We start from the raw sequence: 41,785 nt of genomic DNA, 5'->3' as shown, positions 1-41,785 counted from the left end.
TCGAAGGGGTGCGCCAAGACCCCTATGTCGGCCCTCGCGGGAGGAACAGCCGCCGCGTGGGCGGGAGATGTGCCGATGAAGGATCCCGTGGCAGAGGCGGCGGTGGCCCCGGCTACTTGCAGCAGGCGCCGTCTGCTGACGCAGGAAGACATCGTGTCACCCCTTTCCGTGGGGGAAGAGCGGTGAAAGGTGGTCGGTGCCGTCACCAGCCTGTCGGCAGACCGGCGATGAACGAGGTGAGCCGGTCGGCGATGAGTCGGTCGTCGTGGGCCGAGTAGTGCCAGTCGCAGCCGAGGAAGTCCAGGCCCGAGTCGTCGAGGAACCAGTAGCGGACCCCGCTGTCGCCGGCGTCGTTGCGTGCCTTGACCACCTGCTGGACATGGCCAACGTACTGGCCGGCGCCGACTGCCACGATGGTCGTCCCGGCCCCGTAGCGCGTGCGCAGCTTCTGGAGGAAGTCGCCGTAGGCGCTGCGGTAGCCGGCCGCGAGGCTGTCGGGCGTCCACGGTTCACCGGGGTTGATGGCGGTCGAGAAGTCGTTGGTGCCGAGGTTGACCACCACGAGCTGGGGGCGCCAGGTGCCCGGGTTCTGCCAGACGTCGCCGGACACGTTCAGCAGGGCACGGTCGTAGAAGGTCCGGTACGTGACGTCCGGCCGGCCTCCGTTGTAGTTGCGCACCATGCCAAGGCCCGAGTAGCCGTTGATCTGGTAGTCGGCGTTCAGTTGCCGGGCGGTGAGGGCGCCGTAGCTCACATCGGAGTTGGTGTTCCGCTTGACCTGGTCCGAGGTGCAGGTGCGGGAGGTCGAGAGGTTGCCGTAGCCCACCGTGAGGGAATCACCGATGAACTCGATCTGACGGCTGCGGGCGGCCGGTTTGCTCAGTACGGCACCGCCGGGCGCGGCGACGAAGCCTCCGAACGTGCTGGTGTCCCCCGGGGTGTCGTTGCGCTTGACGAGCCGGACGGTGTGCGCGCGGTCCTGCAGGCCGCTGATCCAGTGCGTGGTGTTGCCGGGCGTCACGAGCGTGGCGACGGTGGCTCCGTCGATCTGCACGTCGTAGTCGGCGGCCGAGTCGTTGAGCACGATTCCCACGCCGGTGCCCCTGACGGTGCCCTCGAAGTACACGCCGGGCCAGCTGTACTGCACCGTGTTTCCGGCGTCCTTGACCCGCCCCGCGGTGTGCACCTGCGCCAGCGCTCGCGACGCGCGGACCAGTTGCCACTGCTGGCCTGCCCCGCCCCAGTCGGTGAACTGCACGACCTTGGCGCCGTCCGCGGTGGAGGCGTTCTGCACCTCGACGGCCTTGCCGCTGCTGCGGCTGATCAGCCGGACGTAGCCGTCCGAGGAATCGGCCAGCCGGAACTGCTGGTTGACGCCATTGGCATCACCCCACTGCCCAACGCCCGCGTGATCGGCGGTGGAATTGTTCAGGACGTCCAGCACCTTGCCCGAGTGCTGCGCCTTCAGCCGGTAGTAGCCGCCACCCGAATCCACGAACTGGAACCGCTGATTGGCCCCGTCATGACGGGCCCACTGCGACAGACCAGCCCCGTCCGCGGTGCTCGCGCCCGCCACGTCGAGCGCCTTACCGCTGCCACGGTTCACCAGCACGTACCACGCGCCCGTATCCACAGTGGCCGCCCGCGCCGTCCCAGCAACGCCAAGTCCGGTCAGGAGCGCCGCCATCAAGGCGGTCACCGCGGCGAGCACCCCCGTACGCCTCCCGCATCTGCGCCACGGAACCCTGAATGCCATATACGTGCCCTCCCGTCGGTGACGCGCTGTCGGCTCGGAGAAGGCGTCGGGGCACTCTGGCCACTCCGGACGCGATACTCCCGGCGCACACCATATTGTCGAAGCGCTTCGAAGGTAACCGAACGGCGGTAATTTGCCTCTTAGGCCGGTCTGCACCAAGGCAGAGCCGAAAAACGGCAGGATCTTTGTCGAAGCGCTTGACGACGATGTCCGCGCTTGATCAGGATGCCTGCCGCTTCAAGGGCGAAAGCCGTCCTCCACCTTCTCGAAGAAGAACTCGTGCTTGAGGAAGGAGACGTCGTACTCGTGACCGGACTGCGGCGGCAGCAGTTGGGAGGCCTGGAACAGGCGCCACCCGTCGTGTAGCGCGGCAAGCCCTGTGGGATAGGGCGGCTCGTCGCTGTCACCGGTCGTCGGACGGGTCCGGCCGGTCCCGTCGTATCGGGACCAGCCCACGACATCGGAGTCCAGCGCCGACGTCGCGAGATAGAGGACCAGAACCTGCTGCCTCATGCGTGACTCCTCAGGGTCGGCCGGTTGCTGACGCGCGAAACCCAGTACTCGACATCGAACGAGTCGTTGCCTGTCAGGGCCCGCCACAGGAGGACCCGGTTGTAGATCTCCAGTCGGGCCGTGGCCTGCTCGTACCAGGGAAGGTACGTATTGAGTTCCGCGGTCACCGCAGCGTCGTGCAGGTCGGAGACGTCCCACAGACGCACCTGCGGCACGGTCGGGTTGAGGCGGAGTTTGTACATGTAGCGACGACTCGCGGTGTCGTTCCGGCGGCCACCGTGCCAGATGCCGTGGTGCACGAGAACGACCGTGCCTGCCGGGCAGGTCAGACGGGTCTGCCCCCTGAGGTTCTGGACGCGGCCGATGTCCGTCTCATTGATCCTGCGCAGATGGCTTCCGGGCACACTGAGCGTGCCGCCCATCTCGGCGGTCACCTCGTGCGGGTAGTACATGAGCTGGATGTCGAACGCATCCGGCCGTACGTCGATGATCGCGTCTCCGTGGAGCGGCTGCGCGTGTCCCTCGTGCGGCTCGCGCACATGAACCGCATGGTGGTCGACGGTCGGCTCCGGGCCGACCAGGCTCTCGACAGCGCCTGCGACGACCGGCAGGGCGAGGAGCTCGTGGACGAAGGTGTCCTTCGCGAACGCCCCGCCCAGCGGAGTGCCGTAGGACACTTCCGGCAGGCCCTCGGTCAAGGCCGCGATGGCCCGTTCATTGATGTCCTGGGGCACCACCCCGTCCAGGCGCAGGAATCCCTGTGCGACGAAGCGCGCCACCTGAACCGACGTCAGGAGTTGCTTACTGGTTGACATGCGACGAACGTACGGGCCCTGTCCGGGATCAGTCGTGGGCTGAAATCGTCCAGTGCTGGTAATTTTCCGTCCTCGTGAAACACGTAACAGTACGGCTCGACGAGGCGCCCACCGTGGTCGGTGCCGGCATCGGGGTGCACGGCATCTCCACCGCCCACGAGGTCTTCCGGCTGCCCGACCTGTGGCAGCTGCACCTCTACAACTACGAGGGTGCGCTGTCCCTCGGGCCGTCGGTCCACCCCATACGCCCCGGCCACGTCAGCTTGGTGCCGCCGAACACGGAGGTGCACTTTCACTACCGGGGCAGGTCGGAGCATTTCTACGTCCATCTGCGGCTGCACGACGGCGGAACCGCGCAGGTGGTGCCGGTGATGCAGGACGCCGGGGCCGAGAGCACGCGCCTGGCCGATCTGCTCCGCCACGCCGTGACGGCCATGCCGACTTCTCCCCCGCGAGCCACGGCCGAGGTCTGGACCGCTCTGTGGCGCATCGCCGAGTTGCCAAGGGGCGATGGAGCCGGCCGCCGCCATCCCTTCGTGGCCGACGCACAGGCCTACGTCGAGGAACACCTGGCCGAACCGTTGTCCGTACCGGACGTCGCTCGCGCCGTCGGGATCTCCCACACACATCTGACGCGCGTGTTCCGTGCCGAAACCGGCCTCACGGTCGTGTCGTACATCCGGCACCGACGCCTTCAACGCGCCCGCCACCTCCTGTTGTCCTCCACCCTGTCCATCACCGCCATCGCTGCGGCCGTGGGCATCGCCGACCTCCAGGCCTTCAACAAGGCCTGCCGCCGTGAACTCGGCGCGAGCCCGCGTGACGTACGTGCGGCTGCCCCTGCGGGGCCGCAAGGCCCAGGACCGTGAGTAGTGTCGGCGGACAGCTGCCCCCTGCCCAACAGGGCGCGTACGAAGCCGGTCCTGCCCGATCCGTTCGACCTGAGCACGGCCAGGGCCCTCGCCGACATCGCCCTGGCCGGAAGCAACCAGCGCCAGGTCGCCGCCGTCGTGGAACTCAGCCGCCACTCGGCGAGGCCGTGGCGCGCCGGCACGGCCGTCGTAGGCCGACGGCCCGGGCGTAACGGCATCGCCGAGGTAGGGCGATCAGTGGCCGGAGAGCCGCCCTGCTGCTCTTCGAGGCATACGCGGCGACCCCTGCGACGACAAACGCACACAGGGACCGCACCCACGAATCCGGATCGACGCCGCGCCGGCGGGCAGGACGTCGGGCAGCCGCTTCAAAGCCGCCTCATCCCCCCTTCGCGCCAGGGAATCGCTCAAGTCCTCCGCGTCCCGCAACACAAGTTCCCTGGTCAGCAAGGCTGCAGCTCAGGCCCAGGACGCCACTGGCGTGAATGAACTGTCCTGCCGGAACTGATCCGTCCCGTCCGTCCGGTCCACCCGCAGCTGGTAGCTGTAGTGCCGCAGGTAGTACCCGGGGTAGTTGTACGACTCGAAGCGGATCGAGCCGCTCGCCGTGCCGGTGCGGGCGACGAACGTGGCGTCCTTGGCGAACGTCGACGTCCCGTCGTTGGGGTCGAAGCGGGCCCGGAAGTCCCAGTGCCGCAGGTAGTTGCCGGACGAATCGCGGAAGGAGTAGCCGTTCGCGTCGGCAAGGCCGGCCGCCACCGTGAACGTGGAGGCCTGCTTCTCGGCGGTCGTGCTGGAGCTGCTCACCACGGGGAGGTTGAGCAGGGCGGACTGCGTCTGCCAGTAGCGGGTGGAGTAGTTGGCCGACTGGAAGGAACGGGTGACGTTCTTCGCCAGGGTCGGGCCGCCGGAGACGGTCTCCTTGATGACCGTGAAGTGGCGGGCCGTTCCCGAGACGGCGGGCAGCGCGGCCGGGGCGGTCCAGGTGGCGAAGGTGTCGTAGCTGTCGCTGTAGTAGTACGTGCCGTCGCCGTAGCCGTCGAAGAAGAGCCGCCAGGCGCCGTTGTCCAGCTGCACCAGCGCGGGGCCCTCGCGGTAGCTGCCCCAGCCGGCCCAGTTGCCCGTGCGGGAGATCGTGTAGGGGCCGGTGAGGTTCGACGCGGTCGCGTACTCGATGTACTTCGTCGTCTCGTTCTTCGTGAAGGCGTGGTAGGTCGAGCCGATCTTCACGATGAACGTGTCGATGTGGTTCGCGCCGATGCCGGACAGCGCCACCGGTGAACTCCACGCCGTCAGCGCGGAGTTCGTGGCCTTCAGCAGGTACGGGGTGAAGATCCACTCGTCGTTGGTGGTCGAGCAGGACACGATGACGTTCACACTGCCGTCGCTGTCGACGAACCACTCCGGCGCCCAGGCGCGGGACAGGTTGGTGATCGGGACCGTGTAGTCGTACAGGAACGTCCAGTTGACCCGGTCGCTGCTGCGCGCGAAGCCGATGGTGGTGCTGGTGTCCTGCCAGGTGTGGGTCGTGTAGGTGACGTAGTAGTAGCCGTTGGTGTGCTTGAAGATGCTCGCGTCGCGGATGCGGTTGCTCGGCGGCGTGTAGGCGGAGGCCTTGGCCAGACGGAAGTCGGTGGCGTCGTCCGACTGATAGACGTTCACGGTCCCGTCGTTGCTGTTCAGGAACGGCACGATCGTGTAGCGGGTGGCCGAGCCGCTCGGCGGGGCGGCCGCCAGCGCCGTGCCGAGCAGGCCGGGGGCCTCGCCCAGGATCAGTGCCGAAGCGGGCACGGCGGCCATCGCGCGGAGCAGGGCTCGGCGGGACGGGGTGTGGGGACGTCTGGTCACGTGCGGCTCTCCCTACGGTTCAAGGGACTCCGAGACGGTTCGACATATCGAACGCGGTTCGGAAATTCGATCAGAAGGTAGGGGTGGGGCTCAGGCACGTCAATGGTTTGCGCAGGAGGAAGCGGGACCTGAGAGAAACCTGTGGTGAACCCGTGGGCCGCGCCCGGCGAAACCGTTCCACCACGGCCGCATGGAGGTTACCGTTCGGTAGACATCGTGGTGACAACGTCGTCCCGGAGGTGCCCCGTATGACGCCCGACCGTGCCGTAGGCCTCGCCGAGTCCGCCCGTGCGCTGGCCGACGGGGAGGTGACGTCGCGGGCGCTGGTCGCCCAGGCGCTGGCGCGGATCGAGGCGACCCAGGGGTCGCTCAACGCCTTCCGGGTGGTCCGGGCCGAGGCCGCCCTCGCCGAGGCCGAGGCCGCGGACAAGGAGCTGGCCGCCGGTGGGCGCCGGCCGCTGCTGGGCGTTCCGGTCGCGGTCAAGGACGACATGAACGTGGCGGGCGAGCCGACGGCGTTCGGGTGCGGCGGGGAGTTCCCGCCCGTCGCCGAGGACGGCGAGGCGGTACGGCGGCTGCGCGCGGCCGGCGCCGTGATCGTCGGCAAGACCAACACCTGCGAGCTGGGTCAGTGGCCGTTCACCGAGGGGCCCGCCTTCGGCGCGACCCGCAATCCGTGGAGCCCGGAGCACACCCCCGGCGGCTCGTCCGGCGGTTCGGCCGCGGCCGTCGCCGCCGGGCTCGTCCCCGCCGCACTCGGCTCGGACGGCGCCGGCTCGGTGCGGATCCCCGCGTCCTGGACCCATCTGATCGGCATCAAGCCGCAGCGCGGCCGTATCTCGACCTGGCCGCGCGGCGAGTCGTTCCAGGGCATCACCGTCAACGGCACCCTCGCCCGCACGGTGGCCGACGCGGCCCTCCTGCTGGACGCCGCCGCCGGCAACCACGACCTCGACCCGCACCGGCCGCCCGCGCTCAACGTCTCCGAGGCCGTCGGACGCGACCCGGGACGGCTGCGCATCGCGCTCTCCCTCAAGCCGCCGTTCACCGCCCTGCCCGCCCGCCTGCAGCCGGAGGTGCGGGCCAGGACCGTCCAACTCGCCGAGAAGTTGAGCGCGTTGGGGCACGTCGTCGAGGAGGCCGATCCGCCGTACGGCCAGATCGGGCTGACCTTCGTGCCCCGTGCGACGGCCGGCATCGCCGAGTGGGCGAGCGAGGTGCCCTCCCCCGCGCTGCTCGACCGGCGCACCCGGGACGCCGCCCGGCTGGGCCGGCTGCTCGCCGGGTTCCCGCTGCGCGCGGCCCGGCGCGCGGAGGCGGCACTGCACCGTCGTATCGGCACGTTCTACGAGTCGTACGACGTGATCCTCGCCCCCACAACGGCCGCTCCCCCGCCCCGAATCGGCGCGATGCTCGAACTCGGCGGGTTCGCCACCGACCGCGCGATGATCGCCGCCTGCCCCTACGCCTGGCCCTGGAACGTGCTGGGCTGGCCCGGCGTCAACGTCCCCGCCGGATTCGTGGCCGGTCTGCCCGTCGGCGCCCAGCTGCTCGGACCGGCGAACAGCGAGCCGCTGCTGATCTCGCTGGCCGCGCAGCTGGAGGCGGAGCTGCGCTGGCACGAGCTGTGGCCGCCGCAGCAGGACGAGGCGGCGCCCACCGCGGTCGGGTGAGGCCGCACCCCACCGCGGACTTGTGAGGCCGCCCCAACTCCCGCACCCAGGCCCTACTCTGTGCCCATGGGCGATGCGTCGATGGTCGGGCTCATGGGGCGGGTCACGGGGACGATCGGGCCGGGACTGGTCGGCGAGGTGATCGTCCGGGTGCGCGGCGGTGCCGAGCACTTCCTCGCGTATCCCGCCACCGGCACGGACCGCATCGAGCGGGGCACAGTGGTGATGGTGGTGGAGTACCAGGCGCCGAGAACCGTCTACGTCCAGGCCGCATACGACAGTTGAGCCCGCTCGGGCGCAGGTGAGAGCCGTCCGCGTCAAGGTTTCGGCAAGGATCCGTCAGCGGCTGTACCCCGGCGTTGCGCAGGCGCACACTCCCTTGCGTTCGGTGCCGAAAGGGCGCCAGGCAAAGGGGGCGTATGCCGATGGTCGTCGGCGTCGTTGCGGGGGCGGCGGTAGCGGCCGTTCTCGTGTTGATCGGTGTGTTCAAGATGATGTGGCGGGTCGCGGAGCCGAACGAGGCGCTCATCATCTCCGGTTCCAAGCACCGTACGGAGGGCCTTGAGGAGGGCATGGGCTTCCGGATCGTCACCGGGCGCGGCACGCTGGTGTTGCCCGGGGTGCAGGCGGTGCGCAAGCTGTCGCTCGATCTGAACGAGACCGAGCTGCAGGTGGACTGCGTGACCCACCAGGGCATTCCGCTGAAGGTGCGGGGCGTGGTCATCTTCAAGGTGGGCGACGACTTCGTGTCGATCGCGAACGCGGGCCGCCGCTTCCTCGACCAGCAGAAGCTGATGTCGGAGCGGGTGCACAACGTGTTCGCCGGTCATCTGCGGTCCATCGTCGGCGGGTTGACGGTCGAGGACATGATCCGCGACCGGGAGAAGCTCACCGGGCAGACGCGTGCCGCGTGCGGCACGGAGATGGAGAAGCTGGGGCTCATCGTCGACTCGTTGCAGATCCACGAGATCGAGGATCCGACCGGGTACATCCAGAATTTGGCGATGCCGCACGCGGCGGCCGTCCAGCGGGACGCGCGCATCGCGCAGGCGGAGGCGAACCGGCTGGCCACGGAGGCGGAGCAGCAGTCGTTCGCGCGGATGGCCGAGGCGACCCGGGACAGCGAGATCCTCCAGGCCGGCTACCAGGCCGAGCGCGACAAGGCGGGCGCCAAGGCCCGGCAGGCAGGTCCGCTCGCCGATGCCGCGGCCCGGCAGGAGGTCGTCGTGCAGGAGACGCGGGTCGCCGAGCTGGAGGCGCACCGGCGTGAGCAGCAACTCCAGGCGGACGTCCGCAAACCGGCCGACGCGCAGGCGTACGAGAAGCGCACGCTGGCCGAGGCCGAGCGCGACGCGCGTATCTCTGCGGCGCAGGCCAAGGCGAAGGAGACGGAGCTCGCGGCGGCCGCCGAGGCGACCCGCGTCAAGACGGCCGCGGGCGCCGAGGCCGAGGCGACCAAGACGCGTGGCGCGGCCACAGCTGCGGCTACCCGGGCCACCGGCGAGGCGGAGGCCGCAGCCTCGCAGGCCAAGGGCCTCGCACAGGCCGAGGCGACCAAGGCGAAGGGCCTGGCGGAAGCCGAGGCGATCAAGGCCCGCGCCGCCGCCCTGGCCGACAACCAGGAGGCCGTGGTCGCCCAGCAACTCGCCGAGAACTGGCCGGAGATCGTCCGGGCCGGCGCGTCCGCCTTCGGCAACGTCGACAACATGGTGCTGCTCAACGGCGCCGACGGCATGGCGGACATGTTCGCCAAGGCGCTCACCATGGGCGGTACGGGGCTGGGTCTTGCCCGCCAGTTGCTGGCCTCGATGAACCAGAACGAGCAGGCGCCGAAGGACACCTCGCCCCTCAACGGGCTCGCCCAGAAGGTGCCGATGGACGAGAAGTGACCTTTCACGCGTGACTGGTGACCCTTCACGCCTAACCGGTGACCCTTCACGCGTAGCTCACGGGGGCAGCCCCTAAGGTGCCCCCGTGAGCACGTATACCGACGAGAACGTTCCGGGCCGCTCCGGCCCCACCGCCACCTCCGAGGCCGACCCCCGCGCGGTCGGCAAGGTGCGTACCGAGTACTCCCCGGCGCACGACGGCGATCCCGATCCCGGGGAGATCGTCTGGACCTGGGTCCCCTACGAGGAGAACGACGGGCGGGGCAAGGACCGCCCGGTGCTCGTGGTGGCCCGGGAGGCCGACGGCACGTTTCTCGCCGTGCAGCTCTCCAGCAAGCGGCATGACGGGGACCGCGAGTGGGTCGCCATCGGCAGCGGGCCGTGGGACCGGACGGGCCGCGACTCCTGGGTCGACGTGGACCGCATCCTCCGTCTGCACGAGCAGGGCATGCGCCGGGAGGCCTGCGCCCTGGACCGCGGACGGTTCAACCTGGTCAGGCACCGGCTGCACGAGCGCTACGGCTGGACCTGAGCGCTACAGCTGCGGCTGACGCTCCGGAAACGCCCGTACGAAAGCCGCGCGCACCGGACTGTCCGGCGTGCGGTCCAGGATCCCGAACACCACCTGCTCGAAGGCCCCGGCGAACCGCCCGCCGGGCCCGAGCAGCGCCCGGAACGCGCCGGCAACCTGCGCCGGGTCGTTCTGGAACACCCCGCAGCCCCACGCGCCCAGCACCAGCCGCCGGTACCCGTGCGCCGCGGCCGTCTCCAGTACACGCTCGGCCCGGGTCGCGAGCGCGTGCGGCAGCTCGGCCGTGCGCTGCGGGGCCGTACGCCTGATGACGCCCGCGTTCGGGGCGGCGGCGGTCAAGAAGCCGACCGTGTACGGCGCGTCGAGCAGGCGGCCGCGGTCGTCGCGGAAGACGGGCACGCCGGGTGAGTGGATGACACGGTCGGTGTAGAACGCGTCGCGGTGGGCGCGGTGGTGGTCGTAGAACTCGCGGGCTTCGAGCAGGCAGGTGTACAGCGCCGAGGCGCGGCACAGGGCCTCTTCCTGGGCCTGGGCGCCGTTCAGAAAGCCGCCGCCGGGGTTGCGGGCCGAGGCGAAGTTCAGTACGGCCGTATCGCCGCCGAGCCGGCCGGCCGCCTCCAGGCTGCTCTCGCCCGTGACCTCGAAGAACGTCTCCGCCGGGGAGATCTTCGGCACCGGCACCGGGTCCGGCCCGTGCATCCGGGTGCCGGCCCGTGCCGCTTCGATCAGCGCGCCGAGGGACACCTCGTGGCCGTCCGGTGTGCGGTAAGCGCCCGCCGCGACGATCTCTTCCGTCTCCCGTGCGATGCCGCGCAGGCGCGCGCTCATGGCGCCACCCCCGTGCGCGCCATGACCGTGCGCCCGCGTCGGCCGCGTACGACCTCGCTGGTGCCGCGAACGACCTCGCCGGTCGTGATCTCCCCCGTCGTGCTCACACCGGCATCGTGCGCGATCCTGGTCATGCGGTGCAACAGATTTACCCGGGCCCCACAGTCGACCGAGAACGACCGGGAAAAACCCTGCGAACGCCCGGGGAGCCGAGATTGCCGGGCCCTGAACGTGCCGATACGCGCTCTTGTGCGGAGCGACGTGAGGGTCTTGGGTGGGACGAGTGTGCCGGCCCGCCCACAAGATCCGGGCCGGGCGGCACCGTGGACTCTCAGGAGGATCGCGACATGTCCGATTCGGTGAGTGACTGTACGGAGCAACCCCGCTCCGCCGTCACCGAAGCCGAGGTGGAGGCCCTGGTCAGGGGCATCTGCTTCAAGACCGGCCCGCCCCGCACCCTCGGGGTCGAAGTGGAATGGCTCGTCCATGAGCTGCGCGGCCCGCAGCTCCCCGTGACACCCGAACGACTCGAAGCGGCCTACGCCGCACTGCGTACCGTGCCCCTGAGGTCGGCGCTCACCGTCGAACCCGGCGGTCAGCTGGAGCTGAGCTCCCCGCCCGCCACCTCGCTGATGGAGTGCATCGGTACCGTCTCCGCCGACCTCGACGCCACGCGCGCGATGCTGCGCGAGCACGATCTCGGTCTGGTCGGCATCGGCAACGACCCCTGGCACTCGCCTCGCCGGTTCCTGCGTCAGCCACGCTACGACGCCATGGAGGCCTGCCTGGACCGCGCGGGCCCGGCCGGCCGCGCCATGATGTGCACGTCGGCCTCCGTGCAGGTCTGCCTGGACGCCGGTTACGAGGAGCCCGGCCCCCTCGGGCACGGGCGGCGCTGGTGGCTTGCACACCAGTTGGGCGCGGTGCTGGTCGCCGTGTTCGCCAACTCACCGCTGGCCGGGCGCGAGCCCACCGGCTGGCTCTCCACCCGGCAGCTGCTGTGGATGGAGATCGGCGCGGGCCGCGCGGGCGCACCCCCGCTGGACGGCGATCCGCGGGTCGCCTGGGCGCGGCACGTCCTGGACTCACCGGTGATGTGCGTGCGGCAGGACGGCGGGCCGTGGGACGTCCCGGACGGGCTGTCGTTCCGGGAGTGGACCAGGTCCAGGGCGCCCAGAACGCCCACGCACGAGGACCTCGACTACCACCTCACGACGCTGTTCCCGCCGGTCAGACCGCGTGGCCATCTGGAACTGCGCATGATCGACGCGCAGCCCGGTGAGGACGGCTGGATCGTGCCGCTCGCCGTGGCCACGGCGCTCTTCGACGACCCGGAGGCCGCCGAGACCGCCTACCGCGCGGTGAAGCCGCTGGCCGAGCGCGCCCTTGCGCGGCCCGCGCCGCACAATCCGCTGTGGGTCGACGCGGCCAGATCCGGGCTCGCCGACCCCGAGCTGCACGAGGTCGCCGTGGAGTGCTTCACGGCGGCTCTGGAAGCCCTGCCCCGGCTGGGGGCCACGACCGAGGTCACCGACGCCGTGGCGGCGTACTTCGACCGCTATGTCGTCAAGGGCCGCTGCCCCGCCGACGACCTGCTGGACGAGCTCTACGGCACGGATCGCACCCTGCACGGGAAGGACCTGCGCACATGACCGACCCCGCCCTCGACGCCGACACGCTCCGCGAGCGGGCACTGACCACGCTGACCACCGCCCGTGCCCGGACGACGCTGCTGACCTCCTGCGTCGAAGACCCCGACCTCACCGCCCAGCACTCGCCGCTGATGTCCCCGCTGGTGTGGGACCTCGCGCACATCGGCAACCAGGAGGAGCAGTGGCTGCTCCGGGCGGTCGCCGGGCGGGAGGCGATACGGCCCGAGATCGACGGCCTCTACGACGCCTTCGAGCATCCGCGCTCCGCACGTCCCTCGCTGCCGCTGCTGCCGCCCGCGGAGGCCCGGAACTACGCGGCCGAGGTACGCGGCCGGGTGCTGGACATCCTGGAGAGCACGGCGTTCCACGGGACGCGGCTGACCGAGGCGGGCTTCGCCTTCGGGATGATCGCGCAGCACGAGCAGCAGCACGACGAGACGATGCTGATCACGCATCAGCTCCGCAAGGGCCCGCAGGCGCTGACCGCCCCGGACCCGGACCCGGCGCCGCTGTTCACGGGGCCGTCCGAAGTCCTGGTCCCCGGCGGCCCGTTCATGATGGGCACCTCCACCGAGCCATGGGCGCTGGACAACGAACGCCCGGCGCACCGGCGCGAGGTGCCGCCGTTCTACATGGACACCACGCCGGTGACGAACGCCGCGTACAAGGCGTTCATCGAGGACGGCGGCTACGACGACGACCGCTGGTGGACGCCGGAGGGCTGGGCGCACATCCGGCAGCACTCCATCCACGCCCCGCTGTTCTGGCGCCGGGACGGCAAGCAGTGGCTCAGGCGCCGCTTCGGGGTCACCGAGGTCGTACCGCCCGACGAGCCCGTGCTGCACGTGTGCTGGTACGAGGCCGACGCCTACGCCCGCTGGGCCGGGCGGCGGCTGCCCACCGAGGCCGAGTGGGAGAAGGCGGCCCGGCACGACCCGGCGGGCGACCGCTCGACGCGCTACCCGTGGGGCGACGCCGACCCGGCACCGGAACACGCCAACCTCGGCCAGCGGCACCTGCGCCCGGCGCCGGCCGGGAGCTACCCGGAGGGCGAATCACCGCTCGGCATACGGCAGTTGATCGGTGACGTCTGGGAGTGGACGGCGAGCGACTTCCTGCCGTACCCGGGCTTCCAGGCGTTCCCGTACAAGGAGTACTCGGACGTGTTCTTCGGGCCCGAGTACAAGGTGCTGCGCGGAGGTGCGTTCGCCGTGGACGCGGTGGCCTGCCGGGGCACCTTCCGCAACTGGGACTATCCGATCCGGCGGCAGATCTTCTCCGGGTTCCGCACGGCCCGTTCCGCGGGGGACGTCTGATGTGCCGGCATCTGGCCTATCTGGGCCCCGAGGAGCCGCTCGGCCGGCTCCTCGTGGAGCCCGCGCACGGCCTGTACCGCCAGTCGTGGGCGCCTCGGCGCCAGCGGTACGGGACCGTCAACGCCGATGGATTCGGGGTCGGTTGGTACGCCGAGGGGGACCCGGTTCCGGCGCGCTATCGCCGGGCCGGGCCGATCTGGGGGGACCTGTCCTTCGCCGATCTGGCCCGGGTCGTGCGCAGCACCGCGCTGCTCGCCGCCGTACGGGACGCGACGGTGGCGGGCGCCGAAGGGGAGGCCGCGGCGGCGCCGTTCGCCGCGGGTCCCTGGCTGTTCAGCCACAACGGCGCCGTCAAGGGCTGGCCCGACTCGCTGGCGCCGCTCGTCCCGACCGTGCCCGCGGCGGATCTGCTGTCTCTGGAGGCCCGCAGCGACTCGGCGCTCGTCTGGGCGCTGGTCCTGGCCCGGCTGCGCGGCGGTGACGACGAGGCGCAGGCGCTGGCCGACACGGTCGCGGAGGTCGCCGAGGCGGCCCCGGGCTCCCGGCTCAACCTGCTCCTCACCAACGGCGAGACCATCACGGCGACCGCCTGGGGCGACACCCTCTGGTATCTGACCCGGCCCGGCGGCGGCACCGTCGTGGCCTCCGAGCCCTACGACGACGACCCGCACTGGCAGGAGGTCCCCGACCACACCCTCCTCGCGGCGAGCCGCACCGATGTGCTGCTCACCCCGCTCAAGGACCCGGGCAACGCCCTGCCACCCGCACCCGTACCCGCACAACCGAAGGAGCCCAGCACGTGAGTCCGTTCCTTCTCACCCGCACCCTGCCCGAGGACGCCACCGAGGCCGCCCTGCGCGCCGACGTCCTGAAGGGCCTGAGGAGCACGCCCAAGACACTGCCGCCGAAGTGGTTCTACGACGCGAAAGGCAGCGAACTCTTCGAGCAGATCACCGAGTTGCCCGAGTACTACCCGACGCGCGCCGAGCGCGAGATCCTCGTCGACCGGGCCGACGAGATCGCCGCGGCCAGCGGCGCCCGCACCCTCGTCGAACTGGGCTCCGGCTCCTCGGAGAAGACGCGGTACCTGATCGACGCGCTGACCGGCCTGCACACCTACGTCCCGGTCGACGTCAGCGAGAGCGCGCTCACCCAGGCCGGGCAGGCGCTCGTCGAGGAGCGGCCCGGGCTGAACGTGCATGCCCTGATCGCCGACTTCACGGGCGGGCTGGCCCTGCCGGACACGCCGGGCCCTCGGCTGGTGGCGTTCCTCGGCGGCACGATCGGCAATCTGCTGCCTGCGGAGCGCGCCGCGTTCCTGGCCTCGGCGCGCGGTCTGCTCGCCCCCGGTGACGCGCTGCTGCTCGGGACGGACCTGGTGAAGGACGAGAAGGTCCTGGTCGAGGCGTACGACGACGCGGCCGGGGTGACGGCCGCGTTCAACAAGAACGTCCTGGCGGTGATCGACCGCGAGTTGGGCGCCGACTTCGATCCGGGCGCCTTCGATCACCTGGCGCTCTGGGACCCGCGCAACGAGTGGATCGAGATGCGGCTGCGGTCCCGTACGGCGCAGACGGTGAAGGTGCCCGCGCTCGATCTCGCCGTGGACTTCGCGGCGGGCGAGGAGATGCGCACCGAGGTGTCGGCGAAGTTCCGCAAGGAGGGTGTGGGCGCGGAACTGTCTGCGGCCGGGCTGGAACTGGCGCACTGGTGGACGGACGGGGAGGCCCGTTTCGCGCTGTCACTGAGCGTGGCGCGGTGACGGACGGCTCGCGCGATGTCCCGCCTTGGGGCACGGTGGAGTGACGCGTGACTCCGCCCTGGTGGAGTCACGGGAGAGGAGCACCCCCATGTCGAACCACACCTACCGGGTCACGGACATCGTCGGTACCTCGCCCGACGGCGTGGACCAGGCCATCCGCAACGGCATCACGCGCGCCTCGCAGACCCTGCACAACCTGGACTGGTTCGAGGTGACCGAGGTGCGTGGCCAGCTCGACAACGGGCAGATCGCGCACTGGCAGGTGACCATGAAGGTCGGCTTCCGACTGGACGACGCCGAGTAGCACGCCCGGTCCGGCCGGGCAGCACGCCGGTCCGGGCCGGGTAGCGACCGACCCTCAGGTCCGCCCCTCCCGCTCCTGCGCCACCTCCAGCGCGGCGGACGGGGCGGTCCAGCGCGCCCGTACGACGGTGAAACCGGCCCGTTCGGCGTCCTCGCAGACCAGCTCGTCGTCGTCCACGAGCACCCGGATCTCATGGGTGCGGGCGAGGCGGCGCAGGATCTCCAGCTTGGTACGCCGGGCGGGCCGGCGGTCGTCGTTGCGCCGCATGTACACCCGCCCGTCGGGCAGTCCGTGTGCCGCGAGCCAGTCGAGCGTGTCGCGCCGGCAGCGCTCGGGGCGTCCGGTCAGATAGCGGACCTCGCACTCCTGCGCGGCCTCCAGCGCCAGCGCGACGCCCTCCGGGATCGGCGGGTCCTGCGGTGCCGCCGCGAAGAAGCCGTCCCAGTCACGCGGTGTGCGCTCCAGGAAGCGCTGCCGGTGTGCCGTGTCGGCGAGGGTGTTGTCCAGGTCGAACACGGCGAGCGGACGTGTGCTGCTGTCGTTCACACTCCTCACCCTAGGTCCTGTCGTCAAATTCCCGCCTGCCCGGCGACGCCTGGCACGCACGCTCGCCGCGTTGCCGGGCCCGCCCTCCGGGCGGACGACGGGAATTTGACGACCGGACCTAGACGGACCCCGCACCCCGGCAACCTTCCCGCCCCGGGCGGCCACTGCTCTGCGACACGGCACGCAGGCGGAAGCGGCGGCGGGAGGCCCCATGCGCGGCACGGTGAACGGCGGGCGCGGTACGGCGATCTGGACGGCGGCGGCGGTGAGTGCAGCCCTGCTTGCGGTGTGGGGGCCGGCGGGCGAGGCGCACGGGGCCGCGACGCTGGTCGTGGCGACCGACGGGAGCGACTCGGCGCCGGGCACCCTGGACCGGCCGCTGCGGACCGTCCAGCGGGCCGTCGACCTGGCGAAGCCCGGCGACATCATCTCCGTGCGCGGCGGCACCTATACCCTCAACGACAACATCACCATCACGACCTCGGGCACCGCCGCCCTGCCCATCACCCTCGGCGCCCACCAAGGCGAGCGCGTGGTCATCGACGGGGAGCAACTGCCCGCCAGCCACACGCCGGTCGGCGGCAGCATCCCGCGGGCCGAGCGCGGGGCGATCCACATGGAGGCCTCGCACTGGCGGATCTCCGGTCTGGAGCTGGTCAACGGCCCGTACGGCATCTATTGCGACGGCTGCAACGGCAACGTCTTCTCCCGGCTGTCCACACACGACAATTACGAGTCGGGCTTCCAACTCCAGGGGTCGTCCAGCGACAACCAGATCCTGAATCTGGACAGTTACGGCAATCGCGACCCCCGCAAGAACGGTGAGAGTGCCGACGGCCTGGCCATCAAGGAGGGCGGCGGAACCGGGAACGTGGTGCGCGGGGCCCGGTTGCGGAACAACGTCGACGACGGATTCGACGCCTGGAAGTTCGCCTCGCCGATTCTGATCGAGAACACGATCGCCTACGGCAACGGCTACAACCGCTGGAACTTCCCGGACTTCTCGGGCGACGGAAACGGTTTCAAGATGGGCGGCGGCACCCCCGCCCCGGCGGTGGGTCACACCCTTCACAACGCGATCGCATTCAAGAACGCGGCACACGGTGTCACGGACAACGGCAATACCGGCGCCCTCGCCCTGAGCCGCAACACGACCTGGGCCAACGCGGGCACCGGCTTCGACGCCGACGTCGCGGGCGGCACCGCCACCCTCACCGCCAACCTGTCGATCGCCGACGCCCGCGCCGCGGCCGTCGGCTCGGGGACGGTGACCAGCGGCAACTCCTGGAATCTGGGCGGCACTTGGGACGGGTCCTCGGTGCTCGGCACAGACCCGGCCGCGATCACGGGCCCGCGCTCCACCGATGGCTCACCGCCGTCGGCGCCACGCTTCCTCGTACCCCGCAGCGGCGCGGCCGTCGGCGCCCGCTTCTGAGCCGCCGGAACGGGCCGGGCGGGAAGGGGTGAGTTTCAGCCAGTCCGACCGGAAGAACTGGTCCGGACTAATTCCCGGAAGGCCCTTTTCGCAGGCCACGGAAGCCCGATAAAGGATCACGAGCGACGCGAACGCGCCACCGGAGTACGGCAATTCAGCACTGCGGTTGATTCTTCAATGAGCCCGCTGCCATACTCGCGGCTTCCGGCTTCGCCGCCGCTCACAGTCTCCCCACAACAAAGCCCGCGCTCCCGCATGTCCGGCCTGCCGCAGCAAAGAAGGTGCGCCTGTGCCCGAGTTTTCACATTGGCACGACAATTCTTTCACATACAGTCCCCCGGATAGTGAACCCGCACCGACCCGGCGCATATCCGAAGATCCTGAATTTCACTCACTGCGCCGCGCTCAGCGCAGATTCGGAGTCCGTGCGACGCTTCTGTCCGTCGGCGGATTCCTGCTGTACGTGCTTCTGTCCCATTCCGTCCCCGACCTGATGAACCAGCGCCTGGTCGGCCACCTCACCCTCGGTCTCACCCTGGGCCTGGGCCAGTTCGTCGTGATGGGCGTGACGGCCTTGTGCTACGTCCGGTACATGCGCACCCGGGTCGACCCACTGGCCCGTGGCCTGGGCTCGCGACGGGACCAGCACACGGCACGGCAGACCGTTCAGCCCGGCTCCAGGGGGTACCGCACGTGGTGACCATGTCCGCAGGCATCGTCGACCGGTTCAGCCTGAACCTGACGTTCGTGCTGTTCCTGTCGGTGGTCGTGGTCACGCTGTTCATGGCGCTGCTGACGGCTCCTCAGCGCGACGAGATCAGCGAGTTCTACCTCGGCAACCGCACGATGTCCCCGCTGCGCAACGGCCTCGCGATGTGCGGCGACTATCTGTCGGCAGCGACGCTGCTGGGCAGCACCGGCCTGGTCGCCCTCAACGGGTACGACGGCCTGCTCTACCTCGGCGGCACGGTCGTCGCCTGGATGATGGTGCTCCTGCTCATCGCCGAACCCCTGCGCCGGGCGGGCAAGTTCACCCTGGGCGACACGCTCGCCCTGCGCCTGACCACCATGCAACGTCCGGCCCGCCTCGCCCTGGCCGTGTGCACCCTGGCCATCACGACCCTCTACCTGGTCGCCCAACTTGTCGGCAGCATGGCGCTGTTGACCCAGTTCACCGGCGAACCCAGTCCCGCGACACGCACCTTGTGCGTGGTCGTCATCGGAACCATCGTCATCGTGTACGCCGCCATCGGCGGCGCGCCCGGCGCCACGGTCATCCAGATCATCAAGGCCGTGATGCTGGTGGCGGGCGTGACGGTCACCGCGGTGATGGTGCTCCACCACTACGACTGGAACCCCAACGCCCTGTTGTCCGCGGCCGCGAACAACAGCGGCACCGGCACACAGTTCCTCGAACCCGGACTGCGCTACGGCGTCAGCACCACGAGCAAGATCGACTTCTTCAGCCTGGAACTGGCGATCGTCCTCGGGCTGGCCGCCCTCCCCCACGTACTGATGCGTCTGCTCGCCCCGCGCAAGGTCGACGTCCTGCGCCGCTCCGTCGTGTGGGCGGTGGGCCTGGTCGGCCTGGTCTGCCTGGCGGCCGGCGTGCTGGGCCTCGGCGCCACGGCGATCGTCGGCCGGGACACCATCGCGGAGACCGACCACAAGGGCGACTCCGCCGTCCTGCTGCTGGCCAACGCCCTCGGCGGCGGCATCCTCACGGCCCTGCTGTCCTGCCTCGCCTTCGTCACCCTGCTCGCCGTCGCGGCCGGCCTCACCCTGGCCGCCGCCTCGTCACTCGCCCACGACCTGTACGGCGAGGTGATCCGCAAGGGCCGCGCGAGCGAGACCGAGGAGCTGATGGTGGCCCGGCTGTCCGCGGCCGTGATCGGCGTGCTCGCGATGCTGCTCGCGCTGATCTCCTGGGGCGCCAACACCGCGACGCTCGCCTTCCTGGCCTTCGCCATCGCGGCGTCTGCGATCCTGCCGACGATCGTGTACACCCTGTTCTGGCGCCGCTTCACCGGCCAGGGAGCGCTGCTCAGCCTCTGGGGCGGACTGATCTGCTCGGTCCTGCTGGTCCTGTTCTCGCCCGTCGTCTCCTCAGCGCCGGGCTCGTTCTACCCGGAGTCCGACTTCGCCTGGTTCCCGCTCCAGAACCCGGGCATCGTCTCCATCCCGGCGGGCTTCCTCCTCGGCTGGCTCGGCAGCGTGCTGAGCAGCCGCCAGGAACGCCAGGAGGACGCCGCCTTCGAGGAGTTCGAGGTGCGGATGCTGGTGGGCGCGAAGGAGTAGGACATGCTTCTGTCATGCCTACCCGTACGTTCCTGATCGGCGCCGCCCGCGAGCGCCCCTGCACCCTCGTCGTCTGCCGGGGCTGCTGCTGCGGCAATCCCCGCAAGCACCCCGGCACCGATCACGCCTGGCAGGTGGAGCGCCTGCGCGCCGCAGGGGCCGAGCACGGCTTCCAGGTCCGGACGACGGACGACTGCCTGGGCCCCTGCGACCAGGCCAGCGTGATCGTCGTCCAGCCGTCGGCCGCGGGGCGCCGGGCCGGCGGGCGGCCCACCTGGGTCGGCTTCGCGATGGACGACGACTGCACCGAGGAGATCGCGCGGTGGGCGGCGGCGGGCGGGCCGGGCCTCGCGGACCCGCCTGTCACGCTGGAGCTGCAGTTCATCCAGCCGCCGAGGGCGGCACGGGTGCGCTCACGTCGCTGAGTCCCGGCCACCTCCCGGCTTATTGTTAATGGGATCCATTTTCATGTAGCGTCCTCGGCGTTCACCCACCGAGGAGGTCCGTCATGGCTGTCCCGAAGCGGAAGATGTCCCGCAGCAACACCCGCCACCGCCGCGCCCAGTGGAAGGCGAGCACGCCCCAGCTCGTGCCCGTCACCATCGACGGCGTCAGCCACCTCGTGCCGCAGCACCTGGTCAAGGCGTACGAGCGGGGGCTACTGCACCCCGAGGGCTGACCGGGGGTGCCGTACACAGCCGCCCCACCCCCTGACGACTTGTCATGGAGCCACAGGCACCCGCGACCCCCCGAGCACGGATCGCCACTGCGCAAATGGCCTTACGTGGGGAAATCACGAGCCGGTGTCGGCGTGTCAGCACGTCGGCGTGCTCGGCATACTGGACGCTCGGCGTCGGTGCCGTGCATGACCTCGGCGTAGTACAGCTCGGGCCCATGGATGCCCTGCGGATCGCGGCCCGGGCCTCGTCAGGGGTGGCGCCCGGGACGATCCCGCAGAGGGCCCTATCCCGCCGCCTGGAGCTTTGTCAATACCCGACACGCGGGCAGAAGTGTGAAGGGGTGTCAGCTCGGTCCCCCGAGCGGCTCAACTGCGGTACCAAGTCACCTTCACTTTTGACTTTCTGACGAACCATCACAAACGTCAGCTTGAGCTTTCGAACGCCCGATCGGCCCCCTTCATAGCCCCTCCGAGATTTCTGAGGTGGCGACAGAATTAGGCATGAGTATGTTCATTCTTAGTCGGTCGGCTCAGCTGACACCCTGAGAGATGGAGAAACGGAATGCCTGTGAGAAGGAGAGAGGGAATGCGTACGCGTACCGTTGTCGCGATCGCATTGTCGGTGGGCGTCACCGTCCTTGCCGCAACCGGTATGAACTACGCCTCGGCTTCCAGTTCAGCCCCGAAGTCCGCCCCGTCGGTACAGCAGGCCGACGCCTCCGTTCCCCAGGGAGGCGACGGCCAGACGAACTTCAACTACCGGAATGACAACGACCGAAACGACAACTTCCGGAACGACAATTTCCGGAACAACGATCGTGGACGGGTCTACGTCAACGAGCGAACCTTCGCAGCCGAGCCGGGTGTGTGCACCGCTGTCATCAGTAGTCCCGCGAGAAGCTTCAACGTGCTGAACGAGAGTCACAGGACCGTGGAATTCTTCCGCGGGATTACCTGTGACAACGGCTCCGCAAGGGCAAAAATCCACCCCGGAGACTCCACCAGCGAAATCGAAGGCACGCCGGTCCTCGACGGGGCCACAGTGCCATTCGCGCTTGTCGGCAGCTTCCGAGCAATCGACAAGCATCACCACTGACCGCTCCACGCGGACAAGGGCAGCGACGAGCCTGCCGATGTGCCACTTGGGCCCGGCCCGCAGTAATGGGGGCCGGGCCGCGCCTGTCGAGCCTATTCTGGGAAGGGGCCGGTCCTGCTCGCAGAGCGCGAGAAGGGAGCCGCGGTGACCGAGCGGACGATCGACAGGGCTGCCGCGGACACCTTGCGGCGGGCCAGGGACGCCGTCGCCCGTGAGGCGTGGGCCGAGGCGTACGGGCTGCTGGGCGGCCTGGATCCGGCCTGCCTCACCCCTGACGACTGCGCCGCGTTCTCGGACGCCGCCTGGTGGACGAGCCGGGTCGACGAGTCGATCGTCCAGCGGACGCGGGCCTACTCCGGGTATGTCGCGGCGGACGCGGCCCGGCAGGCGGGGCACTCGGCCTGGCTGCTCTTCTACGAGCATCAGCTGGCGGGACGCAGTGCCGTGGCCGCGGGCTGGCTGCGCCGGGCACGGCGGCATCTGCACGACGAGCCGGAGTGCGTCGAGCAGTGCTACCTCGCCTGGGTCGACGCGGAGGACGCCCAGCGGCGCGGCGCGTTCGACGAGGCCATGGCCGCGGCCCGGCACATGGCCTCGATAGCGCGCCGCCGTGGCAGCCCGGATCTGCTCGCCATGGGCGTCCAGGCACAGGCGGGCGTGCTGGTGGCCCAGGGGCGGGTCAGTGAGGGTCTCGATCTCCTGGACGAGGCGATGTGCGCTGCCATGGCCGGTGAGCTCAGCTCCTTCTTCACCGGGTGGGTCTACTGTCTGGGCCTCCAGCAGTGCATGGCCTGCGTCGATCTGGAACGCGCCGCCGAATGGACCGACGCGGCCATGCGGTGGTGCGCGGCGATGCCGGCCGAGAACAACTTCCGGGGACTGTGCCGGGTGCACCGGGTGGAGGTCCTGGAGTTGCGGGGCAGCTGGGATGAGGCGCTCATGGAGGCCGAGCGGACCTGCGCGGAACTGCTGCCGTACGAGCGGCGGATGGCGGCCGAGGCGGTCTACCTGGTCGGCCGGATCCAGCGGCGGCGCGGGGAACTGGCGGCGGCCGAGCAGTCGTACGACCGCACGCACGAACTCGGCCGTGACCCGCAGCCCGGCCTCGCCCTGCTGCGGCTGGCCCAGGGGAAGGCCGACGCCTCCGCCACCGCCCTGCGGCTCGCCCTGGCGAACGGAGCCGAGGCCGGCGGTCTCGAACGGTGCAGGCTGCTCGCGGCCCAGGTGGAGGTGTGCCTGGCGCTGGACCGGACGGCCGAGGCACACAGTGCCGCCGAGGAGCTGGGGTCCCTGGCCCGGGACTGGCAGCAGCGGTGCGGTTCGGAGACGACGCTGCTGCACGCGAGCGCCGCCACCGCCTGCGGCGCGGTGGCCTTCGCCACCGGTGACCTCGACCGTGCGCTGCCCGAACTGCGCCGCGCACTGACGCTCTGGCTGGAGCTGCGGGTGCCGTACGAGGCGGCGCAGGTACGGATGACCCTGGCCGCCGCCGACCGGGCCGTCGGGGACGACGAGGGTGCCCGGATGGAGCTGCGGGCCGCCGAGCAGACCTTCCGCCGGCTCGGCGCCGTGCCCGACGCGCGCCGGGCCGCCGCCCTGCTCGCCGATGTGCGCCCGGAGCGGCCCGGCGGGCTCACCGAGCGGGAGATCCAGGTGCTGCGGCTGGTCGCGGCGGGCCGCACGAATCGCGCAGTCGCGACCGAGCTGGTGATCAGCGAGCACACCGTCGCCCGGCACCTGAACAACATCTTCGCCAAGCTCGACGTGTCCTCGCGGGCTGCGGCGACGGCGTACGCGTACCGACACGGCCTCACCTGACACCCCCATGGGCCGTTCTGCCCATGGCCGCTCCCCCGAGATGGGCGCTTCCGGCGATGATCGCGCCCCCGCCGCGCGCGTACACCGGTGGTGTATCCCTTCCCGGCACCGGAACGGAAAGCGAGCGGCGGCCATGACCATCTCCACACCCACCCTCGACCACCGGCTGACGGACCGGCTGCGCGGCGACATCGTCGAACCCGGCGACCCGGACTACGACGAGGCCCGCAAGGTCTTCAACGCCATGCACGACAGGCGGCCCGCGCTCATCGTGCGGCCCGCCGACGCGGGCGACGTGATCGCCACGGTGGGCCTCGCCCGCGAGCGGGGACTGCCGCTGGCGGTGCGCGGCGGCAGCCACAGCGTCCCCGGGCACGGGACGTGTGACGACGGCGTCGTCCTCGATCTGGGCCGGATGCGCGGCATCCGCGTCGATCCAGGGAAACGGACGGCGTGGGTCGAGGGCGGCTGCACCTGGGCGGACGTCAACCACGCCACCCACGCCTTCGGGCTTGCCACCACGGGCGGGGTCGTCTCCACCACCGGCGTGGGCGGCCTGACGACCGGCGGCGGCATGGGGCACCTGGCCCGGCGCTGCGGTCTGGCCTGCGACAACCTCGTCTCCGTGGACCTGGTGACGGCCGACGGATCCTTCCTGACCTGCACCGACGAGCAGAACAGCGACCTGATGTGGGCGGTGCGCGGGGGCGGCGGGAACTTCGGGGTCGTGACGTCCTTCGCGTTCCGGCTGCACCCCATCGCCGACATCCTCGGCGGGCCGACCTTCTTCCCGCTCGACGGCGACGTGATCCGCCGCTATCGGGAGCTGGTCGCCGAGGCGGACGACCGGCTGGGAGCCGTGTTCGTCGTAGGGCTCGGGCCGCCGGTGCCGTTCCTGCCCGAGCGCTGGCACGGGCGGCCGATGTGCGGCGTGGTCACCTGCTGGAGCGGACCGCAGGACGAGGACGACGAGATCCGGGAGCGGGTCGCGGCACTCGGGCCGGTGCTGGGCCGGCATGTGGAGCGGATGCCCTATCCGGTGATCAACACCCTGTTCGACGAGCTGGTGCCGGCCGGGCTGTACCACTACTGGAAGGGCGCCTTCACCCAGGGCCTGCCGGACGGGGCCGTAGACGCCCTCGTCGAGTACGGCGCCGACACGCCCTCGATCCAGAGCGTGACGGTCGTCTTCCCCATCGACGGGGCCTGCCACCGCGTCGGCCCCGAGGAGACCGCCTTCTCCTACCGGGACGCCGACTACTCGATCGCGCTCAGCCCGACCCTCACCACCCGGGAGGACTGCGAGGCCCAGAAGGACTGGGTGCGCGCCTTCGACCGGGCGCTGGAGCCGCATTCCATGGGAGGCGGCTACGTGAACTTCATGGACAGCGACGACCGGGACCGCGTCCAGGCCAACTACCGCACGAACTACGGCCGTCTCAGGGAGCTCAAGCGGCGCTACGACCCCGGGAACCTGTTCCACCTGAACCACAACATCGCACCGTGAGGAATCCCGTGAGGCATCCCGTGAGGAATCCTGCGGGCTCCCCGGTGTTGAACCCTGTATGAGCTCCGTGATCGCTTCGACCCGCTTCTCCGTCCTGGACCGCTCCCGCACCCGCGAGGGCCACTCGAACGGAGAAGCGCTGCGCGACACCGTCGACCTGGCGCGGGAGATCGAGGCGCTCGGCTACCACCGCATCTGGGTCTCGGAGCACCACGGCGTACCCGGTGTCGCCGGTTCCGCGCCGACCGTGCTGGCCGCCGCCGTCGCCTCCGCGACCCGCACGATCCGGGTCGGCACCGGCGGCGTGATGCTGCCCAACCACCAACCCCTGGTCGTGGCCGAGCAGTTCGGGGTACTGGAGTCCCTCTTCCCGGGCCGTGTCGACATGGGGCTCGGCAGATCCGTCGGCTTCACGGACGGCGTGCGCAAGGCGCTCGGGCGGGACAAGGGGGACGCGGAGGACTTCGCGGCGCAGATCCAGGAGCTGCTCGGCTGGTTCCGGGGCACGTCGGCCACGGGGGTGCACGCGCGCCCCGCCGAGGGCCTGACCGTGCCGCCGTTCGTGCTGGCCATGGGCGAGGGCGCGGACATCGCGGCCCGCGCGGGGCTGCCGATGGTGATCGGCGACCTCAGGAGCAGGGAGAAGATGCGGCGCGGGATCGATCACTATCGCGACCACTTCCGCCCCTCCCCCTGGGCCGGCGAGCCGTACGTCGTGATCTCCGGCACGATCGCCGTGGCCGCCACACCCGAGGAGGCCCGGCGACTGCTCGTCCCGGAGGCCTGGTCGATGGCGTACTCGCGCACCCACGGCACCTTCCCGGCGCTGCCGCCCGCCGAGCACGTGGAGGCGCTGTCCATGACCGACAAGGAGCGCGGCTTCTACGAGGGCGGCCTCGCCGGGCATATCGCGGGCACGCAGGAGCAGGTCGCGCACGAGCTGGAGACGGTGCTGAAGGAGACGGGGGCGCAGGAGGTGCTGGTCACGACCAGTACGTACGACCGTGCGGCCCTACTGGACTCCTACCGTGGGCTCGCCCGGATCTTCGGCGCGTGATCCGGGCGAGCGGGCGGACGACGGATCAGTCCGTGTCGCGCGGGTCGAACGACTTGGTGTCGACCGTCAGCGGCTGCGGGAACGCGCCGGCCACCGCGTCCCAGCGCGTGAACTTGAAGTTGGTGCCCTCCCGGTCCCCGTCCGCGGGCGCGGCCTCGCCGTCATGGGTGACCAGCAGGCCCTTGGGGAAGGACCGGCCCAGCGGGACGTTCACCACGGCGGCACCGTCGGAGTGCTGCACCCCGTCGGTGGCGGCGCTGTCGGTCACGGCGAACGAACCGAGGTAGGCGCCCTGGCCCTGGCGCTCGTACACGGCGAAGGTGTTGTCGCCCTGACTGGAGGCGAGGAGGTAGCCCTTGCCGTCGGCGGCGTGGTAGATCGTGGCACCCTCGGCGTCGGCGCCCAGGTGCTCACCGCCGAATCCGGGGTCGTTGGCGCTGTCGATGACGCACTCCTCTTCCTCGGCGTCGTACGTCCACGGAGTGCCGTACTCCCGCACCCGGTCGATCAGCTTGGGCCGGCCGAACTCCTCGTCGTCGAGGTCCACCCGCCACAGCCCGACGTCCTCCTGGGCCGCGTACAGGACGTGCTCCTCCTGGTCGACGGCCATGCCCTCGACCTGCGCGCGGTCACCGGGGTCGGCGCACGGCGTCCAACCGCTGCCGTTCGGCAGGGTGAAGGAGGCGGGCAGGTCGAGGGTGTCCTCGGTCCTGTAGCCGACGCGGCCGCCTCGGTCCTCCAGCCGCAGCAGCCGTACGCGGGTCTCCGAGCGGCGCGAGACCACCGCGTACGCGTGGTCGTCGTCGCTGAAGGCGGCCAGGCCGTAGGCGGTGCGCTGGTCGTCGACCTCGGCCTCGCTCGCGGAGAAGACCGGCGCGGCGTCGGTCACCGTCACGTCCTTCAGCGGGGGCCTGCCCGCCGCCACGGCGGCCGGGTCGATCGCGTAGGCCCGGATCCGGTCCCGGCCGCGGTCGCTGACCAGGGCCAGGTCGGTCTTCCTGCCGCCCAGTTCGAAGCCGTAGACGACGTCGACGTTGTTGAAGCGGCCCGGCGCCGCGTCCTCGCCCGGCGCGGCGGGCGCGGCGATGTGCTGGAGCCGCTTGCCGTCGAGGCCGTAGACGTCGAGGCCGGCCTCCTTGAGGGTGGCGATCACGAGGCTGCGGCCCGGGTCGCGGGGGTCGACCCAGACGGCCGGGTCGTCCGCGTCGGCGTTGCCGCCCGCCTCGTCGTCGTACACGGCGGGCGTCTCCACACGCGCGGAGACGGAGACCGGCTGCGGGGCGGAGGCGCCCGTGACCATCAGCAGCGCGGCGGTGAGAGTGCTCAGAGCGGAAGCGCTCACGCATACTCCTCGGTAGGAAGAGAGACTGGCGAGACGCTATGGGCGAGCGGTGTGGGTGAGCCGACGTCGTCGTGAACATCAGGTGGCTCGTACGGCCCGCACGTCCCGTTCGCATAGAATCGCGGGGTTTGCCCACGGCCGCTTCCCCTCCCCCTCCTCCCCCGCGTACCTCCCGGAGCCCTTACCCCATGCACTCCCCACACGACCCGTACGTCCGCGTCCGCAGCGCCCGTGAGCACAACCTCCAAGGCGTGGACGTCGACATTCCGCGGGATGTGCTGGCCGTGTTCACCGGCGTGTCCGGGTCCGGGAAGTCGTCGCTCGCCTTCGGCACGATCTACGCCGAGGCCCAGCGCCGCTACTTCGAGTCGGTCGCGCCGTACGCGCGCCGGCTGATCCACCAGGTCGGCGCGCCGAAGGTCGGCGAGATCACGGGGCTTCCGCCCGCCGTGTCCCTGCAGCAGCGCCGTTCGGCGCCGACGTCCCGCTCGTCCGTCGGTACGGTCACCAACCTCTCCAACTCCCTGCGGATGCTGTACTCGCGCGCCGGTGCGTACCCGCCGGGCGCCGAGCGGCTCGACTCGGACGCCTTCTCGCCGAACACGGCGGCCGGGGCGTGCCCTCAGTGTCACGGGCTCGGCCAAGTGCACCGTACGAGCGAGGAGTTGCTGGTCCCCGACCCGGCGCTGTCGATCCGCGAGGGAGCGATCGCCGCGTGGCCGGGTGCCTGGCAGGGCAAGAACCTGCGCGACATCCTCGACGCCCTCGGGTACGACGTCGACCTGCCCTGGCGCGATCTGCCCGCCGAGGAGCGCGAGTGGATCCTGTTCACCGACGAGCAGCCGGTGGTCACCGTCCACCCGGTGCGCGACGCGGACCGCATCCAACGGCCGTACCAGGGCACGTACATGAGCGCCCATCGGTACGTCATGAAGACGTTCTCCGACTCCAAGAGCCCGACCCTCAGGACCAAGGCGGAGCGGTTCCTCACCGCCGCGCCCTGCCCGGCGTGCGGCGGCAGCAGGCTGCGGCCCGAGGCGCTGGCGGTGACCTTCGCCGGCCGGACGATCGCCGAGCTGGCCGCGCTGCCGCTCACCGAGCTGGCGGGGATGCTGGAGGGCGGTTCCTCGGAGACGGCCCGTGTCCTCACCGAGGACCTCAAGTCCCGTATCGCGCCGGTCGTCGAGCTCGGCCTCGGCTACCTCGCCCTCGACCGCGCCACCCCCACGCTCTCGGCGGGCGAACTGCAACGCCTGCGACTCGCGACCCAGCTCAGGTCCGGGCTGTTCGGCGTCGTGTACGTCCTCGACGAGCCGTCCGCGGGACTGCACCCGGCGGACACGGAGGCGCTGCTGACGGTGCTGGAGCGGCTGAAGGCGTCGGGGAACACGGTGTTCGTGGTCGAGCACCATCTCGACGTCATGCGCGGCGCCGACTGGCTGGTGGATGTGGGGCCGCTGGCCGGGGAGCACGGCGGGCGGGTGCTGCACAGCGGGCCGGTGGCCGAGCTGGCGGCCGTCGAGGGGTCGGCGACGGCTCGCTTCCTGTTCGACGACTCCCCCGCCGCCGTACGCCAAGTGCGCGCCCCGCGCGGCGAGTTGAAGGTCGGCCCGGTCTCCCGGCACAACCTGCGCGGGGTGACCGCCGAGTTCCCGCTCGGTGTGTTCACGGCCGTCACCGGGGTCTCGGGGTCGGGCAAGTCGACGCTCATCGGCGAGATCACCGAGGAACTGGCGGGCGTGGGCCGCCTCGTCTCGGTCGACCAGAAGCCGATCGGCCGCACCCCGCGCTCCAATCTCGCCACCTACACCGGCCTCTTCGACGTCGTACGCAAGGTGTTCGCGGCCACCGACGAGGCGCGGGTGCGTGGGTACGGGGTCGGGCGGTTCTCCTTCAATGTCGCGGGTGGCCGGTGCGAGACCTGCCAGGGCGAGGGGTTCGTCAGTGTGGAGCTGCTGTTCCTGCCGAGCACGTACGCGCCGTGCCCGGACTGCGGCGGGGCGCGCTACAACCCCGAGACGCTGCAAGTGGCGTACCGGGGACGGAACATCGCGCGGGTGCTGGACCTCACGGTCGAGGCGGCGGCGGAGTTCTTCGCGGACACCCCGTCCGTGGCCCGCAGCCTCGGCACCCTTCTCGACGTCGGCCTCGGCTATCTGCGGCTCGGACAGCCCGCCACCGAGCTGTCCGGCGGCGAGGCCCAGCGCATCAAGCTGGCGAGCGAGTTGCAGCGCGGCCGACGCGGCCACACCCTCTACCTCCTCGACGAGCCGACGACCGGACTCCACCCGGCCGACGTCGAGGTGCTGATGCGCCAGCTGCACGGGCTCGTCGACGCCGGGCACACGGTCATCGTCGTCGAGCACGACATGTCCGTCGTCGCGGGCGCGGACTGGGTGATCGACCTCGGGCCGGGCGGCGGTGACGCGGGCGGGCGGATCGTGGCGGCGGGTCCGCCGGTGGAGGTGGCCCGGGCGGAGGGGAGCGCCACGGCGCCGTATCTGGCCCGGGTGGTGGCCCCGCAGCCTCGGTGAGGCCCTGAAAAGCCTTTGCGGACACGGCACTTGTGCCTCGTAGGATCGTCGCGTGGAGTCCCTCACCTACGACGCGTTCGTCGAGCGCGCCACCGCCGACCCCGCTGTCGTCGGCCTCGTCCTCAAGGGCTCGCGGGCCCACGACGGCATGGCCACCGAGCACTCCGACCACGATCTGTACGTCGTCCTCGCGGACGGCGCGACGACGGACCTCCGTCGCTTCGCCGGTCACCGCACGTCGCGACTGGACCTGGTGATCGTCTCCCTCGCCGAGTTCCGGGCGGCCGGAATGCCGGGGTACGAGCGCTATGCCCTCGCCCGGGCGCGGATCGTGCTCGACCGGGCGGCCGGAGGAATCGCGGAGTTCGGGGGCATCGAGGAGTCCCAGAGCATCGCGGAGATCCTCGCCGCCAAGGCACGGCTCGGCGCCGACGAGGCGTTCCGGGCCGCCGCCGGTTGGCTGGACGCGTACGCCAACTCCCTTTACCGCTCGGTGAAGAACGACCGTGACGGCGAGCCGCTCGCCGCCCGGCTCGACGCCACGGACAGTGTGGGGCACCTGCTGGAGCTGCTCTTCGCCCTGGACCGGCGCCCGCGCCCGTACAACAAGTACCTACGCTGGGAGCTTGCCCGCCACCCGCTGCCCGGCTGGGACGGCGACGCCCTGCTGGGAGCCGTGGACCGTGTCTCCGCCGGCGGCGACGTGGCGGTCCAGCGGCGGCTGTTCGCCCGCGTGGAGGCCGCGGCCCGCCGCGAGGGGCACGGGGCGGTGCTGGACGCCTGGGGCGAGGATCTCCGGCTGATGCGTCCTCGGTAGGACGGACACCTCGGCCGCCCGGGCCAGGGAGCGCCGGTCCGGCCGGCTGCCCGGGGCGATGGGCTCCCGCACCTCCGCCTCGGCGACCAGTTCGCGTGACCTCGTCACCCGCCACACCGAGGCGAGCAGCGAGTCGTTGCCCACGAAGGCGGCCGCCGTGCTGGGGTCGCCGCCGACCACCCGGTAGCGCAGACGCACCGGCTGCACGGGCACGTCCGCGTCGAGGGCGGCCTGGAAGGCGGCCCGGCGGAAGTGGCCCTGGGCGCGGCCGCACCAGGTGCTGCCCTCGGGGAAGACGGCGACCGCCTCGCCCGACCGCAGCGCCTGGGCGATCCGGGCCACCGTGGCGGGCAGGGCCCGGATGCGGTCCCGGTCGATGAACAGGGCGCCGCCGCGGGCGGTCAGCCACCCCGCGACCGGCCAGTCCCGGATCTCCGACTTGGCGAGCATCCGGGCCGGGCGGACGGCGGCGAGCAGCGGGATGTCCAGCCAGGAGACGTGGTTGGCGACGAGCAGCAGCCCGCCGTCGGGTGCCGCGTCGCCGTCGATCCGTACCCGGACCCCCGAGGCCCGCACGACCCAGCGGCACCAGCGCCGTATCAGTCCCTTGGGTATCCGCCCACCGAGCGGGCTGGCGGCGAACCCGGCGACCAGCAGGAACAGGACCGCCACGAGGCGCAGGGCGGCCAGGGGCATGGCCCTGGCCGGTCCCGTCACGTCCACGCACGTCCGCGGGGTGCAGGGCGCGCTGGGCCGCCAGAGGGTCGCCACCTCGACGGCGTGGGCACGCGCGGCCGGTGCGCCGGTCGGCCCGGCGGCGGGAACGGCCGTGGGAGCGGCCGTGGGAGCGGTCGCCGTGGGGACACCCAGGGCTCCGAGGGAGGAGGTGCTCATGGCCGCCCCGTCCTCACGCCGGGACGAGGGAGAGGAAGTGCCGCAGATAGCGCGCGTTGATCCGGCGCATCGACAGCAGCACGTACATGTCGGCGACCCCGAACTCCGGGTCGTGCGCGGGCTCGCCGCAGACCCAGGCGCCGAGGCGGACGTAGCCGCGCAGCAGGGCGGGCAGCTCGACGCGCGTGGCGGGGACGGGGGCGGTCGGCTGCCAGGGGCGCAGCGGCCGTACCCGGTACTCCTCCGGGGCCAGGTGCTTGGCCTGTACGCGGTCCCAGGTCGCGGCCGCGAGCGTGCCGCCGTCGGCGAGCGGGATCGAGCAGCAGCCGGCCAGCCACTCGTGGCCGTGGTCGACCATGTAGCGGGCGATGCCGGCCCAGATCAGGCTGATCACGGCGCCGTCGCGGTGGTCGGGGTGGACGCAGGAGCGGCCGACCTCGACGAGATTCGGACGCAGGGAGTCGATCCGGGTGAGGTCGAACTCGCCTTCCGAGTACAGTCGGCCCGCGACGGCGGCCCGCTCCGGCGGGAGCAGCCGGTAGGTGCCGACGACCTGGCCGGACACCTCCTCACGGACGAGCAGGTGGTCGCAGTACGCGTCGAAGGCGTCGATGTCGTGACCCGGCTGCGGTGTGGTCAGCAGGGCTCCCATCTCGCCGGCGAAGACGTCGTGCCGCAGCCGCTGGGCGGCGCGCACGTCCTCCTCGTTGCGGGCGAGGCTCACGGTGTAGCGGGTGGGCGCCGTGGGCTGCGGGGGACGGTCGACGGTCAGTACGCCGGTCATGGCTTACTCCTGGTCACGGGCCGGGGACGGCTAGCGGCGGGAAGTTGCGAGCGGTGCGTGGTGCCGCCCCTGTTCTTCCTATGCCGGTTGGCGTACGCGTGACCTGTGCCAGGAGAGTGGATGTGCGGATGTTGAACGGCGCGAACTCGTACCGGTCGTCCACATTCCGGTGCCCGACCGGTCAGCCGAGCGGTCCGGTGCTGTTCACCTGACGGGCGCGGGAACGCGAAACGGGGCCGGAGAGCACCACTCCCGGCCCCGTCCGTCCGCGCTCGCCGGCGAACGTCTTTTGGGTGACCCGTCCTACCGCTTCACCTTCCGCGTGGCCCTCAGCCACTCCTTGTTCATGCTCGTGATGGACGTCAGCGGGATGCCCTTGGGGCATGCGGTGGCGCACTCACCGGTGAGCGTGCACCCGCCGAAGCCCTCCTCGTCCATCTGCTCCACCATGTCCAGCACCCGCGTCTCGCGCTCGGGCGCCCCCTGCGGCAGCACGTTCAGATGGTTGATCTTGGCGGAAGTGAACAGCATCGCCGCCCCGTTGGGACAGGCCGCCACACACGCGCCGCACCCGATGCACTCGGCGTGCTCGAAGGCGAAGTCGGCGTCCGGTTTGGGCACCGGCGTGGCGTGCGCCTCCGGCGCGGCACCCGTCGGCGCGGTGATGTAGCCACCGGCCTGGATGATCCGGTCGAAGGCCGTCCGGTCCACCACCAGGTCCTTGATCACCGGGAACGCCGACGCCCGCCACGGCTCGATGTCGATCGTGTCGCCGTCCTTGAAGGACCGCATGTGCAGCTGGCAGGTGGTCGTCCGCTCGGGCCCGTGGGCGTCGCCGTTGATCACGAGCGAGCAGGCGCCGCAGATGCCCTCACGGCAGTCGTGGTCGAAGGCGACGGGGTCCTCGCCCTTGAGGATGAGCTCCTCGTTGAGGGTGTCGAGCATCTCCAGGAAGGACATGTCGGTGGAGATGCCGTCCACCTCGTACGTGGACATGGCGCCTTCGGCGTCGGCGTTCTTCTGTCGCCAGACGCGCAGGGTGAGCTTCATGCGTAGCTCCGCTGGGTGGGGTGGACGTACTCGAAGACGAGGTCTTCCTTGTGCAGCACGGGAGCGGCGCCCGTGTCGGTGAACTCCCAGGCCGCCGCGTAGGCGAACTCGTCGTCCTTGCGGGCCGCCTCGCCGTCCGGCGTCTGCGACTCCTCGCGGAAGTGGCCGCCGCAGGACTCGTCGCGGTGCAGCGCGTCGAGGCACATCAGCTCGGCGAGCTCCAGGTAGTCGATGACCCGGTTGGCCTTCTCCAGCGACTGGTTGAACTCCTCGCCGGTGCCCGGGACCTTGATCCGCCGCCAGAACTCCTCGCGGATCTGCGGGATGCGGCTCAGTGCCTTGCGCAGCCCTGCGTCGGTGCGGGCCATCCCGCAGAACTCCCACATCAGCTCGCCGACTTCACGGTGGAAGGAGTCGGGCGTACGGTCGCCGTCCACGGCCAGCAGCAGGTTGAGCCGGTCCTGGGTCTCGGCCAGCACCTCCTGGACGACCGGATGCTCGTCGGTGACCTTCTCGTGGTGCGGGTTGCGGGCGAGGTAGTCGTTGATGGTGGCCGGCAGCACGAAGTAGCCGTCGGCCAGGCCCTGCATCAGGGCCGAGGCGCCGAGCCGGTTCGCCCCGTGGTCGGAGAAGTTGGCCTCGCCGATCGCGAACAGGCCGGGGACGGTGGTCTGGAGGTCGTAGTCGACCCACAGGCCGCCCATCGTGTAGTGCACGGCCGGGTAGATCCGCATCGGCACCTCGTACGGATCCTCGTCGGTGATCCGCTGGTACATGTCGAAGAGGTTGCCGTACTTGGCCTCGACGGCCTTGCGGCCCATGCGCTCGATGGCGTCGGCGAAGTCCAGGTACACGCCCTGCCCGCCGGGGCCCACTCCCCTGCCCTCGTCGCAGACGTTCTTCGCGGCGCGGGAGGCGATGTCTCGGGGCACGAGGTTGCCGAAGGACGGGTAGATGCGCTCCAGGTAGTAGTCGCGCTCGTCCTCCGGGATCTTGTTCGCGGGACGGTCGTCGCCCTTGGCCTTGGGCACCCAGATCCGGCCGTCGTTGCGCAGCGACTCGCTCATCAGCGTCAGCTTGGACTGGTGGTCGCCGGTGCGCGGGATGCAGGTGGGGTGGATCTGCGTGAAGCAGGGGTTGGCGAAGTAGGCGCCGCGCCGGTGGGCCCGCCAGACGGCGGTGGCGTTGGAGTTCATGGCGTTCGTCGACAGGTAGAAGACGTTGCCGTAGCCACCGCTGGCGAGGACGACGGCGTCCGCGAAGTACGTGTCGATCTTGCCGGTGATGAGGTCCCGGGCCACGATCCCGCGCGCCCGTCCGTCGACGACGATCAGGTCGAGCATCTCGGTGCGCGGGTGCATCTCGACGTTGCCGGCCGCGATCTGCCGGCTCAGCGCCTGGTACGCGCCGAGCAGCAGCTGCTGACCCGTCTGGCCGCGGGCGTAGAAGGTCCGCGACACCTGGACGCCGCCGAAGGAGCGGGTGTCGAGCAGACCGCCGTACTCGCGGGCGAACGGCACGCCCTGCGCCACGCACTGGTCGATGATCTCGACGGAGATCTGCGCGAGCCGGTGCACGTTGGACTCACGGGCCCGGAAGTCGCCGCCCTTGACGGTGTCGTAGAACAGGCGGTGGATGGAGTCGCCGTCGTTGCGGTAGTTCTTCGCGGCGTTGATGCCGCCCTGCGCGGCGATGGAGTGGGCGCGGCGCGGGGAGTCCTGGTAGCAGAACTGGACGACGTGGTAGCCCTGTTCGGCGAGCGTGGCGCCCGCTGAGCCGCCGGCCAGGCCCGTGCCCACCACGATCACCGTGTGCTTGCGCCGGTTGGCGGGGTTGACCAGCTTGGCCTCGAAGCGGCGCTTGTCCCAGCGCTCGGCCACGGGTCCGGAGGGGGCCTTGGGGTCGACGACCGGTTCGCCGGTCGTGTACTCGGCGTAGGTAGACATGTCAGCTCACCAATCCGGTCATGACGCCCACGGGTACGGCGATGAAACCGACCGTGAGCAGCAACGCGAGGATGTTGGCCGTGGCCTTCAGAGCGCGGTCGCGGGTGCGGCTGCCCGCGCCGAGGGTCTGGGCGGCGCTCCAGAAGCCGTGCCGGATGTGCAGGCCGAGCGCGAGCATCGCGACGATGTAGATGACGTTGCCGTACCAGGTGGAGAAGGTGTCCACGACGTTCTGGTACGGGTGGCCCTCCTGGAAGCCCCCGGAGTGCACGGTGCCGGTCGTCAGGTCGAGGATGTGCCAGACGATGAACAGGCCGAGGATGATCCCGCCCCAGCGCATGGTGCGCGTGGCGTAGGAGGCCCGCTTCCTCTTGTGCACGTACTTGCTGGGGCGCGCCTTGATGTCGCGGCGGCTGAGCTGGTAGGCCGAGGTGGCGTGGGCGACCACGGCGACGACCAGCACGATCCGGACCAGCCAGAGCGTCCACTCGTAGTGCATGAACGGCTCGCCGACGACGCGCAGCCAGTGCGCGTAGTGGTTGAACTCGCCCGCCCCGAAGAAGATCTTCAGGTTGCCGATCATGTGGACGACCAGGTACAGCAGCATGATCAGCCCGCTGACCGCCATCACGGTCTTCTTGCCGACGGTGGAGTCCCACACCGTGCGTGCCATGGACGGCCGTCGATCCGTCCGCGTTGCCAGAGCCATGGAACACGACGCTAGAGCCGGACCACCCCATCGGTCCAAGACATGGTCCGGCTCGTTTCCATAGCCACTGACTATGCTGGCCGGATGCAGTTCCAGCAGCTCCAGTACTTCGTGGCGGTCGCCGAGACCCGGCACTTCACCCGGGCCGCCGACCTGGTGCATGTCGCACAGCCCTCCCTGTCGCAGCAGATCAAGGCGCTGGAGCGGGAGTTGGGCGCGGACCTGTTCCTGCGGGCCCGCGGCAACATCACGCTGACGGACGCCGGCGAGGCCCTGCTCCCGCTGGCCCGGCGCATCCTGGCCGACGCGGACACCGCACGGCACGAGGTGCAGGAGCTGGTGCAGCTGCGCCAGGGCCGGATCCGGCTGGGCGCGACGCCGAGCGTGTGCACGGGCCTGCTCCCGGACGTGCTGCGCGCCTTCCATGACCGCTATCCCGGCATCCAGCTGCTGATCGAGGAGGGCGGCTCGCACGACCTGGTACGGGAGCTCGCGCGCGGCGCCCTGGATCTCGCCCTGATCGTCCTGCCCCTGCCGAGCCCGTCCCCCGCGCTGACCACGGTGGAGCTGCTGCGCGAGGACCTGGTGGTCGTCTCCTCGCCGGAGGCGCCCCGCCCGGGCAACGGCCGGCGCACCGTGCGCATCGCCGACCTGGAGGGCGAACGCCTGGTGATGTTCCGGCACGGCTACGACCTGCGCGAACTGACGGTCGCCGCGTGCCGCGCCGAGGGCTTCGAGCCGGACTTCGCGGTGGAGGGCGGGGAGATGGACGCGGTGCTCGGGTTCGTGCGGGCGGGACTGGGAGTCGCCGTCGTCCCGCGCATGGTGGCCGCGCGGTCGGGCCGGGGGCTACGGGTCACCCCGCTGGCCCGACCGGGGCTCCACCGGACGATCGCGCTCGCGCACCGCAGTGACGTGGCTCCGCCTCGGGCGGCGCGGGAGTTGCAGCGTATGTTGCTGGAACGCTGAGACGGAGGAGCCGTTGAACCCCACCGCACCCCAGGACATGGGTTTCCGGCCGGGTGACGTGCTGCGCGTCAACTGCCCGGACGCCCCGGCCACGGTGGCCAGGATCACCCCGGACTACTTCGTCCTCGAATGGCCGTGGTGGCAGGTGGACCCGGACTGCGACTGGATCCACTGGAACGGCCAGGTGGCGCTGCCCCTGCGGAACGAACCCGGCGACCGTGAGACGTCGTTCTTCCGTACCGATCCGCCTGCGGACCGCCTCACGGTCGGCGACACCTGCCGCGTCGGGATCCCCGCGACCGTCGCCCACGTCGCCCGGGTCGACCGGTTCGACCCGCCGATGGAGACCGGGCGGCTGCCCCGGCCCCGCATGTCGCTGACCCTGTTGCGCACCGGTGAGGCACACGACCCCGCGCTGGAGGAGCAGGGGGAGGACCTGATCCCCGAGGACGACATCCCCTTCGTCCTCGAACTCCTGCTGCGCCCCTACGCGTTCCTCGACCCCGGAGACGAGATCGCGGACGCGGCGGGGCGGGCCTGGCGCTTCGACGGGCCATGGGACTGGCGGCCCTTCGACGGCGCCGAGCCGCACACCCCCGTATGGCCACTGACCCTGCTGACCCGGGACGGCGCTCCGCTCGCCCCGGACGCGGCGGATCCCGTCGCGCGGGCCACCGCGACCGGCTCGCACGCGTCGGAGGCGGCGCGCTGGCAGGCGCTGACGCGGGTGGATCCCGCAGCCGTACGGCCGTGAGACCTCAGCCCGTCGCGTCCACCAGCGCCAGCTCGTGCAGCCGGTCCGGCGGGCCCGGGCGGGCGTAGTACCAGCCCTGGGCCGTGTCGCAGCCCAGTATCCGCAGCTGCTCGGCCTGGGCGCCGGTCTCCACGCCCTCCACGGTCACCGCGAGGTTCAGGCTGTGGGCGAGGGAGACGATGCCCTCGACGATCTTGAGGTCGACGGGGTCGGCCGGGAACTGCTGCATGCTCTGGGTGAAGGAGCGGTCCAGCTTGAGGACGCTCACCGGCAGCCGGCGCAGGTTGGCCAGGTTGGAGTAGCCCGTGCCGAAGTCGTCCAGGGCGATGTCGACACCCATCTCGGCCAGCCGGCGCAGCGGTTTCAGCAGGTCGTCGTCGGCGCCGATGAGGGCCGACTCGGTGACCTCCAGGCAGAGGGAGTCCGGCTCGACGCCCGCGCGCTCCAGGATGTCGACCGTGTCCTGGACCAGCCCGGGATGGGTAAGCTGGCAGGGCGAGAGGTTGACGTTGATGCGGAGCGGGCCCGCAGCGTCGTGGCGTTCTCGCCACTCGCGCGCCTGACGCACCGACTGCTCCAGCACCCAGCGGCCGAGCGGCACGATGAGCCCGGTGTGCTCGGCGAGCGGGATGAACCGGTCCGGGCCGAGGACGCCGTGCTGCGGGTGCAGCCAGCGCACCAGGGCCTCCGCTCCGCGCACGCTGCCGTCGCCGAGGTGGACCAGCGGCTGGTACTCGATGAAGAACTCGCCCCGGTCCAGGGCCGTCGGCAGCGCCGTGGTCAGGCCGTGCCGGGTGATGGCGCGGGCGTCGGCCTCCTCGTCGGCGAGCTCGAAGCGGTTGCCGCCCGCCGACTTGGCCCGGTACATGGTGATGTCGGCGCTGCGCAGCACCTCCGCGGGGCTGCGCTCCCCGGCCGGGCCCTCGACGATGCCGATGCTGCCGCGCACGGTCAGTTCCCGGCCGTCGACGCTGATCGGGGCGATGAGCGCGTTCATGATGCGGGCGGCGAGTTCGTCGACCTCGCGCTCGGTGTCGGGGCCGGTGGTCAGCGCCACGAACTCGTCGCCGCCGAGCCGCGCGACCATCTCGCCGGGCGCGGTGGCACAGGCCTCCAGCCGGTCGGCGACCTCGACGAGCAGCCGGTCGCCGGCGGCGTGGCCGAGGCTGTCGTTGACGGTCTTGAAGCCGTCCAGGTCGAGGTAGCACAGGCCGAACCGCTGGCCCTCTCCGGCGCCCAGTGCCTTCTCCAGGCGCTCGAAGAAGAAGGTGCGGTTGGGCAGGCCGGTGAGGGCGTCGTGGGTGGCCTCGTAGCGCAGGCGCAGATTGAGCAGGCGCCGTTCGGTGGTGTCCTCCATCAGGGCCAGCTGGTACTGCGGGTTGCCGTCGGGGTCACGCAGCAGGGAGACGGTGAGGTTGGTCCACAGGACCGTTCCGTCAGGGCGGTAGAACGCCTTCTCGACGTGGTAGTGCTCGCGGTCGCCGCGCACGAGTTCGTCGTAGAGCTTCCAGGTCTGCGGCGCGTCCTCGGGGTGGGTCCACTCCATGACGTTGCGGCCGTGCATGGTCTGCTCGGAGACGCCGAACATCCTCAGCAGCGCGCCGTTGACCTGGAGGACGCTGCCCGTCAGGTCGGCGATGCCGATTCCTATGGCCGCGCCCTCGAAGACCGCGCGGAAGCGGGCCTCGGTGGCGTGCAGCGCCTGCGCCACGACGCCCTGTGCCTTGAGGGCGGCCGCGGAGATCGCCTCCTGCTCGGCCAGCGTCCGCTCGCGCAGCGCCTGGGCGAACCCGGCGGCCATGGCGTGCTGGAGCCGCGAGGAGCGGGCGCGCAGGTCCTCCTGGTCACCGTCGGTGCCGCAGTAGAGGACGAGGTAGGCCTCGACGCAGTCCAGCGAGCGGCTGAGCGCCTCGGGGTCGGTGCAGTGCGCGGTGACGAGCGCGGCGCCGACCGCCCTGCCCTCGTCCGCGTCGAACGTCCTGGCCCTGAGGGCCTCGCTCAACCGCCGGGCCAGCGGCAGCAGTTGCGCCTCGAACTCCGGCCGGGTCGACGACGTCGAGGTCACCGGGAAGACCGCCCGGCTCCAGATCGTCGCGAACCGGCGCAGTCTGTCCTCCGGCCCGTCCGGCCCCGCGCTCACGCCGTACGTCCCACGCCGGCGAAACCGGAGAAGGCATACGGATCCTCGTCCTCCGGTGCGGTGTCCGGCCGCCAGCGCGGCATCGGCACCAGTCCGGGTTCCACCATGTCGTACCCCTCGAAGAACCGCGCGATCCCGTCGCGCGAACGCATGATCAGCGGGTTGCGAATGTCCTTGTACACGTCGACCGTGCCCTTGGCCCGCCCCTCGGGCAGCGGGATTCCCTCGTACGAGGCATGCGTGAGCACCAGCATGCTGCCGGGCGCGAGCGCGTCGCGCAGCTCGGCGACCGCCTCGTACGGGTCGTCCTCGTCCTCCACGAAGTGCAGTATGGCAACGAGGAGCAGCGCCACTGGCCGGTTCAGGTCGATGAGGCGCTCGACCTGCGAACTGGCCAGGATTTCCTTGGGCTTGCGCAGATCCGCGGCGACGACGTCCGCGCCGTCGGTGCCGGCCAGGACGGCCTGGCTGTGCGCGACGGCGACCGGGTCGTGGTCGACGTACACCACACGCGCGTCGGGGCTGGCCGCCTGGGCCACCTCGTGGACGTTTCCGAACGTCGGGATGCCGGAGCCGATGTCCAGGAACTGGGTGATGCCCTCATCGACCGCGAAGCGCACGGCACGGCGCATGAACGCCCGGTTCGCCTGCATGATCTTGGGGAGTCCCGGCATGAACTCCATGGCCTTGCGGGCCGCTTCCCGGTCGACCTCGAAGTTGTGCGAACCGCCCAGGTAGTAGTCGTAGATCCGCGAGACACTGGGCACCGAGATGTCGATGCCCCGTGGGGCCCAGGCGGGACGCTCCATCTATCTCTCCAAGGCGTAGGCGATCCGGTGTTCGAGCAGAGGCTACTGATCGCCCGCCAAAGGAGCGAGCGGAAACGGAAATTGACCATCCGTTCCCGGTCACTGCCAGCGGCACGTGCCGAATTGATGCCCCACGCACCCTCTACTAAAAGCTTCCGAAGCATTCCACAGAGTTCCGAACCATGTGAAAGAGGGCAAAGAATACCGGTGAATGACGACAAACCGGTCCGCCCCCTGAGCGTTGAGCTTCAGGGGGCGGACCGGTGGGTCCGGCGCGCCGTCCGTTCGTCCGGCACTCTCGCTGCTCTCCTCCCTCCCTTCCGTGGTCCGTACTCGGCTGGGTGAGGCGATCAACCCTGGGGAGGTGTGATCTTTACTCCGACGCGCCGACCGGCTTGCCGTCGGGGCGAATGGCGAACCAAGTGCCGCCGACGCCCTGACCGTTGGTGTCTCCGGGCTTCTTGTCGCCCGCGAAGGTGTAGATCGGAACGCAGTCGATGGTCTGCTGCTTGATGCCGTCGGGCCGGTCGAAGACGACGTAACCCTGACCCCGGGGACCGGAGCCCTTCAGATCGATGCCCTCGGTGTCCTCGGCGTCGACGGGCGCGATGACCGGCCACTTCTCCAGGCACTCGCCGGTGCAGGCCGTCTTCATCGGCCAGGGCGAGTCCTTCATGAAGCGGTAGACCGTGTGGCCGTTCTTGTCGATGACGATCTCGCCCAGCTTGGCGTCCTTGCGCGTGGACAGACCGGGCAGGTCGGCGGCCTCGGCGCCGCCTCCTTGCGCCTTCTTGCCGGTGGGGGCGAGCGCGTACCAAGTTCCGCCCACGCCCTGGCCGTT

37 protein-coding genes and 1 pseudogene (1 of these 38 cut by a window edge) are annotated in these 41,785 nt (G+C 70.8%); 23 read left to right on the top strand and 15 right to left on the bottom strand.

The genetic code is table 11. The features are described 5' to 3' along the window. Positions 1-202: 202 nt before the first annotated feature. The 3 genes from ACIA8X_RS15635 to ACIA8X_RS15625 form a co-directional block, all read right to left on the bottom strand. Positions 203-1,687, bottom strand: a complete 1,485-nt coding sequence (locus ACIA8X_RS15635) for an RICIN domain-containing protein (protein ID WP_393446397.1) — start codon at positions 1,685-1,687, stop codon at positions 203-205. A 306-nt stretch (positions 1,688-1,993) separates the two neighbouring features. Next, a complete protein-coding gene (locus tag ACIA8X_RS15630; protein WP_393445522.1) occupies positions 1,994-2,269 on the bottom strand; it encodes a hypothetical protein in 276 nt (91 codons plus the stop codon). Beyond that, positions 2,266-3,084, bottom strand: coding sequence for a phytanoyl-CoA dioxygenase family protein (locus ACIA8X_RS15625; protein ID WP_393445524.1), 819 nt, complete (start codon positions 3,082-3,084; stop codon positions 2,266-2,268). The genes ACIA8X_RS15630 and ACIA8X_RS15625 overlap by 4 nt, the downstream gene beginning before the upstream one ends. A 74-nt stretch (positions 3,085-3,158) precedes the next feature. On the opposite strand from ACIA8X_RS15625, the gene ACIA8X_RS15620 reads away from it, so the two are divergent. After that, positions 3,159-3,953 carry a helix-turn-helix domain-containing protein gene (locus tag ACIA8X_RS15620; RefSeq protein ID WP_393445527.1) on the top strand — a complete coding sequence of 265 codons (795 nt, stop codon included), beginning with the start codon at positions 3,159-3,161 and terminating at the stop codon, positions 3,951-3,953. 462 nt (positions 3,954-4,415) lie between these two features. Here ACIA8X_RS15620 and ACIA8X_RS15615 read toward each other — a convergent pair whose 3' ends face one another. Next, on the bottom strand, positions 4,416-5,804 hold the full coding sequence (locus ACIA8X_RS15615) for a glycoside hydrolase family 43 protein (protein ID WP_393445530.1): 1,389 nt from the start codon (positions 5,802-5,804) through the stop codon (positions 4,416-4,418). A 248-nt stretch (positions 5,805-6,052) separates the two neighbouring features. Here ACIA8X_RS15615 and ACIA8X_RS15610 point away from each other — a divergent pair, with 248 nt between their 5' ends. From ACIA8X_RS15610 to ACIA8X_RS15595, 4 genes are all read left to right on the top strand, one after another. Then, positions 6,053-7,477: an amidase gene (locus ACIA8X_RS15610; protein ID WP_393445532.1), complete on the top strand. Its 1,425-nt coding sequence runs from the start codon at positions 6,053-6,055 to the stop codon at positions 7,475-7,477. A 66-nt stretch (positions 7,478-7,543) separates the two neighbouring features. Beyond that, positions 7,544-7,762: a hypothetical protein gene (locus ACIA8X_RS15605; RefSeq protein WP_393445535.1), complete on the top strand. Its 219-nt coding sequence runs from the start codon at positions 7,544-7,546 to the stop codon at positions 7,760-7,762. A 134-nt stretch (positions 7,763-7,896) separates the two neighbouring features. Next, complete coding sequence (locus tag ACIA8X_RS15600; protein WP_393445538.1) at positions 7,897-9,366, top strand: SPFH domain-containing protein; 1,470 nt, start codon at positions 7,897-7,899, stop codon at positions 9,364-9,366. 85 nt (positions 9,367-9,451) lie between these two features. Beyond that, entirely contained in the window at positions 9,452-9,898 is a 447-nt protein-coding gene (locus tag ACIA8X_RS15595; protein WP_393445540.1) for a type II toxin-antitoxin system PemK/MazF family toxin, read from the top strand. A gap of 3 nt (positions 9,899-9,901) precedes the next feature. Here ACIA8X_RS15595 and ACIA8X_RS15590 read toward each other — a convergent pair whose 3' ends face one another. Then, positions 9,902-10,726: a TIGR02452 family protein gene (locus tag ACIA8X_RS15590; RefSeq protein ID WP_393445542.1), complete on the bottom strand. Its 825-nt coding sequence runs from the start codon at positions 10,724-10,726 to the stop codon at positions 9,902-9,904. Between the two features lie 347 nt (positions 10,727-11,073). On the opposite strand from ACIA8X_RS15590, the gene egtA reads away from it, so the two are divergent. From egtA to ACIA8X_RS15565, 5 genes are all read left to right on the top strand, one after another. Further along, positions 11,074-12,378 (top strand): ergothioneine biosynthesis glutamate--cysteine ligase EgtA, encoded by a 1,305-nt coding sequence (egtA, locus tag ACIA8X_RS15585; protein ID WP_393445544.1) that lies wholly within the window; start codon positions 11,074-11,076, stop codon positions 12,376-12,378. Next, positions 12,375-13,694: an ergothioneine biosynthesis protein EgtB gene (gene egtB, locus ACIA8X_RS15580; protein ID WP_393445546.1), complete on the top strand. Its 1,320-nt coding sequence runs from the start codon at positions 12,375-12,377 to the stop codon at positions 13,692-13,694. Before egtA ends, egtB begins: the two co-directional genes overlap by 4 nt. After that, the gene (gene egtC / locus ACIA8X_RS15575) at positions 13,694-14,497 is read left to right on the top strand and encodes an ergothioneine biosynthesis protein EgtC (RefSeq protein ID WP_393445548.1); all 804 of its coding nucleotides are present in this window, start codon (positions 13,694-13,696) and stop codon (positions 14,495-14,497) included. Before egtB ends, egtC begins: the two co-directional genes overlap by 1 nt. Continuing rightward, positions 14,494-15,456, top strand: coding sequence for an L-histidine N(alpha)-methyltransferase (egtD, locus tag ACIA8X_RS15570; protein WP_393445550.1), 963 nt, complete (start codon positions 14,494-14,496; stop codon positions 15,454-15,456). Before egtC ends, egtD begins: the two co-directional genes overlap by 4 nt. 88 nt (positions 15,457-15,544) lie before the next feature. After that, positions 15,545-15,760, top strand: coding sequence for a dodecin (locus tag ACIA8X_RS15565; RefSeq protein ID WP_393445552.1), 216 nt, complete (start codon positions 15,545-15,547; stop codon positions 15,758-15,760). Between the two features lie 54 nt (positions 15,761-15,814). Here the strand turns inward: ACIA8X_RS15565 and ACIA8X_RS15560 are convergent, their stop codons facing one another. Then, positions 15,815-16,306 (bottom strand): hypothetical protein, encoded by a 492-nt coding sequence (locus ACIA8X_RS15560; RefSeq protein ID WP_393445554.1) that lies wholly within the window; start codon positions 16,304-16,306, stop codon positions 15,815-15,817. Positions 16,307-16,517: 211 nt separating this feature from the next. On the opposite strand from ACIA8X_RS15560, the gene ACIA8X_RS15555 reads away from it, so the two are divergent. From ACIA8X_RS15555 to ACIA8X_RS15515, 9 genes are all read left to right on the top strand, one after another. Beyond that, positions 16,518-17,741, top strand: a complete 1,224-nt coding sequence (locus ACIA8X_RS15555; RefSeq protein ID WP_399458452.1) for a right-handed parallel beta-helix repeat-containing protein — start codon at positions 16,518-16,520, stop codon at positions 17,739-17,741. 289 nt (positions 17,742-18,030) lie between these two features. After that, complete coding sequence (locus ACIA8X_RS15550) at positions 18,031-18,441, top strand: DUF485 domain-containing protein (RefSeq protein WP_393445558.1); 411 nt, start codon at positions 18,031-18,033, stop codon at positions 18,439-18,441. Positions 18,442-18,443: 2 nt separating this feature from the next. Then, complete coding sequence (locus ACIA8X_RS15545; protein WP_393446399.1) at positions 18,444-20,039, top strand: cation acetate symporter; 1,596 nt, start codon at positions 18,444-18,446, stop codon at positions 20,037-20,039. A 14-nt stretch (positions 20,040-20,053) separates the two neighbouring features. Continuing rightward, a complete protein-coding gene (locus tag ACIA8X_RS15540) occupies positions 20,054-20,464 on the top strand; it encodes a (2Fe-2S) ferredoxin domain-containing protein (protein ID WP_393445560.1) in 411 nt (136 codons plus the stop codon). 83 nt (positions 20,465-20,547) lie between these two features. Further along, positions 20,548-20,718, top strand: coding sequence for a 50S ribosomal protein L32 (gene rpmF, locus ACIA8X_RS15535; RefSeq protein WP_393445562.1), 171 nt, complete (start codon positions 20,548-20,550; stop codon positions 20,716-20,718). A gap of 586 nt (positions 20,719-21,304) precedes the next feature. Continuing rightward, the gene (locus tag ACIA8X_RS15530; protein ID WP_393445564.1) at positions 21,305-21,814 is read left to right on the top strand and encodes a hypothetical protein; all 510 of its coding nucleotides are present in this window, start codon (positions 21,305-21,307) and stop codon (positions 21,812-21,814) included. A 144-nt stretch (positions 21,815-21,958) separates the two neighbouring features. After that, positions 21,959-23,632: a LuxR C-terminal-related transcriptional regulator gene (locus ACIA8X_RS15525; protein WP_393445566.1), complete on the top strand. Its 1,674-nt coding sequence runs from the start codon at positions 21,959-21,961 to the stop codon at positions 23,630-23,632. Positions 23,633-23,765: 133 nt separating this feature from the next. Beyond that, entirely contained in the window at positions 23,766-25,139 is a 1,374-nt protein-coding gene (locus ACIA8X_RS15520) for an FAD-binding oxidoreductase (RefSeq protein ID WP_393445568.1), read from the top strand. 58 nt (positions 25,140-25,197) lie between these two features. Beyond that, the gene (locus ACIA8X_RS15515; protein ID WP_399458451.1) at positions 25,198-26,196 is read left to right on the top strand and encodes an LLM class flavin-dependent oxidoreductase; all 999 of its coding nucleotides are present in this window, start codon (positions 25,198-25,200) and stop codon (positions 26,194-26,196) included. A gap of 25 nt (positions 26,197-26,221) precedes the next feature. Here ACIA8X_RS15515 and ACIA8X_RS15510 read toward each other — a convergent pair whose 3' ends face one another. Further along, positions 26,222-27,538 carry a phytase gene (locus ACIA8X_RS15510; RefSeq protein ID WP_399458450.1) on the bottom strand — a complete coding sequence of 439 codons (1,317 nt, stop codon included), beginning with the start codon at positions 27,536-27,538 and terminating at the stop codon, positions 26,222-26,224. Positions 27,539-27,726: 188 nt separating this feature from the next. Between ACIA8X_RS15510 and ACIA8X_RS15505 the strand changes: the two genes are divergently transcribed. Next, entirely contained in the window at positions 27,727-30,072 is a 2,346-nt protein-coding gene (locus ACIA8X_RS15505) for an ATP-binding cassette domain-containing protein (RefSeq protein WP_393445573.1), read from the top strand. Between the two features lie 52 nt (positions 30,073-30,124). Then, positions 30,125-30,889 (top strand): hypothetical protein, encoded by a 765-nt coding sequence (locus ACIA8X_RS15500; protein ID WP_393445575.1) that lies wholly within the window; start codon positions 30,125-30,127, stop codon positions 30,887-30,889. Positions 30,890-31,138: 249 nt separating this feature from the next. On the opposite strand, the pseudogene ACIA8X_RS15495 reads toward ACIA8X_RS15500, so the two are convergent. The 5 genes and pseudogenes from ACIA8X_RS15495 to ACIA8X_RS15475 all read right to left on the bottom strand — a co-directional run. Continuing rightward, positions 31,139-31,585, bottom strand: a pseudogene (locus ACIA8X_RS15495) (lysophospholipid acyltransferase family protein); the annotation flags it as partial. Positions 31,586-31,796: 211 nt separating this feature from the next. Beyond that, the gene (locus ACIA8X_RS15490) at positions 31,797-32,567 is read right to left on the bottom strand and encodes a GNAT family N-acetyltransferase (protein WP_393445577.1); all 771 of its coding nucleotides are present in this window, start codon (positions 32,565-32,567) and stop codon (positions 31,797-31,799) included. Positions 32,568-32,870: 303 nt separating this feature from the next. Next, positions 32,871-33,617 carry a succinate dehydrogenase/fumarate reductase iron-sulfur subunit gene (locus ACIA8X_RS15485; RefSeq protein WP_393445579.1) on the bottom strand — a complete coding sequence of 249 codons (747 nt, stop codon included), beginning with the start codon at positions 33,615-33,617 and terminating at the stop codon, positions 32,871-32,873. Further along, a complete protein-coding gene (locus tag ACIA8X_RS15480; protein WP_393445581.1) occupies positions 33,614-35,563 on the bottom strand; it encodes a fumarate reductase/succinate dehydrogenase flavoprotein subunit in 1,950 nt (649 codons plus the stop codon). The genes ACIA8X_RS15485 and ACIA8X_RS15480 overlap by 4 nt, the downstream gene beginning before the upstream one ends. Position 35,564: 1 nt before the next feature. Next, positions 35,565-36,236, bottom strand: coding sequence for a succinate dehydrogenase (locus ACIA8X_RS15475; protein ID WP_393445583.1), 672 nt, complete (start codon positions 36,234-36,236; stop codon positions 35,565-35,567). Positions 36,237-36,356: 120 nt separating this feature from the next. Between ACIA8X_RS15475 and ACIA8X_RS15470 the strand changes: the two genes are divergently transcribed. Together ACIA8X_RS15470 and ACIA8X_RS15465 are read left to right on the top strand one after the other, a co-directional pair. Beyond that, a complete protein-coding gene (locus ACIA8X_RS15470; protein ID WP_393445585.1) occupies positions 36,357-37,241 on the top strand; it encodes a LysR family transcriptional regulator in 885 nt (294 codons plus the stop codon). 13 nt (positions 37,242-37,254) lie between these two features. Next, a complete protein-coding gene (locus tag ACIA8X_RS15465; protein WP_393445587.1) occupies positions 37,255-37,995 on the top strand; it encodes a hypothetical protein in 741 nt (246 codons plus the stop codon). 4 nt (positions 37,996-37,999) lie between these two features. On the opposite strand, the gene ACIA8X_RS15460 is transcribed toward ACIA8X_RS15465, so the two are convergent. The 3 genes from ACIA8X_RS15460 to ACIA8X_RS15450 form a co-directional block, all read right to left on the bottom strand. After that, positions 38,000-40,135 carry a putative bifunctional diguanylate cyclase/phosphodiesterase gene (locus ACIA8X_RS15460; RefSeq protein ID WP_393445589.1) on the bottom strand — a complete coding sequence of 712 codons (2,136 nt, stop codon included), beginning with the start codon at positions 40,133-40,135 and terminating at the stop codon, positions 38,000-38,002. Further along, positions 40,132-40,944 (bottom strand): SAM-dependent methyltransferase, encoded by an 813-nt coding sequence (locus tag ACIA8X_RS15455; protein WP_393445591.1) that lies wholly within the window; start codon positions 40,942-40,944, stop codon positions 40,132-40,134. The genes ACIA8X_RS15460 and ACIA8X_RS15455 overlap by 4 nt, the downstream gene beginning before the upstream one ends. A 373-nt stretch (positions 40,945-41,317) precedes the next feature. Next, positions 41,318-41,785 carry the end of an SCO0930 family lipoprotein gene (locus tag ACIA8X_RS15450; RefSeq protein WP_393445593.1) on the bottom strand. 513 nt of this gene lie beyond the right edge of the window, so only the last 468 of its 981 coding nucleotides appear in the window; its start codon lies off the right edge, out of view; the stop codon is at positions 41,318-41,320.

The organism is Streptomyces sp. NPDC051738, assembly GCF_044453205.1.
GTDB lineage: Bacteria > Actinomycetota > Actinomycetes > Streptomycetales > Streptomycetaceae > Streptomyces.
Note: the sequence above shows the minus strand (reverse complement) of the source record. Positions and strands in the feature narration are given on the sequence as shown.

What these genes read in the sequence shown, in the direction of transcription:
- ACIA8X_RS15635 (WP_393446397.1), bottom strand. Translation starts at nt 1,687, where the DNA reads ATGGCGGCGCTCCTGACCGGACTTGGCGTTGCTGGGACGGCGCGGGCG.
- ACIA8X_RS15630 (WP_393445522.1), bottom strand. Translation starts at nt 2,269, where the DNA reads ATGAGGCAGCAGGTTCTGGTCCTCTATCTCGCGACGTCGGCGCTGGAC.
- ACIA8X_RS15625 (WP_393445524.1), bottom strand. Translation starts at nt 3,084, where the DNA reads ATGTCAACCAGTAAGCAACTCCTGACGTCGGTTCAGGTGGCGCGCTTC.
- ACIA8X_RS15610 (WP_393445532.1), top strand. Translation starts at nt 6,053, where the DNA reads ATGACGCCCGACCGTGCCGTAGGCCTCGCCGAGTCCGCCCGTGCGCTG.
- ACIA8X_RS15605 (WP_393445535.1), top strand. Translation starts at nt 7,544, where the DNA reads ATGGGCGATGCGTCGATGGTCGGGCTCATGGGGCGGGTCACGGGGACG.
- ACIA8X_RS15600 (WP_393445538.1), top strand. Translation starts at nt 7,897, where the DNA reads ATGCCGATGGTCGTCGGCGTCGTTGCGGGGGCGGCGGTAGCGGCCGTT.
- ACIA8X_RS15590 (WP_393445542.1), bottom strand. Translation starts at nt 10,726, where the DNA reads ATGAGCGCGCGCCTGCGCGGCATCGCACGGGAGACGGAAGAGATCGTC.
- egtA (WP_393445544.1), top strand. Translation starts at nt 11,074, where the DNA reads ATGTCCGATTCGGTGAGTGACTGTACGGAGCAACCCCGCTCCGCCGTC.
- egtB (WP_393445546.1), top strand. Translation starts at nt 12,375, where the DNA reads ATGACCGACCCCGCCCTCGACGCCGACACGCTCCGCGAGCGGGCACTG.
- egtC (WP_393445548.1), top strand. Translation starts at nt 13,694, where the DNA reads ATGTGCCGGCATCTGGCCTATCTGGGCCCCGAGGAGCCGCTCGGCCGG.
- ACIA8X_RS15565 (WP_393445552.1), top strand. Translation starts at nt 15,545, where the DNA reads ATGTCGAACCACACCTACCGGGTCACGGACATCGTCGGTACCTCGCCC.
- ACIA8X_RS15555 (WP_399458452.1), top strand. Translation starts at nt 16,518, where the DNA reads ATGCGCGGCACGGTGAACGGCGGGCGCGGTACGGCGATCTGGACGGCG.
- ACIA8X_RS15545 (WP_393446399.1), top strand. Translation starts at nt 18,444, where the DNA reads ATGTCCGCAGGCATCGTCGACCGGTTCAGCCTGAACCTGACGTTCGTG.
- ACIA8X_RS15540 (WP_393445560.1), top strand. Translation starts at nt 20,054, where the DNA reads ATGCCTACCCGTACGTTCCTGATCGGCGCCGCCCGCGAGCGCCCCTGC.
- rpmF (WP_393445562.1), top strand. Translation starts at nt 20,548, where the DNA reads ATGGCTGTCCCGAAGCGGAAGATGTCCCGCAGCAACACCCGCCACCGC.
- ACIA8X_RS15530 (WP_393445564.1), top strand. Translation starts at nt 21,305, where the DNA reads ATGCGTACGCGTACCGTTGTCGCGATCGCATTGTCGGTGGGCGTCACC.
- ACIA8X_RS15520 (WP_393445568.1), top strand. Translation starts at nt 23,766, where the DNA reads ATGACCATCTCCACACCCACCCTCGACCACCGGCTGACGGACCGGCTG.
- ACIA8X_RS15515 (WP_399458451.1), top strand. Translation starts at nt 25,198, where the DNA reads ATGAGCTCCGTGATCGCTTCGACCCGCTTCTCCGTCCTGGACCGCTCC.
- ACIA8X_RS15505 (WP_393445573.1), top strand. Translation starts at nt 27,727, where the DNA reads ATGCACTCCCCACACGACCCGTACGTCCGCGTCCGCAGCGCCCGTGAG.
- ACIA8X_RS15490 (WP_393445577.1), bottom strand. Translation starts at nt 32,567, where the DNA reads ATGACCGGCGTACTGACCGTCGACCGTCCCCCGCAGCCCACGGCGCCC.
- ACIA8X_RS15485 (WP_393445579.1), bottom strand. Translation starts at nt 33,617, where the DNA reads ATGAAGCTCACCCTGCGCGTCTGGCGACAGAAGAACGCCGACGCCGAA.
- ACIA8X_RS15480 (WP_393445581.1), bottom strand. Translation starts at nt 35,563, where the DNA reads ATGTCTACCTACGCCGAGTACACGACCGGCGAACCGGTCGTCGACCCC.
- ACIA8X_RS15475 (WP_393445583.1), bottom strand. Translation starts at nt 36,236, where the DNA reads ATGGCACGCACGGTGTGGGACTCCACCGTCGGCAAGAAGACCGTGATG.
- ACIA8X_RS15470 (WP_393445585.1), top strand. Translation starts at nt 36,357, where the DNA reads ATGCAGTTCCAGCAGCTCCAGTACTTCGTGGCGGTCGCCGAGACCCGG.
- ACIA8X_RS15455 (WP_393445591.1), bottom strand. Translation starts at nt 40,944, where the DNA reads ATGGAGCGTCCCGCCTGGGCCCCACGGGGCATCGACATCTCGGTGCCC.